Origin of the sequence: Pseudovibrio exalbescens (assembly GCF_028737195.1) — a bacterium.
Lineage (GTDB): Bacteria > Pseudomonadota > Alphaproteobacteria > Rhizobiales > Stappiaceae > Pseudovibrio > Pseudovibrio zosterae.
Genome location: NZ_JAQZAJ010000001.1, coordinates 627,689 through 685,359 on the forward strand (window position 1 = coordinate 627,689; position 57,671 = coordinate 685,359).

At 56.1% G+C, this 57,671-nt stretch carries 48 protein-coding genes (2 of these 48 running past the window's edge); 25 read left to right on the forward strand and 23 right to left on the reverse strand.

The window, feature by feature from the left end; genetic code table 11:
* Positions 1 to 737 carry the 5' portion of a ferredoxin--NADP reductase gene (locus tag PUV47_RS03035; RefSeq protein WP_425313726.1) on the reverse strand. Its footprint begins 76 nt before the window's first position, so 737 of the gene's 813 nt are visible here — the first part of the coding sequence; its start codon is at positions 735 to 737; its stop codon lies off the left edge, out of view.
* A 430-nt stretch (positions 738 to 1,167) separates the two neighbouring features.
* The gene (locus PUV47_RS03040; RefSeq protein ID WP_274216968.1) at positions 1,168 to 2,808 is read right to left on the reverse strand and encodes an EAL domain-containing protein; all 1,641 of its coding nucleotides are present in this window, start codon (positions 2,806 to 2,808) and stop codon (positions 1,168 to 1,170) included.
* A gap of 163 nt (positions 2,809 to 2,971) precedes the next feature.
* Between PUV47_RS03040 and PUV47_RS03045 the strand changes: the two genes are divergently transcribed.
* From PUV47_RS03045 to PUV47_RS03055, 3 genes are all read left to right on the forward strand, one after another.
* Entirely contained in the window at positions 2,972 to 3,892 is a 921-nt protein-coding gene (locus PUV47_RS03045; protein ID WP_274216969.1) for a sugar kinase, read from the forward strand.
* A gap of 93 nt (positions 3,893 to 3,985) precedes the next feature.
* Positions 3,986 to 5,158 carry a hypothetical protein gene (locus tag PUV47_RS03050; protein WP_274216970.1) on the forward strand — a complete coding sequence of 391 codons (1,173 nt, stop codon included), beginning with the start codon at positions 3,986 to 3,988 and terminating at the stop codon, positions 5,156 to 5,158.
* A gap of 39 nt (positions 5,159 to 5,197) precedes the next feature.
* The gene (locus PUV47_RS03055) at positions 5,198 to 7,210 is read left to right on the forward strand and encodes a hypothetical protein (RefSeq protein ID WP_274216971.1); all 2,013 of its coding nucleotides are present in this window, start codon (positions 5,198 to 5,200) and stop codon (positions 7,208 to 7,210) included.
* Positions 7,211 to 7,297: 87 nt separating this feature from the next.
* Here PUV47_RS03055 and PUV47_RS03060 read toward each other — a convergent pair whose 3' ends face one another.
* Both PUV47_RS03060 and aspS read right to left on the reverse strand, forming a co-directional pair.
* The gene (locus PUV47_RS03060; protein WP_274216972.1) at positions 7,298 to 9,079 is read right to left on the reverse strand and encodes an ABC transporter ATP-binding protein; all 1,782 of its coding nucleotides are present in this window, start codon (positions 9,077 to 9,079) and stop codon (positions 7,298 to 7,300) included.
* Positions 9,080 to 9,206: 127 nt separating this feature from the next.
* Entirely contained in the window at positions 9,207 to 10,991 is a 1,785-nt protein-coding gene (gene aspS / locus PUV47_RS03065) for an aspartate--tRNA ligase (RefSeq protein ID WP_274216973.1), read from the reverse strand.
* A gap of 291 nt (positions 10,992 to 11,282) precedes the next feature.
* Here aspS and rnd point away from each other — a divergent pair, with 291 nt between their 5' ends.
* Positions 11,283 to 12,527, forward strand: coding sequence for a ribonuclease D (gene rnd / locus PUV47_RS03070; RefSeq protein ID WP_274217418.1), 1,245 nt, complete (start codon positions 11,283 to 11,285; stop codon positions 12,525 to 12,527).
* Positions 12,528 to 12,579: 52 nt separating this feature from the next.
* Here rnd and PUV47_RS03075 read toward each other — a convergent pair whose 3' ends face one another.
* From PUV47_RS03075 to PUV47_RS03090, 4 genes are all read right to left on the reverse strand, one after another.
* Positions 12,580 to 14,106: a Ppx/GppA family phosphatase gene (locus PUV47_RS03075; RefSeq protein ID WP_274216974.1), complete on the reverse strand. Its 1,527-nt coding sequence runs from the start codon at positions 14,104 to 14,106 to the stop codon at positions 12,580 to 12,582.
* Positions 14,099 to 16,315, reverse strand: coding sequence for an RNA degradosome polyphosphate kinase (locus PUV47_RS03080; protein ID WP_413697801.1), 2,217 nt, complete (start codon positions 16,313 to 16,315; stop codon positions 14,099 to 14,101). The genes PUV47_RS03075 and PUV47_RS03080 overlap by 8 nt, the downstream gene beginning before the upstream one ends.
* An 86-nt stretch (positions 16,316 to 16,401) precedes the next feature.
* On the reverse strand, positions 16,402 to 17,082 hold the full coding sequence (locus PUV47_RS03085; RefSeq protein ID WP_274216975.1) for an HdaA/DnaA family protein: 681 nt from the start codon (positions 17,080 to 17,082) through the stop codon (positions 16,402 to 16,404).
* Positions 17,079 to 18,170, reverse strand: a complete 1,092-nt coding sequence (locus tag PUV47_RS03090) for an AI-2E family transporter (RefSeq protein WP_274216976.1) — start codon at positions 18,168 to 18,170, stop codon at positions 17,079 to 17,081. The genes PUV47_RS03085 and PUV47_RS03090 overlap by 4 nt, the downstream gene beginning before the upstream one ends.
* Before the next feature lie 304 nt (positions 18,171 to 18,474).
* Here PUV47_RS03090 and purM point away from each other — a divergent pair, with 304 nt between their 5' ends.
* Complete coding sequence (gene purM / locus PUV47_RS03095) at positions 18,475 to 19,542, forward strand: phosphoribosylformylglycinamidine cyclo-ligase (protein ID WP_274216977.1); 1,068 nt, start codon at positions 18,475 to 18,477, stop codon at positions 19,540 to 19,542.
* Positions 19,543 to 19,544: 2 nt separating this feature from the next.
* A complete protein-coding gene (gene purN / locus PUV47_RS03100; RefSeq protein WP_274216978.1) occupies positions 19,545 to 20,207 on the forward strand; it encodes a phosphoribosylglycinamide formyltransferase in 663 nt (220 codons plus the stop codon).
* Between the two features lie 279 nt (positions 20,208 to 20,486).
* On the opposite strand, the gene PUV47_RS03105 is transcribed toward purN, so the two are convergent.
* Positions 20,487 to 21,149, reverse strand: coding sequence for an FRG domain-containing protein (locus PUV47_RS03105; protein WP_274216979.1), 663 nt, complete (start codon positions 21,147 to 21,149; stop codon positions 20,487 to 20,489).
* Positions 21,150 to 21,416: 267 nt separating this feature from the next.
* Positions 21,417 to 23,507, reverse strand: a complete 2,091-nt coding sequence (locus tag PUV47_RS03110) for a molybdopterin-containing oxidoreductase family protein (protein WP_274216980.1) — start codon at positions 23,505 to 23,507, stop codon at positions 21,417 to 21,419.
* A gap of 299 nt (positions 23,508 to 23,806) precedes the next feature.
* Between PUV47_RS03110 and PUV47_RS03115 the strand changes: the two genes are divergently transcribed.
* A complete protein-coding gene (locus PUV47_RS03115; RefSeq protein ID WP_274216981.1) occupies positions 23,807 to 24,454 on the forward strand; it encodes a LysE family translocator in 648 nt (215 codons plus the stop codon).
* A gap of 96 nt (positions 24,455 to 24,550) precedes the next feature.
* On the opposite strand, the gene ndk is transcribed toward PUV47_RS03115, so the two are convergent.
* Entirely contained in the window at positions 24,551 to 24,973 is a 423-nt protein-coding gene (ndk, locus tag PUV47_RS03120; RefSeq protein ID WP_274216982.1) for a nucleoside-diphosphate kinase, read from the reverse strand.
* A gap of 355 nt (positions 24,974 to 25,328) precedes the next feature.
* Here ndk and PUV47_RS03125 point away from each other — a divergent pair, with 355 nt between their 5' ends.
* Positions 25,329 to 25,862 (forward strand): DinB family protein, encoded by a 534-nt coding sequence (locus PUV47_RS03125; RefSeq protein ID WP_274216983.1) that lies wholly within the window; start codon positions 25,329 to 25,331, stop codon positions 25,860 to 25,862.
* A 562-nt stretch (positions 25,863 to 26,424) separates the two neighbouring features.
* On the opposite strand, the gene PUV47_RS03130 is transcribed toward PUV47_RS03125, so the two are convergent.
* On the reverse strand, positions 26,425 to 26,898 hold the full coding sequence (locus tag PUV47_RS03130) for a hypothetical protein (RefSeq protein ID WP_274216984.1): 474 nt from the start codon (positions 26,896 to 26,898) through the stop codon (positions 26,425 to 26,427).
* A gap of 770 nt (positions 26,899 to 27,668) precedes the next feature.
* On the opposite strand from PUV47_RS03130, the gene PUV47_RS03135 reads away from it, so the two are divergent.
* Together PUV47_RS03135 and PUV47_RS03140 are read left to right on the forward strand one after the other, a co-directional pair.
* Entirely contained in the window at positions 27,669 to 29,555 is a 1,887-nt protein-coding gene (locus PUV47_RS03135; RefSeq protein WP_274216985.1) for an ABC-F family ATP-binding cassette domain-containing protein, read from the forward strand.
* 68 nt (positions 29,556 to 29,623) lie between these two features.
* Positions 29,624 to 30,040 (forward strand): VOC family protein, encoded by a 417-nt coding sequence (locus PUV47_RS03140; RefSeq protein WP_274216986.1) that lies wholly within the window; start codon positions 29,624 to 29,626, stop codon positions 30,038 to 30,040.
* A 211-nt stretch (positions 30,041 to 30,251) separates the two neighbouring features.
* On the opposite strand, the gene PUV47_RS03145 is transcribed toward PUV47_RS03140, so the two are convergent.
* The 3 genes from PUV47_RS03145 to PUV47_RS03155 form a co-directional block, all read right to left on the reverse strand.
* Positions 30,252 to 30,968: a class I SAM-dependent methyltransferase gene (locus tag PUV47_RS03145; protein WP_274216987.1), complete on the reverse strand. Its 717-nt coding sequence runs from the start codon at positions 30,966 to 30,968 to the stop codon at positions 30,252 to 30,254.
* Positions 30,965 to 31,414, reverse strand: coding sequence for a DNA polymerase III subunit chi (locus PUV47_RS03150; protein ID WP_274216988.1), 450 nt, complete (start codon positions 31,412 to 31,414; stop codon positions 30,965 to 30,967). The genes PUV47_RS03145 and PUV47_RS03150 overlap by 4 nt, the downstream gene beginning before the upstream one ends.
* A 516-nt stretch (positions 31,415 to 31,930) precedes the next feature.
* Positions 31,931 to 33,433, reverse strand: a complete 1,503-nt coding sequence (locus PUV47_RS03155; RefSeq protein ID WP_274216989.1) for a leucyl aminopeptidase — start codon at positions 33,431 to 33,433, stop codon at positions 31,931 to 31,933.
* 238 nt (positions 33,434 to 33,671) lie between these two features.
* Here PUV47_RS03155 and lptF point away from each other — a divergent pair, with 238 nt between their 5' ends.
* From lptF to rsmA, 6 genes are all read left to right on the forward strand, one after another.
* Complete coding sequence (lptF, locus tag PUV47_RS03160) at positions 33,672 to 34,859, forward strand: LPS export ABC transporter permease LptF (RefSeq protein WP_274216990.1); 1,188 nt, start codon at positions 33,672 to 33,674, stop codon at positions 34,857 to 34,859.
* A gap of 1 nt (position 34,860) precedes the next feature.
* A complete protein-coding gene (gene lptG, locus PUV47_RS03165; protein ID WP_274216991.1) occupies positions 34,861 to 35,955 on the forward strand; it encodes an LPS export ABC transporter permease LptG in 1,095 nt (364 codons plus the stop codon).
* Positions 35,955 to 38,342, forward strand: coding sequence for an LPS-assembly protein LptD (locus PUV47_RS03170; protein ID WP_274216992.1), 2,388 nt, complete (start codon positions 35,955 to 35,957; stop codon positions 38,340 to 38,342). Before lptG ends, PUV47_RS03170 begins: the two co-directional genes overlap by 1 nt.
* Before the next feature lie 162 nt (positions 38,343 to 38,504).
* Entirely contained in the window at positions 38,505 to 39,437 is a 933-nt protein-coding gene (locus PUV47_RS03175; protein WP_274216993.1) for a SurA N-terminal domain-containing protein, read from the forward strand.
* Positions 39,438 to 39,457: 20 nt separating this feature from the next.
* Complete coding sequence (gene pdxA / locus PUV47_RS03180; protein WP_274216994.1) at positions 39,458 to 40,474, forward strand: 4-hydroxythreonine-4-phosphate dehydrogenase PdxA; 1,017 nt, start codon at positions 39,458 to 39,460, stop codon at positions 40,472 to 40,474.
* Positions 40,475 to 41,308, forward strand: coding sequence for a 16S rRNA (adenine(1518)-N(6)/adenine(1519)-N(6))-dimethyltransferase RsmA (gene rsmA, locus PUV47_RS03185; RefSeq protein ID WP_274216995.1), 834 nt, complete (start codon positions 40,475 to 40,477; stop codon positions 41,306 to 41,308).
* Between the two features lie 86 nt (positions 41,309 to 41,394).
* Here rsmA and gmk read toward each other — a convergent pair whose 3' ends face one another.
* The 7 genes from gmk to fabD all read right to left on the reverse strand — a co-directional run bounded on the left by gmk (position 41,395) and on the right by fabD (position 48,033).
* Entirely contained in the window at positions 41,395 to 42,090 is a 696-nt protein-coding gene (gmk, locus tag PUV47_RS03190; RefSeq protein WP_274216996.1) for a guanylate kinase, read from the reverse strand.
* A 50-nt stretch (positions 42,091 to 42,140) separates the two neighbouring features.
* Positions 42,141 to 43,031, reverse strand: a complete 891-nt coding sequence (locus PUV47_RS03195; RefSeq protein WP_274216997.1) for a YicC/YloC family endoribonuclease — start codon at positions 43,029 to 43,031, stop codon at positions 42,141 to 42,143.
* Between the two features lie 129 nt (positions 43,032 to 43,160).
* On the reverse strand, positions 43,161 to 44,336 hold the full coding sequence (gene mltG / locus PUV47_RS03200) for an endolytic transglycosylase MltG (protein WP_274216998.1): 1,176 nt from the start codon (positions 44,334 to 44,336) through the stop codon (positions 43,161 to 43,163).
* 79 nt (positions 44,337 to 44,415) lie between these two features.
* Positions 44,416 to 45,681 (reverse strand): beta-ketoacyl-ACP synthase II, encoded by a 1,266-nt coding sequence (gene fabF, locus PUV47_RS03205; RefSeq protein ID WP_274216999.1) that lies wholly within the window; start codon positions 45,679 to 45,681, stop codon positions 44,416 to 44,418.
* A gap of 107 nt (positions 45,682 to 45,788) precedes the next feature.
* A complete protein-coding gene (locus tag PUV47_RS03210) occupies positions 45,789 to 46,025 on the reverse strand; it encodes an acyl carrier protein (protein WP_274217000.1) in 237 nt (78 codons plus the stop codon).
* A gap of 281 nt (positions 46,026 to 46,306) precedes the next feature.
* Complete coding sequence (fabG, locus tag PUV47_RS03215) at positions 46,307 to 47,044, reverse strand: 3-oxoacyl-[acyl-carrier-protein] reductase (RefSeq protein ID WP_274217001.1); 738 nt, start codon at positions 47,042 to 47,044, stop codon at positions 46,307 to 46,309.
* 41 nt (positions 47,045 to 47,085) lie between these two features.
* Entirely contained in the window at positions 47,086 to 48,033 is a 948-nt protein-coding gene (gene fabD / locus PUV47_RS03220; protein WP_274217002.1) for an ACP S-malonyltransferase, read from the reverse strand.
* Positions 48,034 to 48,441: 408 nt separating this feature from the next.
* Here fabD and rpsF point away from each other — a divergent pair, with 408 nt between their 5' ends.
* From rpsF to PUV47_RS03265, 9 genes are all read left to right on the forward strand, one after another.
* Entirely contained in the window at positions 48,442 to 48,849 is a 408-nt protein-coding gene (gene rpsF, locus PUV47_RS03225; protein WP_274217003.1) for a 30S ribosomal protein S6, read from the forward strand.
* A 6-nt stretch (positions 48,850 to 48,855) separates the two neighbouring features.
* Positions 48,856 to 49,095, forward strand: coding sequence for a 30S ribosomal protein S18 (gene rpsR, locus PUV47_RS03230; RefSeq protein WP_274217004.1), 240 nt, complete (start codon positions 48,856 to 48,858; stop codon positions 49,093 to 49,095).
* A gap of 146 nt (positions 49,096 to 49,241) precedes the next feature.
* Positions 49,242 to 49,847: a 50S ribosomal protein L9 gene (rplI, locus tag PUV47_RS03235; RefSeq protein ID WP_274217005.1), complete on the forward strand. Its 606-nt coding sequence runs from the start codon at positions 49,242 to 49,244 to the stop codon at positions 49,845 to 49,847.
* Between the two features lie 339 nt (positions 49,848 to 50,186).
* Positions 50,187 to 51,674 carry a replicative DNA helicase gene (locus PUV47_RS03240; RefSeq protein ID WP_274217006.1) on the forward strand — a complete coding sequence of 496 codons (1,488 nt, stop codon included), beginning with the start codon at positions 50,187 to 50,189 and terminating at the stop codon, positions 51,672 to 51,674.
* A gap of 112 nt (positions 51,675 to 51,786) precedes the next feature.
* Entirely contained in the window at positions 51,787 to 52,941 is a 1,155-nt protein-coding gene (alr, locus tag PUV47_RS03245) for an alanine racemase (RefSeq protein WP_274217007.1), read from the forward strand.
* A 4-nt stretch (positions 52,942 to 52,945) separates the two neighbouring features.
* A complete protein-coding gene (gene radA, locus PUV47_RS03250) occupies positions 52,946 to 54,340 on the forward strand; it encodes a DNA repair protein RadA (protein ID WP_274217008.1) in 1,395 nt (464 codons plus the stop codon).
* Between the two features lie 88 nt (positions 54,341 to 54,428).
* On the forward strand, positions 54,429 to 55,052 hold the full coding sequence (locus tag PUV47_RS03255) for a CvpA family protein (RefSeq protein WP_274217009.1): 624 nt from the start codon (positions 54,429 to 54,431) through the stop codon (positions 55,050 to 55,052).
* Between the two features lie 61 nt (positions 55,053 to 55,113).
* On the forward strand, positions 55,114 to 56,595 hold the full coding sequence (gene purF, locus PUV47_RS03260; protein WP_274217010.1) for an amidophosphoribosyltransferase: 1,482 nt from the start codon (positions 55,114 to 55,116) through the stop codon (positions 56,593 to 56,595).
* A gap of 6 nt (positions 56,596 to 56,601) precedes the next feature.
* Positions 56,602 to 57,345: an SDR family NAD(P)-dependent oxidoreductase gene (locus PUV47_RS03265; RefSeq protein WP_274217011.1), complete on the forward strand. Its 744-nt coding sequence runs from the start codon at positions 56,602 to 56,604 to the stop codon at positions 57,343 to 57,345.
* A gap of 55 nt (positions 57,346 to 57,400) precedes the next feature.
* Here PUV47_RS03265 and PUV47_RS03270 read toward each other — a convergent pair whose 3' ends face one another.
* A protein-coding gene (locus PUV47_RS03270) for an inositol monophosphatase family protein (protein WP_274217012.1) crosses the window boundary here: on the reverse strand, positions 57,401 to 57,671 show its 3' end. 512 nt of this gene lie beyond the right edge of the window; the window shows 271 of its 783 coding nt (coding positions 513-783); the start codon falls outside the window, past its right edge; the stop codon is at positions 57,401 to 57,403.

Genomic DNA, 57,671 nt, shown 5'->3' on the forward strand with positions numbered 1-57,671 from the left:
AGAAGCACTTTGGTATCACGGATCATTTCCATGGAACCACAGATCATGCCGCGATCCACCGCAGGATCCAGTTTGGGCACACCGAGATCATCAAAGAGTTTGCCGCTTTCGATCAAATCGGTGATGCGTCCGGTGCGCGGATAATCTTCACGGGTCACGGAGTTATAAAGGCGCAGCTTTCCTTGGGCCAGCTCGCCGATAAGTGGGTCTTCGCCAATGGCGGCAACAAGGTCTTCACCATACTTGAGCTCATCCACATTGCGACATGTGTGCGTCAGGATGACTTCCTCGAACTTCTCATAGGTTTCGGGGTCGCGAATGAGGCTCGCAAAAGGCGCAATGCCGGTGCCTGTCGAGAACATGTAAAGACGCTTTCCTGGCACCAGCGCGTCATTGACGAGGGTACCAGTTGGCTTTTTTTTCATGAGAATGGTATCGCCGACCTCGATCTTTTGGAGATGCTGGGTCAACGGACCGTCTGGCACCTTGATCGAAAAGAACTCCAGTTCTTCATCCCATGACGGACTGGCGATTGAATAGGCGCGGTACAACGGCTTGCCATCGATCATGAGCCCGATCATGACAAACTCCCCAGAACGGAAACGGAAGCTTGAAGGACGCGTGATGCGGAACTGAAACAAGCGATCGGTATAGTGTTTCACGGCAGTGACTTTTTCAGCGTGCACGTTTTCCGGAATCGCCGCAGCCAACTCCTCACCTCTCATGATGACATTCATCTGTGTACCCATATTCTGAACGTGGTCGTCTCTGTGTTCTTGGTTATAGCTTCAGAACAAGCACCGTTCGACGTCAGCGCTGACCAAAATGAGGCAGCCTGTAGAATAATCATCTATGTCAGAGCGGTTGACTAGAACACCTCTACTTTAAAGCGCCTATAGCAAACCACGATTGGTATTACCACACATTCTTTCGCACCAAGGTCTTCCCCGCACAAAGAACCACAGGGCTTGGTTTGGATGCGAGGTAACCCAGTACCCGACCCTATCAATCGGCAAAAGATAGATTACCAGTTGTAGTTATGGAATAATTTATGATTATGCTCAGAGTGATGGCTCAATTGCGATGCCAAGCGTCGTCGTGCCAAACAGCGCGCATTAAGGCAGCGCTACTCTTAAGGCTACCAAAACAATTCGGAAGGAGGATTAGTTAGGAGCCGGCAGCAGCAGGCTGAGCTTCTTCTTGACGGGCTTCATAGTTCCTGTCGAGCTCCGCCACGATATTCCGAGTACCGGTTTCATGCTCCTCAGCAAACTTGAGGAACGCATCGCCCGGAAGTGGTGCTGCAAAGATATAGCCTTGAGCGGCTGTCACACCCAGCTTTCGCAGATGAAGGATCTGCTCATAGGTTTCAACGCCTTCAGCGATGATGCCCATGCCGAGGTTTTCTGCAAGCTCAACAATTGCGTCGGCGATCCGTGCGGTACTGGTCTCCTGTCCCAGCGGGTCAACGAACATCTTGTCGATCTTAACGATATCCATGCCGAGCTTTTGCAAATACGCGAGGCCGCCGTGCCCTGTTCCTACGTCATCAAGCGCAATGCGCACGCCCATGGCCTGCAGTTCGGCAATGATCTTCTTTGCGGCATTGATGTCATGCAGTGGCTGACGTTCTGTCACTTCCAGAACCACCTGCTCCAACTTGATTGGGCTGCCCTGAAACAGTTCTCCAACGTCCTCGACAATGGTTCGATCTTTGAAGTGTCCAGCGAACAGGTTTATGGAAATCTTCAGATCCGGCGTTGCTTCATAAAGATCCCCTACCTCATCGATGATCTGAACCATCAAGCGGCGCGTCATTTCAAAGATGTGGCCGGATGTCTCGGCATAGGTCATGAACTGGCCAGGAGAGACCATTTCGCCATTCTCACGGCGCCAGCGCATGAGCACCTCACACCCCTGCAAAACACCGGTCTCAATGTCGATTACTGGCTGATAGTAGGGAATGAACTCGTTGTTCTTGATGGCAGCGACGAACTCATCTTCACTCTCGTTGTCAGGCTGCCATGAGTACCAAACAGCAATGACAAGGAACAGCACGGCCACTGTTGCACACACGATCGCAGTGATTATCTGCAAACGGCCGACCAGTGATAAAGCCGCGTAGCCGTTAATGTCTACTCGCGCCACCAACGGATACCACGTTGAGAGCGAAGTTTGAGAAATGATCGTCGTATCGCTCTCGCCCTCCGGCAGATTGAGACTGCCGACCGTGGCCCAGATTGTCTCTGGTCCGAGCCTTACTTCTGTCCGCACCGCGCCACGCAGATATTCAGGCCCTGGCTCAATGTTGAGCGCCAAGGGAGACACTTCAGAAAAAAGGCGCCATCCGTTGGGCGTGCGCAGAGAGATTATGGCTTTCTTGATGCTGTCATAGCCTTGATCGGTCATCCCGATGCCAATCAGCGGGGCTCCATCATCCAGCATTGTAAGGATAGGTTTACCGCGCAATGACCGACTTGGCACCAGACACATCGGCTTACCGCTTGCATCTGCGATGCCGATGGATTCCATGTACGCCGACTTGCTAACGACTTCCCGCAGTGCATCCAAGTGATCGCGGCGGCACGTCACCACGCCTGCAGTTTCCAAGGACTGCAGTTCCAAGACAACTTCGTTGATTGTCAGTTCTGAGCGGGTGATGAAACGCTCGCCAATGGAGCGCGCTTCCTGCTTTGCCTGCTGAAGGGCAAAGTTTTCGAGCACATAGTTGGCCACGATCAAGGGGCCAAGCGAGAAGATCAACGCCAGGCACAGCGACCGAATGAAGCTGGTATAACGTCGTGACAATGGGTGATCCTAGATCTATGTGCGCAGCAATACCTCAGCTTCCTGTTTAACTATGAAAGAGTAAAGAAACTGCGAACTTCTTTAATCATTGTTTTGATCTTCCCGAATGTCCCCAGCGCATGGATGCGCTAGTATATCTCTCATCAGCTGCAGGGAGGTTTTCATGGAAGCCCTTTTTATCGGTCAAGCCTACATCGACATCACGTTTCTAACCAAAGCTCTGCCGACCGGAGATGAAAAGACGCTGGCAGAAGACTATGCCGTCAGCTTTGGCGGGAATGCAGTAACAGCAGCGTTTGCATGCGCAAAGCTGGGCCTAGCGCCAGACCTCATGTGCACCGTTGCGGAGGATTGGCTGGCTCATATGTTCCGCGATATGGCGTCAAAGTACCGAATTCATCTTCACAGCCGGAAGGTGAATGAGAGCTCCCTGTCTTTCATCATGCCTCAAGGAGGCCACCGGGCGATTGTGCGCTGCCGAGACAACGACTTTCTGCATCCCTACCCGGAACTCTCCCTTGAGGGCTGCCGGGCACTGCATGTGGATGGCCACATGCCTGACGCAGCACTTCACTACGCCCAAGCCTGCCGGAAGAAGGGCATCCTGACTTCAATGGACGGCGGAGCCTTTCGCGAGGATACCGACGAAATTCTGGAGTTCATAGACGTAGCTATTGTTTCAGAGTTGTTCTGCGAGCAGATTGGCAAGTCATATGACGCGACGCTTGACTACTTGCGGTCCAAACGAGTGAAAGTAGGCGGCGTCACGCTCGGGGAGTATGGCATGTTGTGGTTTGAAGGAGACGGCGAGACAAGGCACCTGCCTGCCCTTTCCATACCGCCCTCCAAGACCATAGACACCAATGGCGCAGGCGACACCTTCCACGGGGCTTACATCTACTCCTATCTGACAAACCCGACAGAACAGTGGGAGACCCATTTCCGCTTCGCACGCACCGCCTCGGCCTACTCCATTCAATATCTTGGAAATGAAGCTTCGCTACCCACCTTGCGCGACGTTGAAGACACCGAGGCATCTTTCACGATTTCGCTATTGGAACCGAAGCGAGACGGCTCTCCTTGAGGGCCGATGACCTTGTTTCGTCAAAATTTGATTGCAAGCAGGCGCCAAACCAGTTTCAGTAGCAGCCTCAAACGGCGCTTGGGAGGGCTAATCGTGAAAGTAGCATCCAGTTTAAGGAGCGCAGTCCTCACACTGTCGGCTGTGATCGTACTCTACTGCGGACCTGCTTCAGCAGAGCAGAACGCAGTCGCTGAAGCGTTCTTCCAAGTACTCAAGCAACGGGGTGCCACGGCCCTTGCCTATGAGACAATCACCGTCACAGATGGCAACATTCGCATCGGCAATCTGCGCGCGACGCTTAACAACAGCGCCGAATATGCGTTGGTGTTTGAGGGTGTTGCCCTTGCCAAACCCAAGCTCCATGCTAACGGTGACCTATCGGTGGAAGCGCTTGCCATTGACGCGCTGTCCTTCGGCAGCCCGGAACTGAGCTTCTCGGCCAACCGGGTGCTCATGACAGAAATGTTCTTTCCGAGCGCGCCCAAGTTCTCAGTGGACCAACACACCGACCTTGTTCTGTCCTACAGCACGGCTGCGGTACAGGGCATTGTGATCGAAGACTACACCACAGGGGCGATCGTCCCCATTCGCGAAATTACAGTGGCGCTGGATCGGGACCAAGGAAGTCTGCCGTCCCACGCACGTCTTGAGCTTTCAGGCCTGCGCCCAGACCTGAATGCGCTCAGCACCGGTCAGCAGAGTGCTCTGGCGCGTCTCGGAATCAGCGAACTGTCTCTTTCAGCGGTTGCCGATGGCCTTTGGGAGTCCGAAAGCGGCACTCTAACTGTAAACGATGTTTCGATTTCGGCAGAAGACTATGCGACCTTGAGCCTTTCCGCTTCCTTTGGCGGCGTTACCGAGGAACTCATTCTCGAGTTCACGACCCTTGCCGCCCAGGAAAGCGTGATTGCGCTGGACCTGCTGCAAACCATTCAGATCAGCTCGCTCAGCCTTCGTCTCGAAAACAACGGTCAGCTCGCCGACATACTGGATATGGAGGCCAACGCCCGCGATCAGGACCGTGAAGCACTGGCAAAGGAGCTCGGCAAAACGCTTGAACGGGTCTTGCTGCCCTTCAAAGCGCCCGAGTTCAATGCACAACTCATAAGTGGTACAGAAGCGTTCCTGCGAAAACCTGAGAGTTTTCAACTTAAACTTGACCCGACGGCTCCCGTTCCCGTTGCTCAGGTGATGGGAACCCTTATGCTGTCACCTTCCAGTCTTCCCTATCTGCTAGGGGCTACAATCACAGCGAACACCCAATGATCGCTGACGCACAACCCACTAACCGAGTTTCAAATTTGCATGCTTAAGTCATCCTCATTTTACAGCAGCGCGACGTGCGCCTCCGTGCTTGCGCTGAGCCTCGCTGCCACGCCTGCATTGGCCTCCGATGCCCGTTCCATCGTCGATGGCGTAATGGCCTCCTACAAGGCAGCAGGTGCCTCTGTCGCAAGCTACGAAGGCTTTTCAGAAGAAGGCGATACGGTCACGCTTTCCAACGTGAAGATGGAAGTGCCGATTTCCTTCACGTTCAAGGACTCCACATTTGAAATTCATGCCGCCTTCGACACCGCGACCGTTGATCTCGTTGGGGCTGAAGAAAACGCCGATTCCTATATTTTTGAGGAGATTGTTATTCCGGAACTCGGAATGCACATGACCTTCAACTACCCTGATGACGCCGAGGATGCGGATCTTCCAACAAGCAGCACCAGCAAGCTCTTGGAGTACCGGAGCTTTAATGTCAGCATTCCCAAAGAGGGTAGCTACCCGATCCTGACATCACCGTCGCTTTTTGAAAACTATGCGAAATTGCAGGCTTTCTTCTTGGCGAGTTCGGCAGATAGGGAGACGATTGCGAGCGTCGAAACACAGATGGAACTTCCTGGTGGGGGAAGTCAGACAGCGCGCTTGACAGGAATGGACTTGCTGGATCGAAGAGGTGGCAAGCTCGCCCGTTACGATGTGGCTTCCTATGAGACCACCGAGATTTTCCCAGAGAGCGCAGAGACCGACCGGCCAAAGAAAATAGCCATTACCATGGGGCAAACGTCTGCACGAGATCTCAGTTCTTTGCCAATTCTCAGTTTCCTGGGTCTTTCGGAGCAAACTGAGGGTCTGCAGGAAATAATCGGATCAATGTCCATCCAGGACATTAGAACCGAGGTGGAAACCAAGGATGAAACAGCCAACTTTAACGCAGATCTGGTGTCCATCTCCAAGCTCAAGTATGCACCAGGTAATTTCAGCCGGTTGCTTCAAGTAATCGAAGACAACAACGAAACCGATGGCGATTTTGAGGAGACTGCAGCTCGCAATGTCTTCAAACATATTGGCTCTTTCGCGTTTGACAGCTTCCTGCTTCAGGACATCTCTTTCGGCAGCGAAGCTGCCACAGCCAACTTTGGTGAGATTGCCCTGCGCGACTTCAGCGGTAAGGGATTTGGCAGTATCCAGCTTACGGGCTTGGAAATCTCTTCTGTTCGCGATGAGCGCAACATGGCACTCGGCCACTTCGCCATCAGGGACGTAATATATCCTGATCTCGTCGAGGTGATGCTCTCAGCCAAGGATGTGTCTGAAACACCAATTCAGGCTGCTCTGGATAAAGCTCCGCAGATTGGCGCAATTGAACTTGGCGACATCAAGCTGGTGCAAGATGGCAAGGACGCGCTGTCGCTGAAAGGCATGGCGCTCTACCTGACGGATTACATCAACAAGATCCCAACAAAGGTCTCATTCAAAACCGAAGCCCTCAATGTAATGCCGAATGAGTTTGACGGCGACGCTCTGGTTCCACTGGTTGGTGAACGTATCAAGCTTGACCAAAACACCGACATTGCTTGGAATGAGGACACTCAAGAGCTGGTTCTCAACGACAACATTGAGCTTGCAGAGGGCTTCAACGTTCAATTGAACATTGAGCTTGGCGGCGTTGACCGTATGATCTTCGAAACGCCGGACGAGGCTGAAGCTGCACTGGTCAACATTACTCTGAACCGCGGCTCTATCCGCATTACAGATGCCAAGCTGGTAACCAAGTTCATCAAACAGTCTACGGAACAATCCGGCATGCCGGAAGACGTCCTTGTCGATATGCTTGTTTCCGAGATGGTCAAGAATTTGGGTCCGGTTGCCAACACCGAGTTTGGCAAGGAACTTCAGGACAAGCTCGCCCTGTTCCTTCTGAACCCGGAGAATCTTGAGATCGAGCTGGCACCAGAACAGGCTGTTCCGGTAATGCAGATTGCGGCGAACGCCATGCTTGCCCCGCAGGCCCTACCAAAGGTTCTGGGAGCAACCATCAAGAACTAAGGCGCTACCGCCAATCACCACAAAACCAAAAAACCCGCGCCTCCATCCGGAAGCGCGGGTTTTTCTTTATCTTCAGGAACTTGACGGTCAGGACTGCGTTTCAGAACGGAACTGCAATTCGCACAGACGCCGGTAGACCCCATCCATCTTGTAGAGCGCATCGTGGTTGCCGCTCTCGATAACCTTGCCAGCCTCCAGAACGTGAATGGTGTCAGCATCCCGCACGGTAGCAAGTCGGTGCGCAATCACCAGCGTGGTACGGCCTTTCATGAGCCGCGCCAATGCGATCTGGATCTTGTTCTCAGATTCGGCATCAAGCGCAGATGTGGCTTCATCCAGCAGCAGGATTGGTGCATTGGACAACATCGCGCGAGCAATGGCTACGCGTTGGCGCTGCCCACCCGAAAGCAGAAGCCCGCCCTCACCTACTGGACTGTCATAGCCCTTCTCCATGGCCATGATGAACTCGTGGGCATTGGCGTTTTTTGCTGCTTCCATGATGTCTTCGAGGGAAGCGCCCGGGCGACCGATCTCAATGTTCTCACGGACACTACGGTCAAACAGGAAAGTATCCTGCGTGACAATAGCGATGTTCTTGCGTAGTGACTTCACGGTGTACTGTGTCACGTCCTGACCATCGATCAGCACGGCCCCGCCCTGCGGCTCATAAAACCGCTCTATCATGGCAAACACGGTTGACTTGCCTGCGCCAGACGCCCCAACCAGCGCAGTTACCTCGCCCGCTTTTGCGGTCAACGTCATGCCATCCAATGCTGGCGCTTCATCATAATGAAACTGCAAATTGTCGAGCTTCACCTCGCCTTTGGTGACATTTAGATCCGGAAGGTTCTTGTCATTTGGATGCGCTTCTTCCATGTCCAGCACTTCGTAAAGCAACCTGACGCCAACCAGCTGCGTGTTCAGATTCACCTGCAGGCGTGCCAACCGTTTCATCGGATCGTAGGCAAGAAGAAGAGCGGTAATGAACGAGAAAAACGCTCCGGGATCCTGCCCGAGGTGGATCACACTGTAGCCGCCGTAGAGGATGATCAGCGCAATGGCAAAGCCGCCCAGCGTTTCCATCAGCGGAGAAGTTCGTGCCGTCAAAATGGCGATTTTGTTGGCCTGACGCTCCACATCAGCCACGGCGCTATCCATGGAACGCTGCATGTCACCTTCATAATTGAAGGACTTAACCACCCGGATCCCCAAGGCGGTCTCTTTGACCAAAGAAAGGATCTTGGACTGGGACACAAACTGGGATTTCGCAATCTTGCGCACGCGGCGCACAAGGTGCGCTACCGCAATAATTGCCGGCGGCATGATGGTGAGAGAAATCAGACTGAGAAGTGGATTTTGGTAGACCATCACCGCAACCAGTCCAATCACAGACATCACATCACGACCTGCTGCAAGGATAACCAGATCCATGACCTGCCGTGCGGCAGACGTATTGTGCGAGAACCGGTTGGCGATCTCACCAAAGGAGGTGTGATCAAAGAACCGCATGCCAAGACTGTTGACCTTCTCATACATCCGGCGCTGGAGCTTGGCGATGATAGAATTGCCAATGCGGCTCAAAATGACCTGCTGGCCGTAGGTGGCCGCACCACGAATGGTGAAGATCGCGATCACAATTCCAGAGATGATGTAGACCATCTGGGCATCGCGGTTGATGAACACTTCGTTGATCACGTTTTTCATGATCGCAGCGCTGCCTGCACCGGCGGCTGCAGAAACGGCCATGAACAGGAATGCCAGCGCATACCTGCCACGATAGTCCCGGAAGTTTTCCCTCATCAGCCGACGGATCAGCGCGGGCGCCCCATCCGGATCAGCAAACAGTTTATCACCAATGGCTTTGAACACCTGAAGTCCTCAAGTATGAAACGCGGGAGTCACCTCGCGCTATATCGCAAAAAGGGCGACCTATAAACAAGGCCGCCCTCCAAATTGGTATGAGATTACAACATCGCGTTGCAACCTGCCCTACGACTTACGCTTCTGGCAGGTTCAGGCGAATGTGCAGGTCACGCAGCTGCGCGGGGAACACATCGCTCGGTGCACCCATCAGCAGATCCTGTGCCTGCTGGTTCATCGGGAACAGGGTCACTTCACGCAGGTTCTTTGCGCCGATCAGAAGCATCACGATGCGGTCTACACCAGCAGCCATGCCACCGTGTGGAGGCGCGCCATACTGGAATGCGCGGAACATGCCGCCGAATTTTTCTTCCAACAGGCTTTCATCGTAACCAGCGATTTCGAAGGCCTTCTTCATGACCTCGACCTGGTGGTTACGGATCGCACCAGAACCAATCTCGAAGCCGTTACACACCACGTCATACTGATATGCGTTCAGCTCAAGCGGATCCTTGGAGTTCAGGCCTTCAAGGCCGCCTTCCGGCATGGAGAACGGGTTGTGAGAGAAGTCGACCTTCTTGTTCTCCTCATCCCATTCGTACATCGGGAAGTCCACGATCCAGCACAGTGCGAACTGGTCTTCGTCAACAAGTTCCAGTTCTTCTGCCGCACGGGTACGTGCCTTGCCTGCGAAATCTGCAAATTTCTTTGGATCGCCAGCGGCAAAGAAGACAGCATCACCTTCGCCCAGACCGAGCTGAGTGCGGATGGCTTCTGTACGCTCAGGACCAATGTTCTTGGCAATTGGGCCAGCGCCTTCCAACGTATCGCCTTCCTTACGGAAGAAGATGTAGCCCAGACCTGGCTGGCCTTCGCTCTGCGCCCAAGAGTTCATGCGATCGCAGAACGCACGGGAGCCGCCCTTCGGTGCCGGGATCGCCCAAACTTCTACCTTCGGGTCGTTCTCGATCATGCGTGCGAAGACCTTGAAGCCAGAGCCTGCAAAGTGTTCGGTCACTTCCTGCATTTCGATTGGGTTACGCAGATCCGGCTTGTCAGAGCCATACTTGCGGATCGCTTCGGCATAAGGAATGCGCGGGAATTCACCGGTGACGCGCTTGCCTTCGGCAAACTCTTCGAACACACCGCGGATGATCGGTTCCATGGTGGTCAGAACGTCTTCTTGAGTAACAAAGCTCATTTCCACGTCGAGCTGATAGAACTCGCCCGGCAGGCGGTCAGCGCGTGGATCTTCGTCACGGAAACAAGGTGCGATCTGGAAGTAACGGTCAAAGCCGGACATCATCAGCAGCTGCTTGAACTGCTGCGGTGCCTGTGGCAGCGCGTAGAACTTCCCTGGGTGAATACGAGACGGAACCAGGAAGTCGCGTGCACCTTCTGGAGAAGACGCGGTCAGGATTGGTGTCTGGAACTCGTTGAACGCCGCATCGTTCATGCGACGGCGCATGGAATTGATGATCTTGGTGCGCTTCAAAAGATTTGCGTGCAAAGTTTCGCGGCGCAGATCAAGGAAGCGGTACTTCAGGCGAATGTCTTCTGGATACTCAGGCTCACCAAAAACAGGAAGCGGTAGCTCCTGAGAAGCGCCCAGAACTTCCATTTCACGGATGAACACCTCAATGTGTCCAGTTTCCAAACCTTCGTTTGCGGTCTCTTCAGACCGGCGCTTCACTTCGCCGTCGATACGGATGCACCATTCAGCGCGCACGGTTTCAGCCAGCTTGAAGGCGGCGGAATCAGGATCAACAACGCACTGCGTCATGCCATAGTTGTCGCGCAGGTCGATAAACAGCAAACCGCCGTGATCGCGAACACGATGAACCCAACCGGAAAGGCGTGCCGTTTCACCTACGTGGGTTTCCCGCAGCTCTCCGCAGGTATGGCTTCGATAGCGATGCATAGCGTCCTCAGTGATAGTCTTAAAACTCGAATTTGAACTGATGAGTCCTGTCCCCTTGGACAGGTCGTCGGGTGGAAAAGCCATGTCATAACGGCAAAGTCAAGGGACGCAAGCAAAACACACGGCTTTAACGCTATTATTTCCCAGAATACGAAGTTTCGCCGTTCGGGAACTGCCGTATCGGGAAAGTTCCTGTCAATAATCTGCCTTTATCCGCCTCAAGAGCTGCCAGATTTAATTTTTGGTCGGGACAAAATGGCGACATTACGCTATAGCTCGCAAACCATGAAGATGATCACGACCACCGACGAGCTGGCTAAGGCCTGCGAACTGCTTGCACAATCCGATTTTGTTACCATTGATACCGAGTTTTTACGGGAAACCACGTTTTGGCCGAAACTCTGTGTCATTCAGATGGCGAGCCCCGATGACGCCGTGATCATTGACGCGCTTGCCGAAGGGCTCGATCTTGAACCGTTCTTCGACCTGATGCGCAACGAGGCGGTTACCAAGGTGTTTCATGCCGCCCGTCAGGACATCGAAATCATCTACCATCTGGGCGGATTTGTACCCTCTCCGGTGTTCGACAGCCAGGTCGCAGCGATGGTGTGCGGTTTTGGCGATTCGGTTTCCTATGACCAACTGGTTCAGAAGATTACCGGAACCGCCATTGACAAGTCTTCCCGCTTTACGGACTGGTCACGCCGACCGCTCACCGAAAAGCAGCTTGCCTATGCGCTGGCAGATGTCACGCACCTTCGCAACGTGTATCGCTACCTTATCAAGCGCCTTGAAGAGCAAGGGCGCGCCCATTGGGTTGGCGATGAGATGCAAACGCTGACCTCGGAAGAAACCTACCGTTCTGACCCGGACAAGGCTTGGCAGCGGCTGAAGCTGCGGGTTCGCAAGCCAAGAGACCTTGCCATTTTGAAAGAACTGGCAGCTTGGCGTGAGTCTGAAGCCCAAGGCCGCGACACACCGCGTAGCCGGGTGCTGAAAGACGATGCGATCTATGAAATTTCCATGCAGCACCCCAAGAGTGCAGAAGCGCTGAGCCAGCTGCGCACGATCCCAAAGGGATTTGAGCGCTCCAAGCACGCGGACGGCATTTTGAAGGCGGTTGCGCGTGGCCTTGCTGTGCCGGAAGAAGAGCTTCCTGAACTTCCAAAAGGCCGCCCTGCGCCAGATGGTTCTGGAGCCGCTGTTGATCTTCTCAAGGTTCTTCTAAAGATGACGAGCGAGAACTCAGGCGTCGCGCCGAAAGTGATTGCTACTGTCGAGGATCTTGAAAAGATCGCCGCAGACGATGAGGCAGATGTTGCAGCTTTGAAGGGCTGGCGCCGGGAACTCTTTGGGGAACCGGCCCTGCGTCTCAAGCGCGGTGAAGTGGCAATTGCTTTCAACGGACGCCAGGTGGTGCTGTGCGAACAGGGTGAGCCTGTAGAGCGGGTTGTCCAGACACGAGGCAATGGCAGCCGTCGCCGGAACAGAAACTCCCGGCCCAAAGCACCAGCCACAGCAGAGACAGGCGAATAACAAAAAGGCCCTCGATCTGGAGGGCCTTTTTGTTTGCATTGTTTTCCAGCCCTCAGGCCGCTGCGACTATTTCAGAGTCGAGATCCAACAGACGCGACAGCTGATTGAGCCGCTTGCGCAGACGTTCCCCATCAAAGGCTTCGTATCCCTCAGGAAGCGTCAAAACGAGCTTGTCTTCTTCCAGGCTCAACCCAAGCTGCGGCAGTACGCCTTCAATGGAGGCGCTTAGAAGCGACGCCACTCGCAAGGATGCACCCAAAATACGGGCCATCTTGAGAAGCCGTTCGCTGCACAGCTTGTAAAGCTCAGGAGAGACGGCATCATCCACCAGCCCCTCATGGCGATAGAACACAGAGAGCGCAAGGTATGCCCGGCCCGGATGATCGATGCCCACAAAGCCTGCATTTGAGATTACATTGAGAGACTGTTCACCGCGATAGTCTGGATGGGCGCGCCATCCAATATCCGAAAGGTGACAGGCTGCTGTACGCAGGCGGCGCTCATAGTCGGTTTCGCTGACGCCGCACAGGTTAAACAAGCGGTTGGTCCACGCCACGAGTTCCGTGCCGTAGTTGGGCGAGCGCGCCCGCAAGAGACCAAGCTCCTTGGAGGCTTCGATCAGCGGATCCTTGGCCCGTTCGTCATCCGCCAGCATTTCGTAAAGCAGACCTTCTCGCACGCCCAAAGCGGAAAACACCACCCGCTCCGCCTTGCTTTGCAGCAACACCTCACGCATCACCGTGGCACCGTAAGGCAACAGGGCGCGGCGGGCTTTGGAGATGAACTGAATGCCGCGCATGGCGACTTCTTCGTCGCGCATCACGCGTTCACAGAACGCAATAGCTGCATCCGCCGGAATGGAGTAGTCGTGCATGACATGAAGTGGATAGCCTTCACGGAACAGATGCAGGCGGCCCAGAGAGCGCCAGGTGCCGCCGATTGCGAAGAACGTGCGCCCTTGCGCTTCTGTCAGCCAATCGGCTTTTCCCAGTTCCGTAGTGGCGATTTTTGCAGCCTTGGAAAGGCTACGCTTGGCGGTTTCCTGCAAGCGAATGCCGCCAAGGGGAAACGTCATGCCATGGCCAATGGTACCTTCATCAAGGTTCACCAGCTCGAGGCTACCCCCGCCCAGGTCGCCCACCATGCCATCCGCTCGCCAAAAACCGGAGACGACGCCCTTTGCAGAGTAATGGGCTTCGTCTCGCCCTGAGAAAATCTGCACCGTCGTGCCGCAAATCTCTTCAACCCGCCGGATAAAGTCCGGGCCATTGGAGGCCTCGCGGGCGGCGGCGGTGGCCAGAATTCTAAGTTCTGTTACCCCGATGTGCTCACAAACGGCGCGGTATCGGGTAATCGCTTTTAGTGCGGCTTCAACACGGTCGTCGGCCAGACGTCCCGTCTGACCAAGACCACGGCCGAGGCCTGCCAACATTTTTTCATTGAAAAGAGCGGTCGGACTGCGCGACAGGCGCTCATAAACAACAAGTCGAATAGAGTTGGAACCAATATCAATGATCGCAACGGGGCCAGCTCCGATAAAGCGGCCCCGAATACACTCACCCTCTAAACCTTCAGGCACTTCTCGGGCGCTCCACAAACAGTTTTGGTCCATCCCCCTTCAGCGATGAACCTCTCCCAGACAATGACGGATTCGTCATGAAATACATGTGTGCATTGAACGGATCTTCATCAGGAGCCGCTATGATACGCTCATGGCTGCCATCTGGAAGCAGGCGCCAGCTCTGCTGATTGTCTTCTAGATTGGCGACCATAATCTGATCCAAAATCTGTTCGTGCACAGTTGCGTTGACCACCGGCGCGAGCGTTTCCACGCGGCGATCCAAGTTTCTCGGCATAAGATCCGCGGAGCCGATATACACATGTGCTTCGCGAGATGGAAGCCCATGACCATTGCCAAAACAGAAAATTCGGCTGTGTTCCAAGAAACGTCCTACGATGGATTTCACGCGAATATTATCGGAAAGTCCAGGAATTTCAGGGCGCAAGCAGCAAATACCGCGCACGACAAGATCAACTTGTACACCGGCCTGACTTGCCCTGTACAGGCAGTCAATAATACCGGGATCCACAAGCGAGTTCATCTTCATCCATACTTGAGCAGGACGACCGGCGCGCGCGTGCTCAATCTCGGCCTCAGTCAGATCGATGATCCGCTGGCGCAGTGTCATTGGAGAAATCTCGATCTTCTCCAGCGCGCCCGGCTCGGCGTAACCGGTGATGAAGTTGAAGATCTTCGCCGTGTCACGTGCAATCTGAGGATCACAGGTGAAGTAGGACAGATCGGTATAGATCCGCGCCGTGATTGGGTGATAGTTGCCTGTGCCAATGTGGCAGTAGGTCTTTAGGCCGCCATGCTCGCGGCGCACCACCATGGACAGCTTGGCGTGTGTCTTGAGTTCGAGGAACCCGAACACCACCTGAACGCCTGCCCGTTCCAGATCGCGGGCCCAACGGATGTTGGCTTCCTCGTCAAAACGCGCCTTCAGCTCGACCAGAGCGGTTACGGACTTGCCCGCCTCAGCCGCTTCAATCAGCGCCTTTACGATCGGAGAGTTGTTGGACGTGCGGTACAGCGTCTGCTTGATGGCCACAACATCCGGGTCCTGTGCCGCTTGCCGCAGGTACTGGACCACAACGTCGAAGCTCTCATAAGGGTGGTGGACGAGGATGTCCTTCTGCTGAATCGCTGCAAAACAGTCGCCACCATGCTCTCGAATGCGCTCAGGGAAGCGCGCAGAATACTTGGTGAACTTGAGATCATCACGGTTAATGTCAATAAGCTGTGACAACTCGTTGAGAGCCAACAAGCCATTGACCTTAAAGACTTCGTCGCCTTTTACATTCAGCTCGTCGGCAACAAACCGCATCAGGTTCGAAGGCGTCCCCTCTTCGATTTCCAGACGGATTACGGACCCCAGACGCCGGCGCTTCAAAGCGCTCTCAAAAAGACGAACCAGATCTTCCGCTTCTTCCTCGATTTCCAGATCGGAATCGCGGATTACGCGGAACGCCCCCTGCCCGCGCACTTCGTAACCCGGGAAAAGCTGGGCGATGAAGAGGCTAATGATGGTTTCAACAGTAATGAAACGGATCACCTTTGTGCCCTCACCATCGGGCTCTGGCAACATCACGAAGCGGCCAATCTGGCTTGGCATGCGCAGCAGCGCGGTCATGCCCGGCCCGCCCTTGCTTGGCTTCAGATCAAGGATCAGGGAGAAGCCAAGGTTTGGAATGAACGGGAACGGGTGCGCCGGGTCCAGTGCCAGCGGTGTGAGAACCGGGAAAATGTGCAGGAGAAAATAGTCTTCCAACCAAGTGCGCTCGGCGGAACTCAGGTCATCCCCATCGACGATGAAGATGCCTTCTTCAGCAAGCTCGGTGCGAAGCTGCCGGAAGCGAGACTGCTGGTCACTTTGCAACCGCTCAACCGCCTCAGAGATCTTGTCGAGCTGCTCACGGGGGGTCAAGCCGTCATCGGAGCGCTTGGACACGCCAGCAATTTGCTGACCGCGCAGGCCCGCAACGCGGACCATGAAAAACTCATCGAGGTTGTTGGCAGAGATTGAAAGGAAACGCAGGCGCTCCAATAGCGGGTGGCTGGGGTTCATGGATTCTTCGAGAACCCGGCGATTGAACTGTAGCCATGACAGTTCGCGGTTCACAAAGCGCTCCGGAGAGCGCATCAGAGCCGCGCCGTCTTCCAGATTTGCCAAATCTTCTTCGCGCGTCGCCACCGGCTGCGCGCTCAACTCGGTCATATCATTCATTCTCTGGCACCTCCGGTAAAATCAATAGATGTTTCTCAATCGACCCAAATAGTTACAGCCGTTTGTCAGTTGCCCGAAAAAGTTGTTTACTCATCTAAACTTTCGAGCATGCGCGACGCCATAACGCGGGTAATTTTCTTGCCACTTGCCAGTGCCTGCCGGTCAAGCCGATCGACCATCTGTGCAGCCGCATTGAGTGAACGCTCGATGCGCACCACAAGGAAATCCACTACGGTTGAATCAATAGAAATCTGTCGGTCCGCGAACAGCTTCGTCAGAACCATCTTGAGCAGCATATCGTCCGGCTCTTCGATCTCCACGGGCGTTGTGGCCCGGAAACGGGAGGCCAGATCCGGCAACTGCAGCGGCATGGACTGTGGCCACACGCGGGATGTGATCAGCATGGAGCTGCCGTGCAGGCGCACTGCATTGAACAGATGGAAGAGGCTTCGCTCGTCAAAGCCCTGATGGATGTCTTCAACGGCGACGGGCCCGCTTTCCGAGAGGCTGTTCACGTCACATCGTTGCAGATCGGACGCTTTGACGACCGTTGCACCGCTCATTTCCTGCCACACGTTTACGAGGTGTGTCTTGCCAGAACCTATTGGTCCTGCAAGCAAAACGATGGGTGATGGCCACTCCGGCCAATTGTTGATCAGGTTGAAAGCCACCTGATTGGACGAACTCACCAGATAATCATCAATCCCCAATGCCTCCTCATGGGGCAAGACTAACGGCAATTGCTGTGGCGTGATCGCTCCACTCATTCCACTTCTTCCACTTTGCTCTGTTTGGGGTGCACACCCGCATAGAACGGACTGGACAGATACTGCCGCAGGCCAAACCGGGCCAGAACACCCACTGCGGCCGCGGCGGGGATGGCAATGAGCATTCCGACAAAACCAAACAGGCTGCCGAACGCAAACAGCGCAAACATGAGCCATACCGGATGCAGGCCCACGGAGTGGCCTACCAGCTTGGGCTGAAGGATGTTGCCTTCAAGAAACTGGCCCGTTGCAAAAACCAGAAGCACGGCGCCGATCATGAGAGGATCCGGCCAGAACTGGAAAATGGCTACACCGATGGACATGAGGAAGCCCGCAAGCGCACCGATATAAGGAATAAAGCTCACCACACCCGCCGTTAGCCCGATGAGGAGTCCGAACTTCAGACCCACCAACAGAAGACCAACCGCATAAAAAGTTCCCAATATGAGGCACACCAGTACCTGACCGCGAACAAACCCTGCAACGGCCGTGTTCATTTGTCCGCATAATTCACGGATTGTGTTCTGGTGATCCCGTGGAAGCCAACTGTCGATGCGCGCGATCATATTGTCCCAGTCCAGCAGCAGATAGAAAGCCACGACCGGGGTAACGACGAGCAGAGAAACGATGGAAAGCAGCGCCTGACCACCACTCCAGATGGACTGGAGTACGGTTGCCGCCCAGCTTGCCGCCTGCCCCATGATGGTGCCGAGCTGCGACTGGACCTGCCCTTGTGAAAGGAGCCCCATTTCCTGAAGGCGCGGGCCGATGCGTTCGGAGATCAAGACCTCCAGCCCGTTGACGATGCGCGGAATCTCGGCAAGGAAACCGGCGATCTGAGTGCCGATGAGCGGGCCAATGATCAACAGTGCGGAGAAGAACAGAAAGACGAACAAGATCAAGATGATCAAGGTGGCCCACAAGCGGCCAACGCCGTGTCTTTCAAAAAAATCTGCAACTGGATCAAGCAGATATGCCAGCGCCATTCCGGCCACGAACGGCAGCAGAATGTCGCTGAATACAAACAGGAAAAGGACAAGGCCGATAAAGGTTGCGAACCAGAACCCAACTTGCTGGCGTAAACTCATTGCTCCGCGACCTCCATCCTGTGGCGCTCCCCGCCATAATACCGGCAAGCTTACGCCCGTGTTAAGTACCAAGAATTGGCCGGTCAAGTGCTTCCACCAATATGATCGCGTTTATCCCTAAACAGACCTAAACCCAGACTTGTGGGAACCCGCCACATCCGGGGTGCAGCTGAGGCACAGAATGCGCGTTTTTCACCGCCTAAAACGCGCGATACGCCTTGCAATTGGGGTGCTTTTTGGGTTCTATGCGCGCAAACTCAAAGGGCGCTCGGCCTAACCCTCTTCTTACGATTGGAGCACAGTCATGAGCCAGAATGACGGTTCGTCTCTCACCTACGCGCAGGCAGGTGTGGACATTGATGCGGGCAACGCGCTTGTAAAGCGGATCAGTCCTCTGGTTAAGGCTACGCGCCGTTCTGGAGCAGACAGCGATATTGGTGGGTTTGGCGGCCTTTTTGACCTCAAAGGCGCAGGCTTCAAGGACCCTATTCTGGTTGCCGCCAACGACGGCGTTGGCACCAAGTTGAAGATCGCCATCGACACCGACACCCATGACACGGTGGGCATCGACCTTGTGGCCATGTGCGTGAACGATCTGGTAGTGCAAGGCGCTGAGCCTTTGTTCTTCCTCGACTATTTCGCCTGCGGCTCTCTGGATGTTGATCGGGCAACGGCGGTTGTGGCCGGTATTGCCGAGGGCTGCAAGCAAGCAGGCTGCGCGCTGATTGGCGGCGAAACTGCAGAAATGCCGGGCATGTATGCCAAGGACGATTACGATCTGGCAGGCTTTTCCGTTGGCGCTGCAGAACGCGGCACATTGCTGCCTCGTGCCGACATTGGCGAAGGAGATGTTCTTCTGGGCCTTGCGTCTTCCGGCGTTCACTCCAACGGCTTCTCGCTGGTGCGCAAGGTCGTTGAGCGTTCCGGTCTTTCCTGGGAGGATGCGGCGCCGTTCGACGAGAGCAAGAGCCTTGGCAAGGCGCTGATGACGCCAACCAAGATCTATGTGAAGCCCCTTCTGGAGGCGATCCGCAACACCACGGGCGTCAAGGCGTTGGCCCACATCACAGGCGGCGGCCTGCCTGAGAACCTACCTCGCGTCCTGCCTGACAACCTGACGGCACGGATCAATCTGGATGCCATTGAGGCACCTGCGGTGTTCAAATGGCTGGCACAGACCGCGCAGGTGGAAGAGTTTGAAATGCTGCGCACATTCAACTGCGGCGTCGGCATGGTGGTGGTTGCTTCTGCGCAGGAAGCAGACAGCATCAAAACCCTGCTTGAGCTTCAGGGCGAGAAGGTTTTCGTGATTGGCCAGCTGGATCAACGCGGGTCCGAACCTGTTGAATTTACTGGCTTTCTGGGACTATAAGCATGTCTGAAGCAACAAAAAAACGCGTCGCTGTGCTGATTTCTGGACGGGGAAGCAACATGGCTTCCCTGATTGAGGCTGCCAAGGAGCCGGGGTATCCGGCGGAGATCGTTGTGGTGGGCTCCAACCGCCCCGACGCTGCTGGCCTTGAGGCTGCCAAAGAGGCCGGTCTTCAGACTTTTGCCATAGATCACAAGGAGTTCGGCAAGGATCGGGCCGCGTTTGACAGCGCGCTTTCCGCTGAACTCAAGAAGCACGATGTGGAACTGGTGGTTCTGGCTGGCTTCATGCGGCTGTTGACGCCGGGCTTTACCGAAGAATGGGAAGGCCGCCTGATCAACATCCACCCGGCCCTGCTGCCGAGCTTTCCGGGCCTGAACACCCACGCTCGGGCGCTTGAGACCGGTGTGAAGCTCCATGGCGCGACGGTGCACTTCGTTACAAGCGAAATGGACGTTGGACCAATCATCATGCAGGGCGCGGTGCCTGTGCTGGATGATGACAGCGAGCAGACCCTGGCTGCCCGTGTTCTGGAAGTGGAACACCAGATCTATCCGGAAGCGCTGGCGCTGGTTGCGGCAAAACGCACCGAGATCAACGGCATGCGGGTGACCATCGTCGGCAGTGACGATCTGGATGATGATCTGATCGCACCCACGGTCTGATCGGACCTTTGAGATCTGGCGGAGGGCGACGCCGTTATCCCCCTCTGCTCCCCCTTTCAGCCATGGAAATCGCGCGCCTTCATTTGAGCCGCGCAAGAACGACTTATCCCCGTGGCCACGTTTGAACGCGCTTTGCGTTGATGCTGCGTTGGTTTGAATGAATCGCGCATTTCTTGCGATGACTGCTGCCGCCCAGCGCGCCGAACCGGGTGCGCTCTCGGACAACAGCGCCCTTTCCTCGTTCCAGCCCTTCGCCGCCCTGTTATCGATTATTTTTTCTCATCCATTGCAATCCAAGTCATACAGGAATTGCTGGTTGATGGCATTGCACACGCCTTGGAGGTCTGGGTAGAGGCTGGCCGCGCCGATGCCCAGATAGCTCAAGGATGCCATGATGCCGCGCACGCAGTCCTTCGGGATCTTGAACTCGGTGATCTTGGCATAAACATCCGGTGCGTGATCTAGGGAGAGGAACTTGCCGAAATGCTCTGAATACTGGTGGACCGTGAAGTAGCCATTTTGCGCGATGACACGGGGATTATTCAGATGCGGACGATAGACGCGGGTCTTCTCCTGATCCCATGGCCCTTTTTGCAGATCGGGCTGCATGTCAAGCTCGCGGGTGTCAAGCATGTAGATGTAGGTGTATTGCCGGTTATGGGAGAGCACCCCGTTGCAGGCAAACCAGAGCGCTGCCAGCGGATTTGAGGTCCAGTCCAGCAGACGGGTCTTGAGGCCATAGTGCTGCGCTTTGACAAGCACCTCCCAATCGCTTTCCTTTGCCGAGATGTGTGCTGCACCGATCTGTCTGAGCTTGACGATCATGCGCTTTTCGATGTCGGTGCTGTTCCAGTCCGGCATATGGCGGGCAATGGACGGCAACAAACTGCCCGGCCGCGATTGCCCGCGATAGATGACAGCACCATCGTGCGGGTGGTCCACATCCACCTGCTGCAGGAATTCAAGAAGCGTGCAGACAGTCTTGCTGGGAACTTCCAGAGTTTCGTCAAAATCGCGCAGCGGCTTACCCTTCCCAGCTGTTCAGGAGACTGGATCATAGGTTGCATAAAACGCCATGCGCAATTGGGAAGGATACAGCGCGACAATGAGGCCACTTGCCCTGCCATCGCGCCTTTGAGTGGCAACCAGGCCCCGGAGAGGAAGACTGCGCCCTCTCCGGCTGAGCTAACGGTGCCATCAAAACCTGCTTCAGAGTTTTTCGATGGCGATGCGGGTATCGTGGAAGGCCATGCCACCAAACGGCGCGACCTGATCGGCTCCGGTCAAGGTGTTGATGCCGTTCCCATTGATGAAGCTCTTGTTGGGCCACAAGCCTTCGGAGACAACGGTGCCTTTTCGCACCCGCTCGCCGATTTCCGCGTGGAGGTGAACTTCGCCCCGAGCGTTCTTGAGCGCAATCACGTCGCCATCGGCAACGCCCAGCGCGGCGGCATCATCTGCATGCAACATAGCTACGGGTTGCCCTTCTTTCTTCAACGAAGACTCGGTTTCGTTGAAGCTTGAGTTGAGGAAGGAACGCGCCGGAGCTGTAACAAGGCGGTACGGCTCGCTGTCCGTGGCCTTTTCCGGGGTTTCCCAATAGTCCGGCAGGCTTGGAAGCTGTTGCCATGGGCCCATTGGCCCTACATTGGGCGCAGGAACGTTGACCCAATCCGGCTTGAAGCGGAATTTTCCGTCCGGATAGCCAAAGCCATTCAGGTAGTGGCTTTCTGCAAATCCGGGCTGGCAATCAATCCAGCGCTCCCTTTCGAGGCGCTCCAGCCCACCATATCCAGATGCATGCAGCATCCAATCTACGTGCTCACGTGCTGTCCAGGAATGGGCGTCCAGCGGGGCCCCCTCCAACCGATGGATCAGCTCATTGAGGAGATAAAGGTTCTCCCGCGCTTCACCCGGCGCTTCGATGATTTTTGGCCCAAACAGAATGCTCTGCTGCCCCCCTGCCTTGTAGATGTCGTCATGCTCCAGAAACTGGGTAGCCGGTAGCACGATATCGGCCATCTCGGCGGTCTCTGTCATGAATTGCTCATGCACAACGGTGAAGAGGTCTTCACGGGCGAACCCCTTCTTCACCAGCTCCTGCTCCGGCGCTACCGACATGGGGTTGGTGTTTTGAATGATCATGGCGGTGACGGGCGGACCACCCAGCAGCGCCTCTTCATCTCCATTCAGGATCCGGCCCACCTGCCCCATATCGAGCTGGCGGATAGTGGGGTCTTTCAACTCATGACCTTCGATCTTCGAGTTGTTCAGCTTGAAGATGCCGCCATTGTTGTGGAACGCGCCGCCGCCTTCGTATTGGTAGTGTCCCCCCACAACGGCGATACAGGACGCGGCATGCATGGAGACAACGCCGTTTCGGGATCGGGTAAAGCCGTAGCCAAGGCGGAAGAAGGTGCGCTGCGTGGTGCCAATGAGGTTGGCGAAGTCCTCGATCTCTTTAACGCTCAGGCCGGTGATCTTTGCCGCCCATTCGGGGCCACGGGACTGAAGGTGCGCTTCCAGCTCTTCCGGCACATCTGCGAATTTCGCCATGTAGTCCCGGTCGGCATGGCCATCACGGAACAGGACATGCATGACCGCGCAGGCCAGCGCTGCATCCGTGCCCGGTTTGATGATCAGGCCCATATCGGCCTGTTTCATGGTTTCCGTGCGGTAGACATCGACCACGGCGATCTTGGCACCACGGGTCTTGCGCGCCTTGATGGCATGGGTCATGACGTTGACCTGCGTTGCCACCGCGTTGGTGCCCCAGATGACAACAAAGTCGGAGACCGCCATCTCGCGCGGGTCCGGCCCGGTCAGGCTTCCGGTTCCGGCGATGTATCCGGTCCACGCCATGTTGGTGCAAAACGTACCGTACATGCCCGAATAGCCCTTGGCATGACGCAACCGGTTGATGCTGTCGCGCTGAACCAACCCCATGGTGCCTGCATAATAGTAGGGCCAAACCGTTTGCGGGCCATGCTTTTCTTCAGCTGCACGGAATTTCGCGGTGATCTCATCAAGCGCCTCATCCCATGAGATACGCTCGAACTGGCCACTGCCTTTGGGCCCCGTGCGCCGAAGCGGATAAAGCAGCCGATCCGGATGGTGAATACGCTCCGAATAGCGCGCCACCTTGGCGCAGATGACACCGGCCGTATAGGTGTTGTCCTTGGCACCGAACAGGCGCTTGACGCGGCCTTCCGGGCTGAGCTCAACCTCTACAGCACAGGTAGATGGGCAATCATGCGGACACGCAGAAAACTTGCGTGGTGGCTTAACGGCTTTGTTCATCAAACGCTACTTGTATCTATTTTTCCCGATATGTTGGCGACTTTAGTCAAGGAGCAGCGCTCGCACAACACCATAGGCTGCTGCAATTTGAAGAAGTTCCAAAGCAACACGCCGATGACGCCGGTTTGATCGGCCTCCCCGGCCAGGGGCCGTTCACGACCTGCATCTGGCTCGTCAGAAAACCGGCGCATAGAGCGCCGGTCATCCTCTATGTTACAGGGCCACACGATTTGTGATTTGCCAAGCCGGCTTTCAAACGTTCAATACACGTGTGTTTTGGTTACTGGCCAGAGGATCATATGGACTTCATTCCCAATCCAGCAACGCTCGCGGCCTTTTCTCTGGCGGGCATTCTTTTGGCTCTGACACCTGGGCCGGACATGATGCTGTTTCTCAGCAAGACGCTGACACAGAACAAGCGCGCGGGCATTGCCGCCATCTTGGGCGCGTCGTCAGGTGTTGTGGTTCACTCACTGGCCGCAGCCCTAGGACTGTCAGCGCTGATGGCCGCTTCGGCTACTGCGTTTACGGTGCTGAAGTACATTGGCGCTGCGTATCTGGTCTATCTGGCAGTGGCGGCAGTGCGCAGTGGAACCGGTCTTTCGCTGGACCGCTCTGCACGGCCACCTGAGCCTTTGATGAAGACCTACCTTCAGGGGCTCACCATCAACCTGCTGAACCCGAAGATCATCCTGTTCTTCGTGACGTTCCTGCCCCAGTTCATTTCCGTTGGAGACCCCAACGCGACAGGAAAGCTCCTGTTTCTGGGCCTCTATTTCCTGTGTCTTGGGTTGCCCTGTTGTCTTTTGATGGTTCTTTGTGCCGACCGCATTGCCAAGCGTCTGAAATCTTCCCCCAAGGCCATGCGGGTGTTTGACTGGGCCTTTGCCGGGCTTATGGGCGGCTTTGCCCTGAAGCTGCTCACGGCGCGGGCTATTGCGAGCTGACGGCCTGCGGGCTTGTCATCCACCTTACCCAAAGAAAAAGGAGCTGACAGTGCTGCCAGCTCCTCGCATTTTCGTTTCCGCCAGAGCGGAGGCTGATTAGCCTACGATTTCGGTCTCGGAGAACCAGTATGCGATTTCTTCAGCTGCTGTTTCTGGAGCGTCAGAACCGTGTACGGAGTTTTCACCCAGAGACAGGGCAAATTCCTTGCGGATGGTGCCTTCGGCTGCTTCTGCCGGATTGGTTGCGCCCATGACTTCGCGGTTCTTCGCGATTGCGTTTTCGCCTTCCAGAACCTGAACGATGGTTGGGCCGGAGGACATGAACTCGGTCAGTTCGCCAAAGAACGGACGCTCTTTATGTACAGCGTAGAAGCCTTCTGCCTGCTTCAGGGACATCCATACGCGCTTGGACGCAACAACGCGCAGACCAGCTTCTTCAAGCTTGGCGGTGATTGCACCGGTCAGATTGCGCTTGGTTGCATCTGGCTTGATCATGGAAAAAGTACGTTCGATGGCCATTTTATCCTGCCTGTAGGTTTAGCTGATAACTGAGGACAGCTCTTGTGCAGCTATGCTCCCCGCAAAGAGCCTTTGCTGGAAATATTTTTCCAGTACTCGGGGCGGATATAGCGACAACCTACGTGTTTTTGCAAGTGCCGAGGCACGTAGAATCCCGAGATATGATTGCGCTGCAACGAAAAACCCTAGGAAACGCTCGGGCAGCAACAACTTAAGTATTCCCGCCAAGATCCGTAGCGTCCTTTAAATTTTTATAATGCGAATACCACAGGGCCTCAGATTTGATTCCGGTCAATTCGCGAGAGCCGTTTTCCGGTGATGATAAGTTAACCCGCACACTGAAAGGATTTGCAGAATGAAAGCTGCCTTTGTCATGTTCGCCGCTTATAACCAGTGGGCGAACAACCTTCTCCTGGAAGAATGTGCCCAGCTTGATGAAGCGGACTATCACCGTGATCTGGGAGTTTACTTCAACTCGATCCACGGCACGCTTGACCACCAGCTTGTTGCAGACCGTTTGTGGCTTTATCGCTTTACCGGCGAAGGGGAAGCCTATGACAGTCTGGACGACACGCTGACCGGTGGCTTTGCGGACCTGCGCGAAAAGCGCAAGCTCATGGATGAGCGCATCATCTCGGTCATCGACCGGATGCAGGAGCGCGACTTCATGCGCACGCTGATCTATCGCACCGTGCGCAAGCCTCTTGTGATGCAGCAGCCCCTGGGGGCGGCGCTGTTCCACTTCTTCAACCATCAGACCCACCACCGCGGCCAGGTTCACGGCATGCTGACCCAGCTGGGCCGCACGCCCGAGGCGGTGGACATGATCTACTTCCAGCGCGAAACCGGCCTTGGCATGGCGCGCGAGGAGGACATGGTGCGCCCTTGAGCGGCCCGCCATTCTTTAAAAACCTGACCTGACCTTCCAAAACCCTGCCCGCCTTGGCAGGGTTTTTCTTGTTTTAAAAGGAACAGTGCCGGCCAAAGTGCGGGATGACGATTGGCGTGTGTGGTGCGCAAAGAACACAACACTGTCATCCCGGACAAGCGCAGCGCAGATCCGGGATCCAGCGCAAAGAGCGGGAGTACTTGCGAACTCAGAATCCAGGCACCGGTCGTCTGTACTTGGGGGGCCGCCCGGCTGGATCCCGCATCAAGTGCGGGATGACGGCGGGTGTGTGTGGTGCGCCAAGAACACAACACTGTCATCCCGGACAAGGCGAACGCATGTGAGACGCAGATCCGGGATCCAGCGCAAGGAGCGTAAGCACCTGCGAACTCAGAACCCAGGCACCGGTCGCCTGTACTTGGGGTGATCGCCCGGCTGGATCCCGCATCAAGTGCGGGATGACGGTGAGTGTGTGTGGTGCGCCAAGAAAACAACACTGTCATCCCGGACAAGCGCAGCGCGGATCCGGGATCCAGCGCAAGGAGCGTGAGCATTTGCGAACTCAGAACCTCAAGCACCGATCGCCTTCACTTGGGGTGAGCGCCCGGCTGGATCCCGCATCAAGTGCGGGAAGACGGTGGGGGTGAGCGGTGCGCCAAGAAAACAACACTGTCATCCCGGACAAGCGCAGCGCAGATCCGGGATCCAGCGAAGAAAGCGTGAGCACTTGCGAGCCCAGAACCCATGCACCGGTCGCCTGTACTTGGGGTGAGCGCCCGGCTGGATCCCGCATCAAGTGCGGGATGACGGCGGGGTGTGTGGTGCGCCAAGAAAACAACACTGTCATCCCGGACAAGCGCAGCGCGGATCCGGGATCCAGCGCAAGGCGCGTGAGCACTTGCGAGCGCAGAACCCAAGCACCGGTCGCCTGTACTTGGGGTGAGCGTCCTTCTGGATCCCGCATCAAGTGCGGGATGACGGTGGGGTGTGTGGTGAGGTTCACAAAGCGTGGGGTGTCATGGGCCCGGGGTGTCATGGGTGCGCGGGGTTCGTTGGCGTTGCTGCGAGGAGAGTGAAAGCCTCTCCTGCCCTCGACCTACTCCAGCGTCATCCCGGACAAGCGCAGCGCAGATCCGGGATCCAGCGCAAGGAGCGTGAGCACTTGCGAACTCAGAACCCAAGTACGGGTCGCCTGTACTTGGGGTGAGCGCCCGGCTGGATCCCGCATCAAGTGCGGGATGACGGTGGGTGTGTGTGGTGCGCCAAGAACACAACACTGTCATCCCGGACAAGCGCAGCGCGGATCCGGGATCCAGCGCAAGGAGCGTGAGCACTTGCGAACTCAGAACCCAAGTACCGGTCGCCTGTACTTGGGGTGAGCGTCCTTCTGGATCCCGCATCAAGTGCGGGATGACTGTGGGGTGTGTGGTGCGCCAAGAACACAACACTGTCATCCCGGACAAGCACAGCGCGGATCCGGGATCCAGTGCAAAGAGCGTGAGCACTTGCGAGCGCAGAACCCAGTCACCGATCGCCTTCACTTGGGGTGAGCGCCCTGCTGGATCCCGCATCAAGTGCGGGATGACGGCGGGAGTGCGTGGTGGGAGTGCGTGGTGAGCGCGGTGGTGAGTGCGGTGGGCGTGTGTGGTGGGCGTGTGTGGTGGGCGTGTGTGGTGGGCGTGTGTGGTGAGTGCAGTGGGGTGAGAGGTGTAGCGGGCAACAGGGTGGTTCTTGTGGCGGTGAAAATCTGAGCTGCGTGGATTTATACCCTTGTGTTTGCAAAAGAACGGCGGCAAACAGACCGGCATGTTACAGATTTCGAACCTTACATACCGCATTGCCGGCCGGCTGTTGATTGACAACGCCAGTGTGACCATTCCTTCGGGCGCAAAGACAGGCCTTGTGGGCCGCAACGGCGTGGGCAAGTCGACCTTGTTCAAGCTTTTGTGCGGTGAGATTTCCTCTGAAAGCGGTGATGTGCAGATGCCGCGCAAGGCGCGCATTGGCCAGGTGGCGCAGGAAGCGCCGGGCACGCAGGACACGCTTTTGGAAGTGGTGCTGGCTGCTGATACGGAACGCACCGCGCTTCTGTCGGAAGCGGAAACAGCGACAGACCCGCATCGCATCGCGGAAATTCACACCCGCCTTGCCGACATTGATAGCCATAGTGCGGAAGCACGCGCCTCGGCCATTTTGCACGGCTTGGGCTTCAGCTTTGAAGAGCAGCAACAGCCCTGCGCCAACTTTTCTGGCGGGTGGCGGATGCGTGTGGCGCTGGCAGCGCTGCTGTTTTCTCAGCCTGATCTCTTGCTGCTGGACGAGCCGACCAACTATCTCGACCTTGAAGGGACGCTGTGGCTTGAAACCTACATTGCCCGCTATCCCTACCAAGTGGTGCTGATCAGCCACGACCGCGACCTGCTCAACAAGGCCGTGGACAGCATCGTCCATATGGATCAAGGCAAGCTGACCTTCTATCGCGGCGGCTATGACAGCTTTGACCGCCAGCGCCGCGAGACCATCATCTTGCAGAAAAAAGCGCAGGAGAAGCAGGAGAAGGAACGCAAGCACATTCAAAGCTTCGTGGACCGGTTCCGCTACAAGGCTTCCAAAGCCCGTCAGGCACAGTCGCGGCTGAAGATGCTGGAAAAGATGCAGCCCATCTCCGTGCTGGATGAAAGCTCGGGCCTGCCGATCCGCATTCCAAAGCCAGATACGCAGCTCTCGCCGCCAATCATCAAGCTGGAAAGCGCCTCGGTTGGGTATGACGACAAGACCGTGCTGTCACGCCTGAACCTGAATATCGACCATGATGATCGGATCGCGCTGTTAGGGGCCAACGGCAACGGCAAGTCCACCTTCGCCAAGCTGATTGCCGGACGTCTGGCGCTGCAAGGCGGTGACATGGTGCAAAGCGCCAAGCTGAGCACAGCCTTCTTTGCCCAGCACCAGCTCGACGACTTGATGCCCAACGAAAACCCCATTGAACATGTGCGCCGCCTGATGCCGGAAGCGCCGGAATCCAAGATCCGCGCCCGTGTTGATGGGTTTGGCCTGCCAACCGACCGGATGCTGACCCCTGCCAAAGACCTTTCCGGGGGTGAAAAAGCCCGCCTGCTCTTGGGCCTGGCCACCTTTTACGGTCCGAACCTTGTAATCCTCGATGAGCCGACCAACCACCTTGACATCGATAGCCGCGAGGCGCTGGTGCACGCCATCAATGATTATGAGGGTGCGGTGATCCTGATCAGCCACGACAGGCACCTGGTTGAGGCCTGCGCGGACCGCTTGTGGCTGGTGGCTGATGGCACCGTGCGCAACTTCGACGGTGATATGGCCGACTATCGGCGCTACATTCTGCAAGGCGACGCCGCGCCCGCCAAAGATGACAGCAAGGCGGAAGAGAAAAAAGGCTCTGCCAGCGACCGCCGCCGGGAGGCTGCAGAAAAGCGTGCTCAGCTTGCACCGCTGAAGAAGAAGATCACGGCTGCGGAAAAGGACATGGAGAAGCTGCAGCAACGGATCGAGAAGCTGGACGGCCTGCTCGCGGACCCGGAGATCTACACCAAGGCTCCAGACAAGGCGACGGACTACGCCAAGAAGCGTGCCGATACGGTCAAGCTGCTGGCAGAGACAGAAGAAAACTGGCTCATGCTGTCAGACGAGTATGAACAAGCAAGCGCTGAAGGGTAACACACCCTTCTCCGCTTGGGCTGGAACGGGCGTGCCTTGGTGCACATGAATGGGAATGGGCAACGCAGATGAAGCAAAACATCATGCACATTGCATTGGTGGTCGACGACTACGACGAGGCCCTCGATTTCTATGTGAACAAGCTCCAGTTCGAACTCATTGAAGACACGTACCAACCGGAACAGGACAAGCGCTGGGTTGTGGTGGCCCCGCCGGGCTCTCACGGCGCGACCTTGCTTCTGGCAAAGGCGTCCAAGCCAGAACAGCGCCCGTTTGTCGGCAATCAAGCCGGTGGGCGGGTCTTTCTGTTTCTGAGTACGGATGACTTTTGGCGCGATTACGAGCGGATGAAATCCCTCGGAATCAAGTTCATTCGCGATCCAAAGACGCAGGACTATGGCACTGTTGCCGTCTTTGAGGACCTCTATGGCAACCTATGGGACCTTCTGCAGTTCAGCCCGGAACACCCGATGGCAACCAGATAGGGTCAATGCCTTTTTCGCCATGACGGGCAAATGCGGATCTGATGCTGGAAGCGGCGGCGCGCCGCCCTACCTTAAACGGGCTTTTACGAATATTTTTCAATTACTTATATAGTTTAAATCATCGTTTGATTCAGCTGCTTCACAGAGTGAGTCAACAGGCTCAGAAACAGAATCCAGTCGGTGCCCTTGGGGCAAGGGCTAAGCCTCGCGCCTAGCTGGAAGACGCGGGCTTTTCATAGATCAGGAAAGAATGAGGGATCTGGCGTCCATCCGGACGCGTTTCCGTGTAGTCCTGCCGGATATGCAACTTTAAGTCTACCTCAGAAAACGCTGATAACTCTGAGTCAAGCAACGGCCACGGCGGTCCGCTACGTTCCGCTTCAGTGGTGGTGCGTTGCAAGACCAGCAAGGTTCCGCCCGGCTTGACCAAAGAGGCAATGGCCTTGATCACGTCGGAGCGCTGCTCCGGAGCAATGGCCTGTATGGTGTAGCATTCATAGACCACATCAAAGGCTAGAATGAGATCCTCTGGAAGGGCGAAAAGATCCTCGACCCGATAGGCCACCGGGCTGTTCGGGAACCGCTTTTTAGCCCATTCGATGGCTTTTGGGGATACGTCAAACGCGGTTGTTTCATACCCTGCGCCGGCCAGAGCTTCTGCGTTGTCACCAAGTCCACACCCCACATCCAAAGCGGTCTTCCCACGCCCGGGATGGGAGTCGAGCCACTTCAAAATGGGTGCCTTGGGGCGCAGCTCCGCCCAAGGCACCTGCCCGGCATCTCCCGCTGCCGTTTCATAAACGGCATCAAACCAATTCTTGCGGGCCTCCCAATCGCCATCTCCGGTGCCCCCGGGAATAGCATCATGCCGCGTCCGCAAAGCCTCACGCTCCGCTCGAAGGTGCTCAGGTGTTTTTGCCCGGCTCATCCCTTGCGCTCCCAGCCCCCATTTTGTGTTTGTGCCCAGTAGGTCAGCTCATGATCGGTCTTTTTTACCTCGACCCAAAGCTTTCGGGCCTCCTGAAGGGCTTCCGGATCATTGCCATCGAACATGTATACCACACGGGTATAGCCGGAAGGATCGGGCATTGGCGCGCGGTCTACCACGAACCGGACAATGGCATCGTTCGGATTGTCGTTCTCTGTGGTCAGGTAGATTGGCTGCGCTTCCTCAAAACCATCTTTCTTGGTGCCATGGGGCAGAAAAGCGTCGTCCGAATAGGTCCACAGATGGGCATCAATGGCTTCGCAGCGCTCTTGTGAGCCGAACTGAATGGTTACTGCCCAGTCGCGCTCAATACACTTTTGCAGCATTTGCGGCAGCGCCTTTTCAAGCGGGAACAGCGAGAGTTGATAGAATAGCACTTCGCTCATGGGACCATCCGGAGTTACGAGTCATGTCTTGCGAGAACAATGTGGTCCTACCATCCTGACGGGCAACAGCACCACATTTCCGCCACGGACCGGGGAGTTATCCAGAAACGACTGGGGCGCACCGTCGAAGTCTCGTTGATAATAGTGTGATCCACTGCTTTGAGACTGGACTTTCCGTCATGCTCGCTTCAATTAACAGTGCTTAAAGAAAACCACTGAATTATCAATGCATGATTCATCCGGAGAGCTGACTACAATGGCTCTGGATATAGTCCCTTTTTGAGTGCAAGAGGCGCCTAATGCTGTCGCGTATCGTCCTGTTTTTTGTTTTGGTGTGTGGCCTGGTTGGAGTAACGGCGGCCGTTGGCGCCATGCTCCCAGAAAACCAGAGCATCTGTCAGGATTATCAGACCTGTTAAGCTCTGAAATCAAAGAGATTTTCAGGCAACGTGGCTGCAAGGCAGCCCTGAGCAATTCACGAAAAAGGCTGGTCGGTTTCCCGACCAGCCTTTTCTTTTAGCTGTTCTCGTAGTGGTCTTTGACCAGCTTGTCGAGAAGACGCACGCCGAAGCCGGAGGCCCAGCCCTGGCTGATGGCGTTCTTGTTGGAGCCCATGGCGGTGCCCGCAACGTCCAAATGCGCCCATGTGGTTTCATTGGTGAAACGCTGCAGGAACTGGGCTGCCGTTGTTGCACCAGCAAAACGGCTGCCACCGGTGTTGCGCATGTCGGCGTTCGGCGTATCGATCATCTTGTCGTACTCCTTGCCGAGCGGCAGGCGCCAGACCTTCTCATCGGTAAACTCACCCGCCTGGTGAATGCGCTCTGCCAACTCATCATCGTTGGAGAACAGGCCTGCGCGGTGGGTGCCCAGTGCAACGAGGCAGGCCCCGGTCAGGGTTGCCAGATCGATGATGAAGCTCGGCTTGAAGCGGTCTTGCGTGTACCAGATCGCATCTGCCAGAACGAGGCGGCCTTCAGCGTCTGTGTTCAGGATCTCAATGGTCTGACCAGACATGGAGGTGACGATGTCGCCCGGACGCTGTGCGTTGCCGTCTGGCATGTTTTCCACCAGGCCCAGAACACCGATTACGTTGACCGGTGCCTTGCGCGCGGCAAGCGCATGCATGAGGCCGATTACAGCGGCTGCGCCGCCCATGTCGCCCTTCATCTCTTCCATGCCAGCACCTGGCTTGAGTGAGATGCCGCCGGTGTCGAAGACAACGCCCTTACCGACGAAAGCGATTGGAGTGTCGCCGTCCTTGCCGCCGTTCCACTTCATGATGGCAAGGCGAGATGGGCGGCGGGAACCCTGCCCCACACCGAGAAGCGCGTGCATGCCGAGCTTTTCCATCTGCTCAACATCCAGAACTTCGGTTTCGACACCAAGAGCGCCAAGATCGACAGCCTTTTGCGCGAACTCAACCGGGCCAAGCGCGTTTGGCGGCAGGTCCACCAGCTCGCGCGCCAGCAGGACACCGCCCGCAACAGCTTCAGCTTCTTTCCATGCTGCGGCAGCTTCGGCCTCAAAACCACACTGAATGGTGAGTGACAGCGCCCAGTCAGCGTTGTTTTCCTCTTCCTTCTTGGTGGTCTTGTAAGCATCAAACACATAGCCGCGCAGGAAACCGCCCTGCGCAAACGCTGCAAGCGTCTCTGCGGAGGCGTCTGGCGCATCAAAACGCAGCTCAGCCTTTTCGATCTTGAGGGATTTCAGCTTCCCCACCAGTTCGCCGCCAAGGTTGCGCCAATCGGATTCTTCCAACTCAGCTGCATCACCAAGACCGACCACGATGACGCGGTCCACTGCACTGTCTTCTGGTGCGATGACATCAAGGAAAGACGACTTCTTGCCTTCAAACTCGGAGATTTTTGCAGCACGCTCGATGAATGCTGCGTCCCCACCCACCATATCAACGGCTTGATCAGAGAGCTTGTTCTCTTTTTCCGCAAAAATGACAGCGACGGCTTCGGAGGGTTTGCCCAAACCACTGATTCTAATGGACGGTAGAGTTGCCATTGGATCCTTCTTTCTTCCGTGATTGTTGGATTGGTCTTTTAGGAAAGGTAGCACTCATGTGGAGGAGCGCTGTGAATTATGAAGAGACAATGGCCGCTAATGCGTTTGCTTTCAAGATCAGTCCAATAAATCTGAGAGTTTATGCATCAATTGATGGTTCGGAGCTATCTTGCCAAACGATCCGTGCTAAGAGAAACGACAACCAGAATGAGAAGCAGAGCCCTACGCGCCCGGTGCAATGAAAACGATTGAACGCTACATCCTGAGAAGAACGCTGGGTTCTTTTCTTGTTACATTGATCGCGATGACAGGCGTGGTTTGGTCCACTCAGGCTCTGCGTCAGCTCGATCTTGTAACCTCCAAGGGACAGACACTACTCCAGTTCTTCTACATCACCATGCTGGGCCTGCCGTTTCTTGTGGTGATCGTTGCGCCGTTTGCCATGATCATTGCCATGATCATCGTGCTGAACGGCATGGCGCGGGACAGCGAGCTGATTGTGATCAATGCCTCTGGCGCGTCGCGCAGCCTCGTCTTGCGCCCGATCATGCTGTTCTCGCTGCTGATCGCCCTGCTGCTGGGGTTCTTCTCGACCTACCTTGCACCGACGAGCCGCGCCTTGATGCGCGATGAGATTACCAAGGTGCGCGTTGACCTGGTGGCAAACATCGTCAAACCCGGCCGTTTCATCGAAATTGAAGACGGGCTGACATTCCATATTCGCAACCGCTCCGGTGATGGCATTCTGGAAGGCCTGCTGTTGAGTGATGAGCGCGAACAGGAAACAGGCTTTACCTACACCGCAGAGCGCGGCCGGATCATTGAAGCGGCAGACAAGACCATTCTGGTGATGCTCGACGGGACCATTCAGCGCCGCCCGCAAGGCAGCAGCGACATCTCGATCGTGAGTTTTGAATCCTACGGCTTTGACCTGTCCAGCATGATCCCGGAGGCGCGCGAGCCCACCTACAAGGCCAGCGACCGCCCTACTCTGGAACTTTTGAACGCCGACCCTGACGATACCTACGCCCAGCGGCATTGGAACCGCCTGATCGTGGAGTTTCATGACCGGGTGAGCCAGCCGCTCTATCCGCTGGCATTCGGTCTGATCCTCTATGCGTTTCTCGGCTCAGCAAAAACCACCCGTCAAAACCAAAGCATGTCGCTGCTTGGCGCTTTTGTGAGCTGCTTTGCCGTGCGCACACTTGGCTTTGGCGGCACAATGATTGTGAACTCTCAAGTGTCTCTTTTCCCTATACTCTATGCGATCCCGGTGATTGCGGGACTGCTCGCGGTCTGGTCAATTGTGTTTGGGCGCACACCTGCATGGCTGAGCGAGCTTTCCTTCAAGCTGGAGACCTTAATGGAGCGCATGAGAACCAAGCGCTTGGGGCGCCGGAAAGCAGAGAGTGGGGAGAGCGCCTGAGATGATGGCTGGCAAGACCCTCTCCGTTTACATTTCCCTGCGTTTTTTCAAGTCGATTATCGGGCTGTTCCTGTTTTCAGCAGTGCTGATCTTTCTGTTCGACGTGCTGGAACTGGTGCGCCGCGGGAGCGATGACGACGCCTTCTCGTTGATGCGTGTAACCGCGATTTCGGCGCTGCGCGTCCCTCTTATTTTGGAGCAAGTGCTGCCCTTTGCGGTGCTGTTCGGCTCCATCTGGGCATTCTTGAGCCTGTCGCGCAGTCTTGAGCTTGTGGTGGCGCGCGCCGCGGGCATTTCCGTGTGGCAGTTCACCATGCCAGCGATCCTGACCGGCATCTTTCTCGGGGTATTTGCGATCTGCGTTTACAACCCGGCTGCAGTGAAACTGCAGGAAATGTCCGATGAGCTTGCGGCTGGCCTTTTTGGCGTGGAGCAGACCTATCTGATTCAAACCACTGGGGAAGTCTGGCTGCGGCAGGACGGGGCGGACGGCGAATCCGTTGTTCACGCCCGCCACATCATGGATCGCGGCGGCCGGTTGAACGGGGTAACCATCTTCGCCTTCGACCGCGATGGTGAGTTCGCAGAGAGAATCGAAGCCAGTACGGCGATTCTGGCCAATAACATGTGGCGGCTCAGCGATGTGACTGTGTTTAGAGTGGATAGTGATCCACAAATTTATGGCAGTTACACGTTAAGCACTTACCTTACGCCAACTGAGGTGCGGGAAAGCATTGCATCCCCTGAGTCAATCAGCTTCTGGAATCTGCCGAGGTTCATAGAACTCTCACAAAGAGCGGGACTTCCCGCCTATCGGTATGCACTTCAGTATCAGAGTCTGCTCGCCAAGCCGGTTCTTTTGGTGGCAATGATATTAATCGCTGCGGCGGTGTCGTTAAGAGTTTCGCGTTTTGGTGGAATTGGCCGTCTTATTGTGGGTGGCATTGTTGCAGGCTTCGTGCTTTACGTTGTATCTGAACTCTCTAGAGATTTAGGGGGCGCGGGTATCGTCCCTACAGAAGTAGCTGCGTGGGCACCTGGCGTATTTGGGGTACTTATGGGTTTTACGATCCTGTTGAATCAGGAGGATGGCTAATGGTGGCATTGCCATCCCTCCTAGGACAACGTCGTTCTGAAAAAGCGCGTGGGCGCAAGTTTGCCAGCTATCTGGCAGGTGTTTCTGCACTTGCTTTGGTGTGCGCAAATGCGACCGCATGGATGACGACGAATGCACACGCACAGGTTGATTTTGAGGGCGCAGTTTCTCAAAGCATCGACACCACGCAACCGATGCTGCTTGAAGCAAGCAATCTTCAATACGATTTCGACAATGACGTGATTACGGCCTCTGGCTCTGTAGACATCTATTTTGATGAATACACGCTGGAAGCGGACCGCGTTGTCTATAACCGCAAGACCGGCCGCTTCTCTGCCATTGGCAATGTGCGCATGACGGAGCCGGACGGTAATCTCATTCTGACCGATGAGCTGGAACTGAGCGATGATTTCCGCGAAGGTTTCATCCATTCCCTGCGTATCGATACACCGCAGTTCACCCGTTTGATCGCACAGAGTGCCGAGCGCACGAATGCCAACGAGATCACACTGAACGACGGCGTTTACACGGTCTACACGAGCCCGGCCAAGCCTTCCCTTTGGCGCATCAAGTCAGCAAAGATCATCCATAACCGGCAGGAACAAACCATCTACTTTGAGGAAGCTTCCTTGGAGTTCTTGGGCAAGTCCATTGCCACCGTGCCCTTTCTGGAACTGCCTGACCCTTCAGTGAAACGGCGCTCTGGCTTCCTTTTCCCGGAAGTGGTGTTCAAGAGCCGCCTTGGGTATGGCGCGTCCATCCCTTACTACTGGGCGCTTGATCCGCATTATGATCTGACCACGACCCTCACCCCGCTTTCCAAGCAAGGTGCGCTTTTGCAGCTGGATTGGCGTCAGGAGACGCTGAACGGCGACTACTCCATCTCGACCGGTGGCATCTATCAGACCGATCCTGACGAGTTTGTCGGCTCCAGTGGTGACGAAGATTTCCGCTTCATCATCAACACGGAAGGTGCGTACGACCTGGCGGATCGCTGGTCTGCCGGGTGGGATCTGACCTACGCCACCGACCGGGCGTTCCGCGAAGACTATTCGTTTGCGAAGTTTGGTTCTGCCTCGGAGGTCTCCAAGATTTATCTGAATGGCGTGACAGAGCGAAATCGCTTTGAAGCCAACGCTTACGCCTTCCAGGTTTCTCAGGAAGACAACCCGACCCCGAACGATCCAGCAAACCCGACGGCGCCGTTCTCCCCTGTTGATGATGACCTTCAGGAAAAGCAGCCCGTTGTGCATCCGGTGATCGATCACTCCGTGATCTTTGCGGATCCGATCCTGGGCGGTGAGCTTTCCTACACGGGCAACGTCACCAGCTTGACCCGCAACACCACCGATGCGTTCTCAGTGAACAACAACAATCGGTTCCGCGGTGTTGAAGGTACATTCACACGCGCCAGCGCCAACATGACCTGGCGGCGCACGCTGATTGACCCGTTGGGACAGGTGTTTACCCCGTTTGCCTATGTGAAGACCAATCTCTACTTGATGGAATCTGCGGACAAGAACGTGACATCGCTCACGGACGACACCGTTGCGTTCCGCGGGATGCCTGCGATTGGCCTTGAATACAAGTATCCGTTCATTGCGACCTTCAAGGGCGGCAATCAGGTGATTACGCCAATTGCTCAGATCATCGTGCGCCCCGATGAACAAAAGATTGGTGAACTGCCAAACGAAGACGCGCAATCCATCGTGTTTGACGCCTCTACCCTGTTCGAATGGGACAAGTTCTCCGGCTTTGACCGTGACGAAGGCGGCACGCGCGCCAACCTTGGCCTGCAGTACCGTCTGCAGTTCGACCAAGGCTCCTTCGTGAGCGCCACGTTCGGTAAGTCCATTCAACTTGCCGGAGACAACTCCTATGAGATTCCGGATATTTTGGACGCAACGGGCGACTCCGGTCTTGAGACTGACCAGTCTGACTGGGTAACTGCGCTCTACTTTGATACCAATACGGGCTTCCGCATTGGCAGCAACGCACGCTTTGATGAAGATGACTTCTCTATTCAGCGTGCGGAAGTGACCGCCAGTGGTCGCTACGGCCCACTGTCTGCTGCTGTTGCCTATGCGTTCCTTGGTGAACGTCCTGATGCGGGTATCAATGAAGACCGCGAGGAACTTGTTGGCTCCACCAACCTGACCCTGCAGGAAAACTGGCGTCTGTTTGGTTCGGTGCGCTATGACTTGGTCAACAGTCAGGTGGTTCAGGACGCCGTCGGTATCGGTTATGACGATGAAGGCTTCTCGGTTTCCTTCTCCTATGGGGAAGACAGAAGCCGAAACAACGGTGAACCCGTTGAAAAGACCTTCTTCTTCCGGGTCGGATTGCGAACGATTGGCGATACGAGCCTATCCACTTCAAGTGAGTAGTGTTATAAGTTTCAAAGAGTTTGAGCGTGGCCATCTGAATGCCGCGCTCGCTTTTTAATGGTAACGCTCAACTGCCGCTGTCACCCGTTTACTCAACGTAGTCTGGTGAGGGCTTAATGCGACAAGGAAACGGGGCCGGTGCGATCCGGGTATCGAGCAGATATGAAAACTTCGCGACTTCCTGCAATTGTTCTTGCAACTTTTTTTCTCGCGCTTGTTGGCGCTTTTTCTGCTCCGGCGGAAGCGGCAACCCGCATTGAACTGGTGGTGAATGGCAAACCAATCACCAGCTACGATCTTACTCAACGGTCGCGCCTGATCGTCTTGACCACCCGCTCGTCTCAGAGCGTTGCCAAGCGCCGCGCCCGCAACGAGCTGATCGAAGAAGCCCTGAAAATGCAAGAAGCCGAACGGGTTGGCGTGTCGGTGAGCGATGCGGATGTAAACAGCGCGTTTGGTGATATCGCCCGCCGTGTGCGTTTGTCACCAAGCCAGTTCACGCAGGCCCTTGGCCAGAACGGCATCAATTCCAAGACCCTCAAGGACCGTTTGCGGTCAGAGTTGGCTTGGCGCGATGTTGTCATGCGGCGGTTCCGCGCCACCGTGCGGATCAACCAGTCTGACGTGATCGCAGCGCTGCGTGACCGCTCTCAAGACACGGAAAACACGACTGTAGAATATGACCTGCAGCGGGTGATCTTCGTGGTGCCTGAAAGTGCAAGCGCCAGCAAGCGGCGCGCCCGGCAGAGCGAAATGAACAAGCTACGCAGCCGTTTTACCTCTTGCAGCGAAGGCCTTCGCATTGCCGGTGGTTTGAAAGAGGTTGTTGTGCGCCCAATTGGAAAGCGCCTTGAAAACGACCTGTCGCCTGCGATGAAGAAAGAACTCGACAACATTTCCGTGGGCCGTTTGACAAAAGCTCAGGAAATTGAACAGGGTTACGAAATGATCGCCCTTTGCGACAAGCGCACGCTGCAGAGCGATGCGGCTGCCCGCAGTGAGGTTGAAGGCGAGCTTCGCAATGAAGAAGGTCAGCGTCTGGCACGCCGTTACCTGCATGAACTGCGCACCCGCGCCGTGATTGAAGACCGCTAAGAGGATAAAGGACTACTGAGATGCTGGCACCAGCCCGGGCCTTGGCCGTTACCATGGGAGAACCTTCAGGTATCGGACCAGAGATTACACTCATGGCTTGGGCTGAACGCTTGAAGCGAGATCTGCCAGTATTTTATGTAATCGCTGACCCGGAACTCCTTGAAACGCGCGCCAAACAGATTGGCCTCAAGGTCAAGATCAAGGTGTGCACACCGGAAGACGCTCACATTGTGTTTCACGATGCGCTGCCGGTGGTTCCGCTCTCGAAGTCTGTAAATGCGGTTGCGGGGGTTCCTTCTTCCGCAAACGCGCAGATGGTGCTGGAATCCATTCGCACCGCTGTGGAGCACGTGCGCGATGGCCTGGCCTGCGCAGTCGCAACCAACCCGATTGCCAAGGAAGTGCTTTATCAAGCCGGGTTTGAACACCCGGGGCACACGGAGTACCTGGGCGCGCTTTCAGAAATGTTTGGCAAAGGGGCGCAGCAGCCGATCATGCTGCTGGCAGGCCCTGACCTGATGACCGTGCCCGTTACGCTGCACATTCCCCTTATCAAGATCTGGGATGTTCTTTCGCCTCAGCTCATCATCGATACCGCCCGCATTGTGGACCGTGACCTGAAGCGCCGGTTCCGTCTTGAGCGGCCGCGCATTGCGGTGGCTGGACTGAACCCACACGCTGGCGAAAACGGCACCATGGGGACTGAGGATCTGGAGATTATCGTTCCTGCCCTTGATAAATTGCGGGATGAAGGCGTTGACGTGCGCGGCCCTCTTCCAGCCGACACCTTGTTCCATGAAAGCGCCAGAGAAACCTACGACGTGGTGCTGGCCATGTATCACGATCAGGCGCTGATCCCAGTGAAGACATTGGCCTTCGACGACACGGTAAATGTAACGCTCGGCCTGCCTTTCGTGCGCACCTCACCGGACCATGGCACAGCCTTTGGTTTGGCCGGACATGGCACGGCCCGCCCGGACAGCCTGTCTGCGGCCATGCGCCTTGCCGTGGCTCTTAGTGAACCGGAATTGGTCTAAATGGCTCAAATTGATAACCTACCTCCGCTTCGCGATGTCATTCGCGAACACGGTCTTGATGCGCGCAAAGCGCTCGGCCAGAACTTCCTTCTCGATCTGAACCTCACCTCTCGCATTGCCCGCAGCGCTGGCAAACTGGAGGACGTGACCGTTCTGGAAGTAGGCCCCGGCCCCGGTGGTCTGACACGGGGCTTGCTGGCGGCAGGCGCGAAAAAAGTGATTGCCGTTGAAAAGGACACCCGCTGCATCCCGGCCCTTCAGGAAATCAGCGATTACTATGATGGCCGTCTGGAAGTGATCGAGGGGGACGCATTGAAGATCGACCCCCGGGAGATCACCGAGGGGCCTATCAAGATCGTGGCCAACCTGCCCTACAACGTGGGCACACAGCTGCTGCTGAACTGGCTCACGGTCGACCAATGGCCGCCTTACTGGGAATCTCTGACCTTGATGTTCCAGAAGGAAGTCGGCCAACGTATTGTGGCAGACCCCAGCTCCAAGGCTTATGGCCGTTTGGGCGTTCTGGCCAACTGGCGGTGCTATACGGATATTCTGTTCGATTTGAGCCCGCAGGCCTTTACCCCGCCGCCAAAGGTGACGTCCGCCGTTGTGCAGCTGCACCCGCGGGAGAAGCCGCTGGAGTGCCCCTTGAAGGCTTTGGAGACGATAACGAACGCCGCATTTGGTCAGCGCCGCAAGATGCTGCGCGCCAGTCTCAAGTCCCTGCGCCCAGACGCGGAAGCACGCATTGAGGCAGCTGGCATCAAACCGACTGCGCGCGCTGAAGAGATCGATGTGGCAGGCTTCATCGCTCTGGCCCACGCTTTCAGCTAGGGTTCAACCCTTGGGTTAAGAATGCAAAAAGCGCCCCTTTCAAAGAGGCGCTTTTTTATTTTCTTTCAATGACTTGGACTGCAACCTTAAGAGCCGGATTCAATGCGGCTGCGCAGGTCTTCCACCATACCGTCAATATGCGGTGCAATGCCCACGGCCCGTTCGCGGCGTAGACGTTCTGCCCGCAGGATGGCCCGAACACTCTCATAGGCTTTTTGAAGATCGTCATTGATGATGATGTAGTCGTACTTGGACCACGCGCTCATCTCGCCAACAGCGGTCTTCATGCGCTTCAAGATGACTTCTTCGCTGTCCTCACCGCGCTTGGAAAGACGCGCTTCCATTTCTGCAATGGACGGCGGCAGGATAAAGATGGAAATAACATCCGAGCGCATCTTGTCGTAGAGCTGGAAGGTGCCTTTGACGTCTATATCGAAAAGCACATCCTGCCCTTTTTCAAGACAGTTTTCGACCAGACCGCGCGGGGTGCCATAATAGTTGCCGTGGACCTCGGCCCACTCCAGAAGCTGATCGGCTTCGATCATCTCCTTGAACTTGTCCTGGGACACGAAGTGATAGTCCACGCCGTCCACCTCCGTCGAGCGCTGTGGGCGCGTGGTTACGGAAACGGACAGAGTGAGATCCTTCTCCTCACCCAGCAGCATGCGGGCGATGGTGGACTTGCCTGCCCCTGAAGGTGAGGACAACACCAGCATGAGGCCACGGCGGGTGTCTTCAGCCTGCTGAGAAGATACTGTTGTGCCAGAGGCGCGCTCGGACATTCGGATACTCCGTCTATTCTTATCTATTGGCGGTGTGTAACCGCTGGTTTCTATTCTACGTTCTGGATCTGCTCACGCATCTGGTCAATCACGGTCTTGAGTTGAAGACCGATGGCTGTGAGTTCCACGCTGTTTGACTTGGAACACAAGGTGTTGGCCTCGCGGTTGAACTCCTGAGCCAGAAAATCCATACGCCGTCCAACGGCCCCGCCCGTGCTAATGAGGTCCCTCAAGGCGTTGACGTGGGCGTAGAGGCGATCCAGCTCCTCGCGGATGTCTGCTTTGGTTGCAAGAAGCACAGCTTCCTGATGGAGCCGCTGGGGCTCCAGCGTGTTGTTTGCTTCCATGAGCTGGGCGACCTGTGCGGCGATGCGCTCCTTGATGGCATCGGCCTGTCGAGATGGCAGGCCCTCAGCTTCCTCGGTAAGGCGCAAAATTTCGGCGGCCTGACCGCTGAGCAATTCGTTGAGGCTTTCGCCTTCGCGCTCGCGCATCACGACGAGATTGTCGAGTGCGATCTTGAAGCTGTCTTCCAGCGCCTTGAGGATGGCGGCCTTCTGGTCTTCGGTCTCTTCTGCTTCCTGAAGCTCCAACACACCCTTGTGGGCGAGGATGCCATCGAGATTGGGTGCGGCGGCATCTGGCAGGCGGCGTTGAAGAACCGCAAGGGCCTGAAGCACCTGCTCCAACGCCTGTTCGTTTACTGCAAGCGTTGTTGTGTTCTGTTCGCGCTGAACCTGAAGATTGATGGAGACGTTGCCGCGCTTGAGACGTTTGGAGGCGAGCCCGCGAACCGTCGCTTCGAGCGCATCATAGCCCTGCGGGATGCGCAGGCGCATATCCAGCCCCTTGCCATTTACAGAGCGCAGTTCCCACGTCCAGCGGATGTTGTCGAGCGTCCCCTCTTCGCGGGAAAAGCCAGTCATGCTTGCCAGGGTCATGGCATGTACTTCCTTAATCTTTGGCAGACACAGCGGGTGTCCGGCCACCTTAGAACAAAGAAGGCCGCACGCCTATGGAACTGACGTGCGGCCTTTCGATCTATATACACCTGTGCGCAGGCACCGGGATCACTCGCCTTCAGACTGTTGCTGCTCTGCCTGACGCGCGCGAATTTCGCGCTCGATCTTGCGCCACTCTGCAACGTTGCGCTGATGCTGCTTGTAGGTCTCAGCAAAGGCATGGCCGCCAGTGCCATCCGCAACGAAGTACAGATCGTTGGTGCGGGATGGATTGGAGGTCGCCTCCAGTGCTGCCTTGCCCGGATTGCCGATTGGCCCCGGAGGCAGTGCGTTGATCTGGTAGGTGTTGTAAGGGTTCTGCTGCCGCAGCTGGGACCGGGTAATCGCAGAACGGTCCTTGGTCCAGGCTTCACCGCCGAAAAGGCCATAAAGGATGGTCGGATCGGACTGAAGCGGCATCCCCTTGCGCAGGCGGTTGACGAACACACCGGCCACACGAGAACGCTCATCGGCCTTGCTGGTTTCCTTCTCGACGATGGAGGCCAGCGTTACCAGTTCCTCGGGGGACTCGATTGGCAAGTCTTGCGCGCGCCGTTCCCATGCCTGTGTAATCGCCCGCTGCATGCCCTCTTTCATCTCGTCGATGATCTTCTGACGGGTGGTGCCGCGGGTGAAGGAATAGGTCTCAGGCAAAAGACTGCCTTCCGCCGGTATTTCGGTGATGTCACCAACCAGGATCGGATCCGCGTTCAAACGGTTGATGATCTGCCAACTGGTCCACCCCTCCGGGAAGGTCACGGTATGGAAGACCGCATTGCCCTCAACCAGATCTTCCATGACGGTATGCATGCTGACGCCCGGGGCGAAAGCATACTCACCGGCCTTCATACGGTTCTGATTCTTGTAGAACCGGGTGCCAGCTTCAAACACAAGCGTGTCTTCGATTACACCTGCTTCATGAAGGCGATCTGCAATGGAGCCAAGGCTGGCTCCCTTTGGAATGATGACGGAGGTGGTTTCGCTCAGCGGTCCGGCGCCTTCAAACTCGCCCTTGCCCCAGTACACCAATGCACCGGCGCCAAGAATGCCGAGAACGGCCAGCGTGAGCAGAAAATTAATGACCATCACCAGTGGGTTACGCGCATGGCGGGAGCGCGTTGGTGGTGGCGGGGCCTTATCCGGCTGAATGGCCTGACGAGGGCTGCGTGGGTTCACACGCTGCTGCGAGCCGCCGTTGGCGTCTTCGGTCTCAGGATGTTCAGATGATCCGGGCGTATTTGCCATTCGTGTTCCTCAAAGCAAGGAAGCCAGAAACCGCAGTCTGCGGCCTCTGGCCCCAAATAATCAACCCAGAAAAATGGAATTATGCCTCAACCTTCTTGAAGACCAGTGACGCATTGGTGCCACCGAACCCGAAGGAGTTGGAAAGAGCCACGTTGATCTCCATCTTCTTGGCCTTGTTCGGCACAAGATCGATATCCGTTTCAACGGACGGGTTGTCCAAGTTGATGGTTGGCGGTGCAATGCCATCGCGGATCGCCAGAACGGAGAAGATCGCTTCGACCGCACCAGCAGCACCCAACAGGTGACCAACGCTGGACTTGGTTGAAGACATGGTCAGGCCCTTGGCATGTTCACCCGCAAGGCGGCTAACTGCGCCAAGCTCGATCTCATCACCTAGTGGTGTGGAGGTGCCGTGAGCATTGATGTAGTCCACATCTTCCATGGTCATGCCAGCGCGCTTCAAAGCTGCTTCCATGCAGCGGTAGCCGCCGTCACCATCAGAGGAAGGTGCGGTAATGTGGTAAGCGTCGCCGGACAGGCCGTAACCGACGATTTCAGCGTAGATCTTGGCGCCGCGTGCTTTTGCGTGCTCGTAATCTTCAATCACGACAACACCGGCCCCCTCACCCATGACGAAGCCATCACGGTCCTTGTCGTAGGGACGGGAAGCCTTTTCAGGCTGATCGTTGAAGCCGGTAGACAGAGCACGACAGGCGTTGAAGCCTGAGATGCCAAGGCGGCAGATTGGGGACTCAGTCCCGCCTGCGACCATCACATCTGCATCACCCAGCGCAACAAGACGGGCTGCATCGCCAATGGCGTGCGCACCGGTGGAACAGGCTGTGACCACAGAGTGGTTCGGGCCTTTCAGCTTGTGCTGGATGGAAACGTAACCGCTGGCCAAGTTGATCAACCGGCCCGGAATAAAGAATGGGCTAACGCGACGCGGGCCTTTTTCCTTCAGGAGGATGGCTGTGTCGGCAATACCCTGGAAGCCACCAATACCGGAGCCGATCAACACGCCAGAGCGGTTCTGATCTTCTTCGGTTTCAGGCTTCCAATTTGCATCTGTCAGGGCCTGATCTGCAGCGGCAATGGCATATACGATGAACTCGTCTACCTTGCGCTGTTCCTTAGGCGCCATCCAGTCGTCAGGGTTATAGGTCCCGTCGCTTCCATCTCCACGTGGGATCTGGCAGGCAATTTTGGTCTGCAAGTCATCAGTTTCGAAGTTTTCGACCTGACGAGCACCGCTCTGGCCTTCCAGAATTCGCTGCCAAGAAACTTCAGCACCGCAACCAAGCGGGCTGACCATACCAATACCTGTTATAACGACTCGCCGCATAATCCTGCACTTTTTTGGAAAGCTGTTTCAGGCGGACGCGCCTGAATCATAAAAGGACGCGGCAGGTGAGACACCTACCGCTGTTCCATAATTTCAGGGCTTAGCTATTAGCTAGCCTTGGATTCGATGAACTTAACTGCGTCACCAACGGTCTGGATGGTTTCTGCAGCGTCATCTGGAATTTCAACGCCGAAAGCTTCTTCGAAAGCCATTACCAGCTCAACAGTGTCAAGGCTGTCCGCGCCCAGGTCGTCGATGAAGCTTGCAGCTTCAGTGACCTTGTCGGCTTCTACGCCAAGATGCTCAACAACGATCTTCTTTACCTGTTCAGCAACGTTGCTCATTTTAAGTCCTCAATTGTTTTCAAGGTGATGCCTGATAGCCCGACAAACGGACCATACATGGTTTTTTCGTAGGGATCGTGTGGCACACTCTTGGCCCTTTGAAAAGCCTCTACCTGAACAACGGTGGGCCCTTCCCAAGGAAACCGCAGCTGACACTACGCCTCACTCTTCAGAGGTTGAATCTGATCGGCGGCGTCCTAGCATACTTTATAAAGTATTACCAGCCGCCAAACCCTTTCATTTCCCCGTTTTACAGCGGTTCAACTACCTAGTTGAAACCATTAGATCATTGCCATGCCACCGTTCACGTGCACGGTCTGTCCCGTTACGTATGCGGCCTCATTACTTGCCAAGTAAACAGCTGCTGCTGCGATCTCTTCAGCACCGCCCAAACGACCTGCTGGAACGGAGGCGAGGATCGAATCGCGCTGCTTGTCGTTCAACTCATCCGTCATCGCGGATTTGATGAAACCCGGTGCGATGGTGTTCACCGTTATATTGCGACTGGCGACCTCACGTGCAAGGGACTTGGACATGCCAATCATGCCCGCCTTTGCCGCGGAGTAGTTCACCTGACCCGGATTGCCGGTTACACCAACCACGGAGGTGATGCCGATAATGCGGCCGGAACGGCGCTTCATCATGCCCTTAATCGCGGCACGGCAGATGTGGAATGTGGAGGTAAGGTTAACTTCCAGCACCTGATCCCACTCGTCATCCTTCATGCGCATGAAGATGTTGTCGCGGGTGATGCCTGCATTGTTTACCAGGATATCGAGACCGCCCATCTTTTCTTCTGCAGCTGGAACCAGCTCGGCCACGCTGCCTCGATCGGACAGGTTGGCAGCCTGCATGTGAACGCGGTCTCCCAGCTCTGCGGCCAGCGCTTCGAGGCGCTCTACACGGGTTCCGGACAGGGTGACTGTTGCGCCTTGCTTGTGAAGGGCGCGGGCGATTTCAGCACCAATGCCACCTGTTGCGCCGGTGACCAGTGCGGACTTTCCAGTCAAATCAAACATTGCCGTATTCTCCTCGGCTGAATCTACTTTCAAGAGCGGGCTTAGTTGGCGGAAAGACGCGCCACCAGAGCATCAATGTCTTCTGCGGTGTTGACTGCAACACCTTCTGCAGACTTCACGATGCGCTTCACCATACCCGTCAGCACCTTGCCAGTGCCAATTTCCACGAATGTCTCAATGCCGTTTTCTGCCATCCAGGTGACAGACTCACGCCAACGAACGGTGCCGGTGACCTGCTCAACAAGACGCGCGCGAATGTCAGCAGGGTCAGAGATCGGCTGGGCCAGAACGTTGGCCACGACAGGCACGACAGGTGCCTTGATTTCTACATTTGCCAGCGCTTCCGCCATGGCGTCCGCAGCAGGCTGCATCAAGGCGCAATGGAACGGCGCGGATACCGGCAGAAGTACGGCGCGCTTTGCGCCTTTGCCCTTGGCAATTTCACAGGCGCGCTCTACGGCTGCCTTGTGGCCGGACACAACAACCTGCCCATTGGCATTGTCGTTTGCAGCCTGACAAACTTCGCCCTGAGCGGCCTCAGCCGCGACTTCCATGGCCTGTTCAAAGTCCAGACCGAGCAGCGCTGCCATGGCACCCTCACCCACCGGCACAGCCTTTTGCATGGCATCACCGCGGATGCGCAGGAGACGCGCTGCATCAGAAATGCTGAGGGAACCAGCCGCCGCCAAAGCGGAGTATTCACCCAGTGAGTGCCCTGCAACGAACTTGGCGGCCTGTGCCAGATCCACGCCCTTTGATTCCAGAACGCGCATGGTGGCAAGGCTTACGGCCATCAATGCTGGCTGCGTGTTTGCCGTCAGGGTCAGCTCGTCAGCTGGACCTTCCCACATAATAGAAGAGAGCTTCTGCCCAAGGGCGGCATCCACTTCATCGAACACGGCCTTTGCCTCCGGGAATGCGTTGGCCAATTCCTGGCCCATTCCGACAGCTTGACTGCCCTGTCCGGGAAATGTGAATGCGATGCTCATTGGAACCTGCTCCATTTACTCTTATGAGATGTGTTCTTATGCGTGAATTGGCCGGCAATTAAACTGCAGATTGCGACGGCTTTATGGTCAAATTCACAGCAAAATCCGGTCATTTCGGCTGACATGAGCCGCGAACGGCCGTTTCTGTCAAGTCTTGGTGCGGAAAAAAGGCTTTTTTGAACAGATCCGCTTGTCATCCGCGCGTAAACACTTTAAAGAGCACCTCGTTTCCGGAAGCTGGCCGGGGGCTGAAAGGAAGGCAGCAAAGCGATTTGCTGTAGGAATCGAAAGAACTCCGTCTTCCCCGTGTTCCCGCTCTTGAAGAATTCTTCGCTATGCCTTTCTGAAAGGCCCTCGAGGAGGCTTTGCGCCGCGACCGGATGAAACCAAACCAGAAAGGCTATACGCATGGCGCTCTATGAGCACGTGTTCCTGGCTCGTCAGGACATTTCTACCCAGCAGGTTGAAGCCCTCGTTGAGCAGTTCAAGGCTGTGATCGAAGGTAACGAAGGCAAGGTCGGCAAGATCGAGAATTGGGGTCTGCGCACCCTGACCTATCGCATCAACAAGAACCGTAAGGCTCACTACATCCTTATGAACCTGGATGCTCCACACAAGGCAGTTGCCGAAATGGAACGTCAGATGGGCCTGAACGAAGACATTCTTCGTTTCATGACCATCAAGGTTGAAGAACTTGACGAAGAACAGTCTGCAATGATGCAGAAGCGCGATCGTGACGACCGTCGTCGCGGTGAGCGCGGCGCAGCAGGTGGCCGTGACCGCGGCCCTCGTCGTAACGAAGCAGCAGCGGAGTAACAGATCATGTCAGCACAAACTGCACGCCGTCCATTCTTCCGTCGCCGCAAGTCCTGCCCGTTCTCTGGCGCAAACGCTCCAAAGATCGACTACAAGGACATTCGTTTGCTGCAGCGCTACATTTCTGAGCGCGGCAAGATTGTTCCTTCCCGTATCACCGCAGTATCTGCAAAGAAGCAGCGTGAACTGGCCAAGGCCATCAAGCGCGCACGCTTCCTCGGCCTGCTGCCATTCGTGATCAAGTAAGTTTCGGTCAGGGAGCCTCAGGGCTCCCTTTCCTATCTGCCGGTGCATCCAGCACCAAAAACCCGATTGAGATTGGCGGGCAGTCATTAAAGTCCAATCTCTAACTGCATGACACATGCAGGACAGACGGATCTGGAGATTCCAAAATGGACGTTATCCTTCTTGAGCGTGTGGCCAAACTGGGCCAGATGGGCGACACTGTTCGTGTACGCGACGGTTACGCACGTAACTTCCTTCTGCCACAGGGCAAGGCACTGCGCGCTAACAAGGCAAACCTCGAGCGCTTCGAACGCGAACGCGCACAGCTTGAAGCTCGTAACCTTGAGCGCAAGCAGGAAGCAGAAGCAGTCGGCGAAAAGCTCGCAGGCAAGTCTTTCGTTGCTATCCGCTCTGCCGGTGAAACCGGTCAGCTGTACGGTTCTGTGGCAGCTCGCGACATTGCAACGATTCTTGACGACGGTGGCTTCACCGTTTCTCGCTCTCAGGTTTCCCTGAAGGCACCGATCAAGACCATCGGCATCCATGACGTTATCATCGTACTTCACCCTGAAGTTGAGGTTGGCGTTTCCATTAATGTTGCACGCTCTGAAGATGAAGCTGTTCGACAGGAAGCCGGCGAAGATTTGACTACTCGTGATGACGAGGCTTTCGAGTTCGAAGAAGAAGAAGCTGAAGGCGAAGAAGGCGAATCTGAAGAAGCTGAAACTGAAGAAGTAGAAGCTGAATCTGAAGCAACAGAAGAAGAAAAATAAGCTTATTTGAGCTATATCTTTCCAAGAAGGGCGCGCTTCAATATGAGGCGCGCCCTTTTTTCTTAATTTTCACTAAAATTTTCAAGTTGACACAGAACCGTTCTATAACTCTTCTAAATAACCTCTATATTTCAAAGCGTTCATAGTAACTTTCTTGAATTACTTACATATAATTCAAAGTAGTGACGCAGCGTAATATTGGCTTCACTGTCAATCAGCAACCAGCAATTTTCCCCGTTGATCTGGTGAAAAAAAAGAACTGTTTTTAGATCCGCTGAGCACCCTTTCCCAATACCCGGCAAAAGGGTAGTCAGAGTGCCAAGAGGCACGAGGGGCGTAATGAACGGTAAAGTTCAAAAACTAGAAACGGCAAGTGAGACGGCGCGCGTAGTACCGCACAACTCAGAGGCAGAGCGTCAGCTTCTGGGTGCAATCCTTGTCAATAACGAGACATATTATCGAGTCTCAGAATTCCTGGAGCCACAGCACTTCTTTCTGGCTCCGCACAGGGATATCTACGAAAAGTGTGGCGCACTTATCCGGGCAGGCAAGATTGCCTCCCCTATTACACTGAAGACTTTCTTCCCGGCTGACGAGAAGATCGCCGACATGCCTGCAGCGCAGTACCTTTTGCGACTCGCAGCGGACGCGGCTTCCGTGATCAGCGCAGAAGACTACGGTCAGACCATCTATGATCTGGCGGTTCGGCGGAATCTGATCCGAATCGGCGAAGACATGGTCAATCTGGCGTATGACGCGCCGATCGAAAAGGGCCCGAACGCCCAGATCGACGACGCGGAACGTCGCCTGTTCGAACTGGCGGAAACCGGCCGTTCTGATGGTGGTTTTCAGGACTTCGGGACCGCGCTGACAGAAACCATCGAGATGGCGGCTGCGGCCTTCAACCGTGAAGGCTCTCTGTCTGGTATCTCCACGGGCTTGCGCGACCTGGACAAGCTTATGGGCGGTTTGCAGTCCTCAGACTTGATTGTTCTGGCGGGACGTCCTGCGATGGGTAAGACCTCGCTGGCTACCAACATCGCCTATAACATTGCCCAGTCCTACGCGGCAGAAGAGCAGCCAGATGGCTCCAGAAAGACCGTAAATGGCGGTGTTGTGGGCTTTTTCTCGCTGGAAATGAGCGCCGAACAGCTGGCGACTCGTATCATCTCGGAGCAGACCGAGATCTCCTCCTCCAAGATTCGCCGCGGCGACATCAACGAGGCAGACTTTGAGAAGCTGGTGGCGGCGACTCAGCACATGCAGCATGTCCCGCTCCATGTAGACCAGACAGGTGGTATCTCGATCGCATCGCTGGTGTCCAAGGCGCGTCGCTTGAAGCGCCAAAAAGGCCTCGACATGATCGTGGTCGACTATATCCAGCTGATCACCGGTTCCTCCAAGAACTCTGGCAACCGCGTGCAGGAAATCACCGAGATCACCACGGGCCTCAAGGCTCTGGCGAAGGAGCTTCAGGTGCCGATCATCGCCCTGTCCCAGCTCTCCCGTCAGGTAGAATCGCGTGACGACAAACGCCCGCAGATGTCTGACCTTCGCGAATCCGGGTCGATTGAGCAGGATGCGGACGTGATTCTTTTCGTGTACCGCGAAGAATACTACATGGGTAAGAAGGAGCCGCCGGAAGGCACCCCGGAATACGAGGCATGGAGTGCCGAGATGGAACGGGTGCGCGGCAAGGCAGAAGTAATCATCGCCAAACAGCGTCACGGTCCGACAGGTATTGTGGATCTGCAGTTCCAGGGCGAGTACACCCGCTTCTCCGATCTGGCCGATGGCGAACACATGCCAGAACGCATGATGGAGTAAGCCCAAGCGGTGCAAAACATTCACAGCCCGGTTACTGGCAACGGTAACCGGGCTTTTTGTTTGCTCAATTGGCTCTTAAGGTGGGTTAGCATCAAGAAAGACTGAGGTTTCCGTGCCCTACCAAAGCGATTCACAGGAGGTGTCCTGTGCAGGACGGCTGATCATTGACCTGACGGCCCTGCAAAAGAACTGGCGCCAGCTCAATGAGCGCACCGGCAATGGGTGTGAATGCGCGGCTGTCGTGAAGGCAAACGCTTATGGCCTCGGCGCGGAGGAAGCTGTCAAAGCACTCTATGCCTCGGGGGCTCGGACTTTCTTTGTGGCAACGCCCGAAGAGGGCCGCCTTGTCCGGGCCGCAGCGCCTCAGGGCACAATCTACGTGCTGGGCGGAGCCTACTCCGACCGGGGCCACTTTTATGCAGAATCGTCTCTGCGACCAGTCTTGGGACACCCCGACGAAATTGCCGAGTGGGCGCAGTTTTGCGAAAGTCAGGGAACGCCCCTGCCCGCCGCTGTTCACGTTGATACGGGCATGAATCGGTTGGGCCTTACACACGCTGAAGCCCGTGATCTTTCCCGCGATGAAGAGACCTTGAGCAAGTTCAAGCTTTGTCTTGTTGTAAGTCACCTTTCTTGCGGCGATGACGCGACTCATCCGAAGAATCAGGCCCAACTGGAAGCGTTTCGCAGCGCGGCAGATCTGTTTCCCGGAATTCCGAGATCCTTGAGCAATTCCTCGGGTATCTTTTTGGGCGAAGACTATCACTTTGAACTGGCCCGGCCGGGAATCGCTCTTTATGGCGGCAATCCGATTCCAACCCGACATAATCCGATGGCATGCGTGGCCCGTGTTGAAGCGGAGGTGATTCACCTGCGTCATGTTCCCCCGGGCGAAACCGTGGGCTACGGCGCAGCCCGCACGACAAAGCGACCGACGCGCATTGCGACCGTCAACGTGGGCTATGCGGACGGCATGCACAGACTGATCGGCTCAACGGACGGGCAAGATGGCTCCTATGCGAGTGTGAACGGCGCCCGTGTTCCGCTGTTTGGCCGAGTCTCCATGGACATGATCGCGCTGGATGTAACCGACCTGCCCGCCAATATGGTGCAACGAGGCACCTGGGTTGAACTGATGGGGCCAACAATTTCCGTTGATGAGGTGGCTGAGAGCGCTCACACGATCTCCTATGAACTGTTAACGGGTCTTGGTGCGCGCTATAAGCGCACCTACATAGGCTCCGTTCAGGACGAGGAAGACACGTAAACACATGGCTAAACGCTCCAGCGCCTTTGTCTGCCAATCATGCGGCGCAGTGACCACCAAATGGGTGGGCCGCTGCGAATCCTGTGGTGAGTGGAACACCATTCAGGAAGAGCGCAGCGATTCAGGCATCGGAGGTGGCCCCGGACGCAGCACGCGGTCGAGTGGCCGGGTTCTGGAGTTGGTAGGGCTGTCCGGCAAGATCAAAGAGGCACCGCGCATCATTACCGGTGTTGCGGAGCTGGACCGGGTTACTGGCGGCGGCTTTGTGAAAGGGTCCGCGCTGCTTGTGGGCGGCGATCCGGGGATCGGCAAGTCCACGCTGCTGATTCAGGCCAGCGCTGTGCTGGCGAACCAGGGCCACAGCGTTGTCTACATCTCCGGCGAGGAAGCCGTTGATCAGGTGCGTCTGCGTTCGGAACGCCTTGGTCTTTCCAAGTCGCCTGTAAAGCTCGCCGCAGAAACCAGTGTCGAAGACATTCTGGCAACGCTGCAATCCATCGAGCGCCCGGCACTGGTCATCATCGACAGTATTCAGACGCTTTGGACCGACAAGGTGGATTCGCCGCCCGGCACGGTCACTCAGGTTCGCGCCTGCGCACAGGCCATGGTGCGCTATGCCAAGAAGACCGGCACCTGTGTGGTTATCGTGGGCCACGTGACGAAGGATGGTCAGATCGCCGGCCCGCGCGTGGTGGAACACATGGTCGACGCGGTGCTGTACTTTGAGGGCGATGGCGCTCACCAATATCGCATCCTGCGCTCAGTAAAGAACCGCTTTGGCGCGACCGATGAAATCGGCGTCTTTGAGATGCAGCACGCTGGCCTGACGGAAGTGGCCAACCCGTCCGCCTTGTTTCTTGGTGAACGGAATGCCACCAGTCCGGGAGCGGCGGTTTTTGCCGGTCTGGAGGGCACACGGCCCCTGCTGGTGGAGATACAGGCGCTCGTGGCACCCTCACCGCTGGGCACGCCGCGCCGTGCGGTCATCGGTTGGGACTCAGCGCGCCTTTCCATGATCCTCGCCGTGCTTGAGGCACGGTGCGGGGTGCGGTTCTCACAACACGATGTTTACCTGAACGTAGCGGGAGGTTTGCGCATCAACGAGCCGGGGGCAGACTTGGCTGTGGCTGCTGCGCTGATCTCTTCCTTGAGTGGGGTTGCCCTTCCGCTCGAATGCGTCTATTTCGGCGAAGTAAGTTTGTCGGGTGCCATTCGTCCGGTGGCGCAAGCTGGCTCGCGCCTCAAGGAAGCCCAAAAGTTGGGCTTTGGTGCGGCGGTGGTACCAAATGCCAACCTTAAGGATGGCTCTCAAGGCTTGGGACAGGTCCGAGGCCTAGAGGAACTGGGGGAATTGGTTGCAGCTGTTGCCTCTAAGGCACCAGCGGCAGAAAGCACATGATGTGCACCTGTTTGCGTTCTAATTTTGGTTCTTGAAGGGCCCCAGTGAGTATCGGGGCCTTCTACAAACGAAGGGGCTGTGTCGATCCATGCCGATCACACTACTCGATGGCATTTTGCTCGTCATCATGTTCTTGTCGGCCATTCTGGCGATGATCCGCGGATTTGTTCGGGAAGTGCTTTCAATCGCGTCCTGGATCGCGGCTGCAGTTACCGCCTACTACTTTTACAAGCCCGTCACACCTTTTCTGGCCGATTACATTTCAAATGGCACCGTCGCGACCGTCGTCGCCATCGGTGTCGTTTTTCTGCTGACGCTGTTTATTGTTAGCTATATAACAATGCGGATCTCAGATTTCGTTCTGGACAGCCGGATCGGGGCACTGGATCGCACACTTGGTTTCGTGTTCGGCGCAGCACGCGGCTTTTTGATCGTCGTTGTCGCAATGTTGTTCTTCAACTGGTTCGTTCCAGAGCAGCAACAGCCACAATGGGTCATGAACGCCAAGTCCCGCCACCTGCTCGTGACCACCGGTGCAAGCCTTGTCGCCGTTTTGCCTGAAGACCCGGAACAAGCCATAATGGATCAGATCCGCAAGTCTGCACCTGAAGCAGGCACCAATTCGGCAGCTGAAGCGGAAGAGCCGACCTATTCTTCCTCCGAGCGTCGCAGCTTGGATCAGCTGAGTGAAACAGGCACCTCGCGCAATTGATCTCCCGATCTTTCGGGATGTCGCTGGGACTGGTCATAAAAAAGAACAAGGAGCCAACGCCATGAACGGCGCGGATAATTCTGTCGCTTTGACTCAGGAAGACCTTGATGGCGACACGCTTCATGAAGAATGCGGTGTTTTCGGTATTCTGGGCCATGAGGATGCTGCCGCACTGACCGCACTGGGCCTCCACGCCCTGCAGCACCGCGGACAGGAAGCAGCAGGCATCGTGACCTATGACGGCGAGCAGTTCCGCTCCGAGCGTCACCTTGGACTTGTAGGCGATTCCTTCTCCAAGCCGGAAATCATGGAGCACCTGAAGGGCTCTTACTCCGTTGGACACGTGCGCTATTCCACGACAGGTGCGCCGGTGCTGCGCAACGTCCAGCCGCTGTTTGCGGAGCTGGACGGCGGCGGGATCGCGGTTTGTCACAACGGCAACTTCACAAATGCAATGACGCTTCGCCGCCAGCTCATCAAAGATGGCGCGATCTGTCAGTCGACCTCCGACTCCGAAGTGGTGTTGCAGCTGGTGGCACGCAGCCGTCAAACCAAGATCGTGGACCGCTTCATTGAAGCCATCACCCAGATGGAAGGCGCTTTCTCTCTGGTCGCGCTGACCCGCAAGAAGCTGATTGGTGCCCGTGATCCGTTTGGTATTCGTCCGCTGGTGCTGGGTGACCTCAATGGGGCGCCAATCTTTGCATCTGAGACCTGTGCGCTCGACATCATCGGTGCCAAGTTCATCCGCGAAGTTGAGAACGGCGAAGTGATCGTCTGTACGCCAGGCGGCATGGAAAGCTACTTCCCGTTTGGCAAGCGCCCTGCTCGCCCGTGCATCTTCGAATACATCTATTTCTCCCGCCCCGATTCCATTCTGGGTGGCCACAGCGTCTATGATGTGCGCAAGCAGTTCGGCCGTCAGTTGGCACTTGAGAGCCAGATCGAGGCGGACGTAATTGTGCCGGTGCCGGATTCCGGCGTTCCGGCCGCTCTGGGCTATTCTCAGGAATCAGGCATTCCGTTTGAGCTTGGCATCATCCGCAACCACTATGTTGGGCGGACCTTCATCGAGCCAACGCAACAGATCCGGACGCTCGGCGTCAAGCTGAAGCACTCGGCAAACCAGGCCCAGATCAAAGGCAAGCGCGTTGTCTTGGTGGATGACAGTCTTGTTCGCGGCACGACTTCTTTGAAGATCGTGCAAATGATCCGCGACGCGGGTGCGAGTGAAGTTCACTTCTGTCTGGCATCTCCGCCGATCAAGTATTCCGACTACTACGGCATTGATACGCCGGTGCGCGAGAAGCTGCTGGCAGCAAAATACGACCTTGCGGGCATGAAGAACTACATTGGCGCAGACAGCCTGCACTTCCTGTCCGTAGACGGCGTTTACAAAGCCATGGGCTATGAAGAAGGGCGCAACAACGACGCCCCGCAGTTTACCGATCACTGCTTTACTGGCGACTATCCGACGCCATTGACCGACCTGATTAATGACGACGATAACCGGGCGGCACCACGCCTGGTGGAAGTTGGTTGATAGATTATGACGAAAGCACTTGAGGGACGCGTCGCTGTTGTAACCGGCGCTTCCCGCGGAATTGGCTACTTTGCTGCCAAGGAATTGGCCGCACAGGGTGCCCACGTGATTGCTGTGGCACGTACAGTGGGTGGCCTTGAAGAACTGGACGACGACATCAAGGCAGCGGGTGGGTCTGCGACCCTCGTCCCACTGGACATGACCGACTATGACGGCCTCGACCGGTTGGGCGGCGCCATTTATGAACGCTGGAAAAAGCTGGACATCATGGTAGCGAATGCGGGCGTTTTGGGCCCAACTTCGCCGCTCGGCCATGTGGACCCCAAGAAGTTCGATCAAGTCATGGCGCTGAATGTGACTGCAAACTGGCGTTTGCTGCGCTCACTTGATCCGCTGTTGCGTCTGTCTGATGCGGGCCGTGCGGTTTTCATCACCTCCAGCTCTCCTCACAAGTGCAAGGCCTATTGGGGCCCTTACAACATGTCCAAGGCCGCGCTTGAAGCCATGGCACGCACCTATGTGAACGAGACCCGCAAGACGCCTATTCACACCATGCTGGTGAACCCTGGACCGATGCGCACTGCCATGCGCGCACTGGCCATGCCGGGTGAAGATCCTGAAACGCTGCCGCATCCAGCGGAACTGGCGGCGCCCATCTTGAAGTTCTCCTCTCCGGACAGTGAAGCCAATGGTCTTTACTACGACCACCCGTCAGGGGAACTCCGAGAGTTTCAGCAAATCGCCTCTTAAACGCAAAACGGGCCCCTGAGGCCCGTTTTCATTTTCGGCTACATTGGGATCAGATTTACCCGAAAACCTCCTCAGAGATCTCCTGAAGCGCCTTGTAGACCTGCGGGCCGCCTGCAACGACACGGCACCTGTCAGTCAACGCGCGTTCCATATCGAACGGCTGGACCAACCCGCCCGCCTCTTCGATCATCAAAAGACCTGCCACACAGTCCCACACGTTCATTTCTTCCTCGATGTAACCGGTCAATCGACCAGTTGCCGTGTAGGCCAGCATCAAGCCGCCAGAGGCATTTCGAAAGAACATGCCGCCGGAAGACAGAATGAGA

Coding starts and splice junctions, on each gene's coding strand:
- PUV47_RS03240 (WP_274217006.1), top strand. CDS start 50,187: ATGAACGGTAAAGTTCAAAAACTAGAAACGGCAAGTGAGACGGCGCGC.
- rpsF (WP_274217003.1), top strand. CDS start 48,442: ATGGCGCTCTATGAGCACGTGTTCCTGGCTCGTCAGGACATTTCTACC.
- lptG (WP_274216991.1), top strand. CDS start 34,861: ATGATGGCTGGCAAGACCCTCTCCGTTTACATTTCCCTGCGTTTTTTC.
- PUV47_RS03130 (WP_274216984.1), bottom strand. CDS start 26,898: ATGACACCCCGGGCCCATGACACCCCACGCTTTGTGAACCTCACCACA.
- ndk (WP_274216982.1), bottom strand. CDS start 24,973: ATGGCCATCGAACGTACTTTTTCCATGATCAAGCCAGATGCAACCAAG.
- PUV47_RS03090 (WP_274216976.1), bottom strand. CDS start 18,170: ATGAGTTTACGCCAGCAAGTTGGGTTCTGGTTCGCAACCTTTATCGGC.
- PUV47_RS03210 (WP_274217000.1), bottom strand. CDS start 46,025: ATGAGCAACGTTGCTGAACAGGTAAAGAAGATCGTTGTTGAGCATCTT.
- purF (WP_274217010.1), top strand. CDS start 55,114: ATGAACGGCGCGGATAATTCTGTCGCTTTGACTCAGGAAGACCTTGAT.
- radA (WP_274217008.1), top strand. CDS start 52,946: ATGGCTAAACGCTCCAGCGCCTTTGTCTGCCAATCATGCGGCGCAGTG.
- PUV47_RS03140 (WP_274216986.1), top strand. CDS start 29,624: ATGAAGCAAAACATCATGCACATTGCATTGGTGGTCGACGACTACGAC.
- PUV47_RS03265 (WP_274217011.1), top strand. CDS start 56,602: ATGACGAAAGCACTTGAGGGACGCGTCGCTGTTGTAACCGGCGCTTCC.
- rsmA (WP_274216995.1), top strand. CDS start 40,475: ATGGCTCAAATTGATAACCTACCTCCGCTTCGCGATGTCATTCGCGAA.
- PUV47_RS03085 (WP_274216975.1), bottom strand. CDS start 17,082: ATGAGTGGAGCGATCACGCCACAGCAATTGCCGTTAGTCTTGCCCCAT.
- fabG (WP_274217001.1), bottom strand. CDS start 47,044: ATGTTTGATTTGACTGGAAAGTCCGCACTGGTCACCGGCGCAACAGGT.
- PUV47_RS03080 (WP_413697801.1), bottom strand. CDS start 16,315: ATGAATGATATGACCGAGTTGAGCGCGCAGCCGGTGGCGACGCGCGAA.
- PUV47_RS03115 (WP_274216981.1), top strand. CDS start 23,807: ATGGACTTCATTCCCAATCCAGCAACGCTCGCGGCCTTTTCTCTGGCG.
- mltG (WP_274216998.1), bottom strand. CDS start 44,336: ATGGCAAATACGCCCGGATCATCTGAACATCCTGAGACCGAAGACGCC.
- rnd (WP_274217418.1), top strand. CDS start 11,283: ATGATCACGACCACCGACGAGCTGGCTAAGGCCTGCGAACTGCTTGCA.
- purM (WP_274216977.1), top strand. CDS start 18,475: ATGAGCCAGAATGACGGTTCGTCTCTCACCTACGCGCAGGCAGGTGTG.
- PUV47_RS03125 (WP_274216983.1), top strand. CDS start 25,329: ATGAAAGCTGCCTTTGTCATGTTCGCCGCTTATAACCAGTGGGCGAAC.
- PUV47_RS03195 (WP_274216997.1), bottom strand. CDS start 43,031: ATGACCCTGGCAAGCATGACTGGCTTTTCCCGCGAAGAGGGGACGCTC.
- gmk (WP_274216996.1), bottom strand. CDS start 42,090: ATGTCCGAGCGCGCCTCTGGCACAACAGTATCTTCTCAGCAGGCTGAA.
- purN (WP_274216978.1), top strand. CDS start 19,545: ATGTCTGAAGCAACAAAAAAACGCGTCGCTGTGCTGATTTCTGGACGG.
- fabD (WP_274217002.1), bottom strand. CDS start 48,033: ATGAGCATCGCATTCACATTTCCCGGACAGGGCAGTCAAGCTGTCGGA.
- PUV47_RS03255 (WP_274217009.1), top strand. CDS start 54,429: ATGCCGATCACACTACTCGATGGCATTTTGCTCGTCATCATGTTCTTG.
- aspS (WP_274216973.1), bottom strand. CDS start 10,991: ATGCATCGCTATCGAAGCCATACCTGCGGAGAGCTGCGGGAAACCCAC.
- PUV47_RS03170 (WP_274216992.1), top strand. CDS start 35,955: ATGGTGGCATTGCCATCCCTCCTAGGACAACGTCGTTCTGAAAAAGCG.
- PUV47_RS03145 (WP_274216987.1), bottom strand. CDS start 30,968: ATGAGCCGGGCAAAAACACCTGAGCACCTTCGAGCGGAGCGTGAGGCT.
- lptF (WP_274216990.1), top strand. CDS start 33,672: ATGAAAACGATTGAACGCTACATCCTGAGAAGAACGCTGGGTTCTTTT.
- PUV47_RS03135 (WP_274216985.1), top strand. CDS start 27,669: ATGTTACAGATTTCGAACCTTACATACCGCATTGCCGGCCGGCTGTTG.
- fabF (WP_274216999.1), bottom strand. CDS start 45,681: ATGCGGCGAGTCGTTATAACAGGTATTGGTATGGTCAGCCCGCTTGGT.
- rplI (WP_274217005.1), top strand. CDS start 49,242: ATGGACGTTATCCTTCTTGAGCGTGTGGCCAAACTGGGCCAGATGGGC.
- PUV47_RS03155 (WP_274216989.1), bottom strand. CDS start 33,433: ATGGCAACTCTACCGTCCATTAGAATCAGTGGTTTGGGCAAACCCTCC.
- PUV47_RS03175 (WP_274216993.1), top strand. CDS start 38,505: ATGAAAACTTCGCGACTTCCTGCAATTGTTCTTGCAACTTTTTTTCTC.
- PUV47_RS03150 (WP_274216988.1), bottom strand. CDS start 31,414: ATGAGCGAAGTGCTATTCTATCAACTCTCGCTGTTCCCGCTTGAAAAG.
- PUV47_RS03045 (WP_274216969.1), top strand. CDS start 2,972: ATGGAAGCCCTTTTTATCGGTCAAGCCTACATCGACATCACGTTTCTA.
- rpsR (WP_274217004.1), top strand. CDS start 48,856: ATGTCAGCACAAACTGCACGCCGTCCATTCTTCCGTCGCCGCAAGTCC.
- pdxA (WP_274216994.1), top strand. CDS start 39,458: ATGCTGGCACCAGCCCGGGCCTTGGCCGTTACCATGGGAGAACCTTCA.
- PUV47_RS03055 (WP_274216971.1), top strand. CDS start 5,198: ATGCTTAAGTCATCCTCATTTTACAGCAGCGCGACGTGCGCCTCCGTG.
- PUV47_RS03110 (WP_274216980.1), bottom strand. CDS start 23,507: ATGAACAAAGCCGTTAAGCCACCACGCAAGTTTTCTGCGTGTCCGCAT.